This window comes from uncultured Photobacterium sp., from assembly GCF_947039875.1.
Classification (GTDB): Bacteria; Pseudomonadota; Gammaproteobacteria; order Enterobacterales; family Vibrionaceae; genus Photobacterium.
Window position 1 is genome coordinate 1 of the sequence record NZ_CAMRAN010000025.1, and the last position, 57,671, is coordinate 57,671.

Genomic DNA, 57,671 nt, shown 5'->3' on the forward strand with positions numbered 1-57,671 from the left:
TTAGCCGCAGAAGGGCTAAAATTAATGGAAGATAACAAAATTAATGGCTTATTGGTGACAGAAAACAACCAATTAGTTGGAGCGCTTAATATGCATGATTTGCTTAAAGCCGGTGTCCTGTAGCGCTATTATATATCTGGAAATCATCGGTAACACCAAAGAAAATAAAGGCTTAAGTCTATGACTTTTAAAAAGCTATTCTATGTACTGTTAATGATCATATGTGCATGGCTCGGCTACTATCTACTTGGACAACACTGGAAACAGGGTGTTCAAGTTAAACCTAATGACGAAAAACCAATGTTTATTGGTAATAAAGTCAGTAATACCAGCTTTGATTTAAAGGGTACTCGTCAATATCAAATTGATGCTGAACATATTGAGCATTTCAATATCAGTGGTGAAACGGTATTTACTAAACCTGTATTATGGATCTTTAAGCAAGGGCAGAATGCGGAATGGCGAGTCAGTGCTAACAATGCCAAACTAGAGCAAGATAAAATCTTACACTTACAAGGTAATGTTCGTATTTTCAATCTATTACCAGACTCAGATGTTCAAGTCATTAAAACAGATAGTTTACGCCTAAATTTAGTCAATAAAGACTTTAGTACCGATGACCATGTCACTATTAATGGCCCTGTTTTCCAAAATCAAGGTGATGGCATGAAAGGCAATATGGATCGTAATGTGGCAACTCTTTTAAAAAATGTAAAAGGTAGATATGAACCGACTAAAAATTAGTACTCTACTATGCTTGTTGTGTATCAGTGCACCAACATGGGCAATGAAAAGTGATACCAAGCAACCCATTTATATTGACTCAGATAGTCAACAGGTTGATATGCTTAATAATATTGTTACGTTTATCGGCAACGTAAAATTACGCCAAGGAACGATTGATATTCGTGCGAATAAAGTGGTTATTACACGACCAAACTCAAAGTCGCAACAGCAAACAATCATGACGTATGGACAACCAGCAACATTCCATCAAGTGATGGACGATGGTAAACCTCTTGATGGCGAAGCGCTTAAAATGCGTTATGAAACCGCCACTGAACGCCTAAAAATGACTGGCAAAGCAGAACTTAATCAAGATGGGAGTAATATTAAGGGTAATATTATTACTTACAATATTCGCGACCAACGGTTGGTAGCAGAAAGCGGTAACCAAGAGCGTGTCACCACCGTGATCTTACCAAGTCAATTAAACAATAATAAGAAATAAACAGTATTTATGGCTATTCTAAAAGCTGAACACCTTGCCAAAAGTTACAACGGACGCAAAGTCGTTTCCGATGTAAGCCTTGAGGTTGAATCAGGAAAAATTGTGGGTTTGCTTGGTCCCAATGGCGCAGGTAAAACCACCTCGTTTTATATGATCGTTGGCTTAGTTAGCCGCGACGAAGGCACGATAACCATTGATGATGAAGATATCAGCCTTCAACCAATGCACAACCGTTCTCGAATGGGTATTGGTTATTTACCACAAGAAGCATCGATTTTTCGCCGTCTAACGGTTTATGACAACTTAATGGCTGTCTTAGAGACCCGTAAAGAGCTCACCAAAGAAGGCCGTCAAGATAAAGCGGAAGAGCTTTTAGATGAGTTTAATATTCAGCATATTCGCGATAGCTTAGGACAAGCATTATCCGGTGGTGAACGACGCCGAGTTGAAATTGCACGTGCATTAGCTGCCAACCCTAAGTTTATTTTACTTGATGAACCGTTTGCAGGTGTTGACCCTATTTCGGTCATCGACATCAAAAAGATCATTAAACATTTACGAGATCGTGGGTTAGGGGTATTAATTACTGACCATAACGTTCGTGAAACACTGGATGTCTGTGAGCATGCTTATATTGTAAGCCAAGGCCACTTGATCGCTAATGGCACCCCCGATCATGTACTCAACCATGAACATGTTAAGCGGGTTTATCTAGGTGATCAATTCCGTCTATAGCATTCACCATTGGCTATTGATTACAGATAATAACAACAATAACAATAAGGTGTATCAACGTTAATGAAAACTTCGCTCCAACTTAAGCTCGGTCAACAGTTAGCAATGACGCCTCAATTGCAGCAAGCTATTCGCTTGTTGCAACTCTCGACATTGGAACTCCAACAAGAGATCCAAGAAGCGCTTGATGGTAACCCTCTCCTAGAGCTCGATGAAACCAATGAAGCGGATGAAATAAACACTAACAATGAAACCTCAACCGCAGAAACCACCACTAATGATATAAGTGAAAATCTCGACGATATAGAGAGTTTTGATACCGCCGAAGTACTTGAAACACGTGAATTACCCACTGAACTTCCGGTTGATAGCACTTGGGATGACGTCTACAGTGCAGGTACAGGTAGTGCGGGGATTGCCATTGATGATGATATTCCAATCTATCAAGGCGAAACCACTGAATCATTGCAAGATTATTTAATGTGGCAAGTGCATTTAACACCATTTAGTGAAACAGATCTTGCGATCGCAACAGCCATTATTGATGCAGTTAACGACAAAGGTTATCTCAGTTGTACCACCACCGAAATTCTTGAAAATTTTGAAGATGAAGATCTTAATGTTGAGCTTGATGAAGTAGAAGCAGTACTCAAACGGGTACAGCAATTTGATCCACTAGGTGTCGCTTCTCGTAATTTACAAGAATGTTTGTTACTTCAACTCGCCACTTATCCAGCGCAAACTCAATGGCTTGCCGAAGCAAAAATACTCTTGAGCGAGCACATTAGTCTATTAGGTAATCGCGATTATCGACAACTCATGCGCGAGACTAAACTCAAAGAGCCAGAACTTAAAGCGGTTATGGATCTTATTCATAGCTTAAACCCTCGTCCCGGTAACTATGTCGTTTCAACCGAAACTGAATACGTCATTCCCGATATATCAGTATTTAAAGATAACGGTAAATGGGTAGTTAACATCAACCCAAATAGTATTCCTCGTATCAAAGTCAATCAGCAATACGCCGCATTGAGCAATAACACTCGCAATAGCGCTGATGGTCAATTTATACGCACTCACCTTCAAGATGCCAAATGGCTGATCAAAAGCCTTGAAAGTCGCAATGAAACCTTGTTGAAAGTCGCTCGTTGTATTGTCGAGCAGCAACAAGATTTTTTTGAATTTGGTGAAGAAGCGATGAAGCCGATGGTCCTCAATGACATCGCACTCGCGGTTGAAATGCACGAATCCACCATATCTCGAGTTACGACGCAAAAATATATGCATACACCTCGAGGTATTTTTGAATTGAAATACTTCTTCTCAAGTCATGTCAGTACGGATAATGGCGGTGAATGTTCATCGACAGCTATTCGCGCACTGGTGAAGAAACTTGTTGCTGCTGAAAATCAGGTTAAACCCCTGAGTGACAGCAAAATTGCGACTTTATTGGCTGAACAAGGGATCATGGTTGCGCGACGAACTATCGCCAAATACCGTGAATCGTTGGGAATTCCGCCATCAAATCAGCGAAAATGTCTGATCTAAATCGGATCAGCGCCAACAAAAGGAAGATGTCTATGCAAATCAATATTACCGGACACCATGTTGATGTAACCGATTCATTACGAGAATATGTCAGTACTAAGTTTGACAAACTAGAGCGTTTTTTCGATAAAATCAATACCGTTCAAGTGATCTTAAATGTCGAAAAGCTCCAACAAATTGCCGAAGCAACTCTGCATATTAATTCAGGAGAAATTCACGCGAAAGCTGATGCTGAAAATATGTATGCCGCGATTGACGAATTGACTGATAAACTAGTCCGTCAATTAAACAAACACAAAGATAAACTCAATAGTCACTAATCATGCAACTGAGTAACGTATTGAGCCTGGACTGCACCAAAAGTGCAGTCCCTTGCTCCAGTAAAAAACGCGCGCTTGAGCTCATTAGTGAGATCGCCGCAACACACCTTGACCAAAATCCGCAGCCATTATTTGAATGTATGCTCAATCGTGAAAAATTGGGCACCACAGGTATTGGGAACGGGATTGCGATTCCTCACGGCCGAATCAGTAACAGTGATCATGCAATTGCCGTTCTAATTCAATGCCAAGAGCCGATCGATTTTGATGCTATTGATGGTCAACCTATTGACCTATTATTTGCGCTTTTGGTACCAGAAGAACAATGTAAAGAGCATTTATCGACCCTTGCGAGCATGGCGGAAAAATTGGGTAATAAGAAAATTTGTAAACAATTGCGTAATGCAACAACGGATCAAGAATTATATAACATACTGATTAATGAAGAAGAAATCAGTGTAACCCCACAATAAAAGGTAGCTTAACCATGAGGTTAATGGTTGTTAGCGGCCGTTCAGGTTCAGGTAAATCTGTTGCGCTACGCGTACTAGAAGATTTAGGTTATTACTGTGTTGATAACCTTCCTGTACACCTACTGCCGCAATTTATAAATGATATTGCTAATAATGAACAAGATATTGCGGTAAGCATCGACATTCGCAATATGCCACCACATCAAGGTGAACTTGACGCTATTTTTAAAAATTTACCTAATGATGTTGATGTCAACGTTATCTTTCTCGATGCTGATGATAAAGAGCTGGTTAAACGCTTTAGTGAAACACGACGTTTACACCCACTCTCACGTCAGAACATGAGCCTTGAGCAAGCGATTCAATCGGAAGCGATATTGCTTGGTGAACTTAAAGAATATGCAGACTTAGTGATTGATACCACTAACAACTCCATTCATGATTTGAGTGAAACTGTACGCGCGCGCGTTCTTGGCCGTGAAGCGCGTGAATTAGTATTAGTATTTGAATCTTTCGGTTTTAAACATGGTCTACCCTCTGACGCTGACTATGTGTTTGATGTTCGCTTTTTACCGAACCCACACTGGGTGCCAGAACTTAAACCTCAGACTGGCCTTGATCAGCCCGTCAAAGATTTTTTAGCCGCTCACGCTGAAGTCAATAAACTAAACTACCAGCTACGAAATTTCCTTGAAACATGGTTACCAATGCTAGAGAAAAATAATCGCAGTTATGTCACCGTTGCCATTGGTTGTACTGGCGGACAACATCGCTCGGTGTATATCGCGCAACAACTGGCTGATTATTTTACTCAACAAGGTCAACAAGTGCAGGTACGTCATCGCACGCTGGAAAATTATAAATGACCATTAGCCGCGAATTATTTATTCGTAACCGTCTCGGGCTTCATGCTCGAGCGGCAATCAAATTAGTTGAGTTAGCACAAAGTTTCACAGCCATCATCACTATCACTAATGGTGATAACAGCGCAACGGCAGACAGTGTGATGGGCTTACTCATGCTGGACTCCGCTCAAGGTCAAAAGATCATGGTTAGCGCAGAAGGCCAAGATGCAGAATCAGCATTAATGGCCATTTCAACCTTAATTGAAGCGGGGTTTGATGAAGAAAGTTAATTGGCTAAATTAAAAGCCATTAATTACTGCTGTTAAATCTTTTGTAGTTAGCCATGTTAATTATTTTAACATATAACACTTTATCATCAATTGCGTCTTTTAGCTGCGATTGGTAGAGAAAACACATGAAATGATGACATATTACTATTGCCATCATGCGTAATACCTATACTTCATCAGTTTATAAACTAATTAAATAGTAATCAACACAAGACAAAGACTCACTGATTACGTTAAAATTCAGCTTATTGCGCCATCAAATATAAGTGGGCCTAATACCTATGGCGGATGTATTAGAACAAGATCAAACCCATCACACACTCCAAGAAGTCAATAAAGCACTTGAAAATGGCATGTTTGTTCATGTTCGCCGATTACTCCAAGATATGGAGCCGGAGGACATTGCTCACCTGTTAGAAGCCTCGCCTCCGAAAGAACGTCAAGTCTTATGGCAATTGACGGATCCGGAAGAGCAAGGTGAGATCCTTGATGAGCTTTCTGAAGATGTAAAAGATGGCATCGTCTCACAAATGGAACCAGAAAAACTGGCAGCCGTTACCGAGGGGATGGAAAGCGATGATGTCGCCTACGTACTTCGTAGCCTCTCTGATGAGCGTTACCAAGAAGTATTGGCACAAATGGATGCCATCGATCGTCATCGTATCGAAGAAGCACTCGCCTATCCGGAAGATACAGCCGGTGGGATGATGAGTACCGATTTTATCACCATTCGAGGTGACGTAACCGCCGATGTGGTATTACGTTATTTACGTATGCGGGGTGAACTACCAGAAGCCACTGATGCTTTGTATGTAGTTGATGAAAATCAAAAATTAATTGGTCATTTATCACTATCAACGCTCATCACCACTCAGCCTGACATTGAAATTAAAGATGTTATGCAAGATGCTGATGAAGCGATTGCCGTTGATATGGCAGACAGTGAAATAGCTAATATCTTTGAACGTCGAAATTGGTTATCAGCACCGGTTGTTGATGCCAATAATCATTTGCTAGGTCGTATCACTATCGATGATGTGGTTGACTTGATCCGTGAAGAAGCGGAACACTCAATGATGACCATGGCGGGTATGGATGATGACGAAGATACCTTTGCTCCGGTATTAAAATCAGCCAAAAGCCGTAGTATTTGGCTCGGGGTTAATGTACTGACAGCGTTAGCAGCCGCATCTGTATCCAATATGTTTGAACACACCTTACAACAGATGGCGACCGTTGCGGTATTAATGACGATTGTTCCGTCAATGGGTGGAGTGGCTGGTAACCAAACCGTAGCACTGGTTATTCGAGGCCTTGCTGTCGGTCACATTGGTGATACCAACACCCGTTGGCTACTGAGTAAAGAAGCCCGAGTCGGATTAATTAATGGCTTAGTATGGGCATTAATTATTGGCTTAGTGGTCTTTATTTGGAAAGGGAGCTTAATACTCGGCGCGATCATGGCCGGCGCAATGCTAGCAAACTTATTTGTTGCCGGCGTTGCTGGCGTATTAATTCCAATTGGGCTTAAAAAACTAAAAATTGACCCAGCACTTGCTGGCGGTATGGCACTGACAACCTGTACTGATATTGTTGGTTTAATGGTGTTCTTAGGTCTAGCGACCATTTTTATTACACCTTAATCAGTGATAATTTATTGATAAAAAAAGTCCAAATCAGTAATTGATTTGGACTTTTTTATTACGCATAAATCACGTCATTAACAACGATTATTCACCCGCAATCTTCATCGAATCTAACAACATAGAACCGGTTAGAATTTGACTCCGCGTTTCAGTATCACTGCCAATAGCGACAATATTTTGCATCATATCTTTAAGGTTACCAGCAATGGTAATTTCAGAGACAGGATATTGAATTTGACCATTCTCAACCCAGAAGCCCGCAGCACCACGAGAATAATCACCCGTGATAATGTTCACTCCTTGGCCCATCAATTCAGTCACTAACAAACCACGATCCATCTTCTTCAGCATTTGCTCAAAGTTTTCACCGGTTGATGACACGATCCAGTTGTGAATACCACCAGCATGACCTGTTGGTTGCATCTTCATTTTACGCGCTGCATAGCTTGTTAATAGATACGTTTGCAGTGCACCGCCAGTGATGATCTCACGATCATAGGTCGCTAACCCTTCGCTATCAAACGGGGTACTTGCCATACCACGTAAAATATGAGGACGCTCACTAATATTTAGCCACTCTGGGAAAATTTGCTCACCCAGTTTATCTAATAAAAATGATGATTTACGATATAAATTCGCACCGCTAATTCCCATCACTAAATGACCAAAAAGACCAGTAGCAACATCCGCAGCAAACATCACTGGCGCTTCACGAGTAGTGAGTTTTTGTGGATCAATACGGCTTACGGTGCGCTCTGCTGCATGACGACCCACACGTTCTGGGGTCCACATATCAGAGGCTAAACGTGAAGTGGTATAACTATAATCACGCTCCATATTGCCATCTTTGCCTTCACTGATCACACAGCAACTAATGCTATGGCGACTAGAGGCATAACTGGCTAACATGCCATGACTATTACCGTAAACACGCACACCGTAATGGCTATCGTAACTGGCACCATCGCTTTGTTTTACGCGAGGATCAAAGGCAAGCGCCGCTTCTTCTGCGGCAATTGCAATCGCAGCAGCACGATCAGGCTCTGGCTCATCAGGGTGAAATAAGTCTAAATCAGGAATATTACGCGCCATCAATTCCGCAGGGCCAGGGCCTGCAAACGGATCTTCAGAAGTGTAATTTGCAATATCTAAAGCGGCAGCAACCGTTTGAGCAATAGCCGCTTCACTTAAATCAGAAGTTGATGCGCTACCTTTACGGTGACCGCGATACACAGTAATGCCAAGTGCACCGTCACTATTAAATTCAACGTTTTCAACTTCGCACATACGAGTAGAAACACTGATACCTGTTGTTTTGTTAATGGCTACTTCGGCTGCATCAGCCTGTTTACCAGCAACTTCAAGCGCTTTTGCTACTGCGGCTTCAAGTTCAACACGCTGTTGAGCAACCTGTTCTCTTACGTCCATACAATCACTTAAGGTTAGGGTTTAGCTTATTTAGTTATAGAATAATGTAATTTACGCCCAAAATCGTTATTAAACTGATAAAATAGAACTATTGATACAATGAGTGAGCCCATTTATGAGCCGTAAAAACAAAAAAGCCCCTTGGGATGAAGAAGAAGAAATCATCTGGGTAAGTAAATCAGAGATGAAACGCGACATGGAAGAATTGCAAAAAATTGGCGAAGCGCTAGTTGAATTAACGCCAAACGCTCTTGCAAAAGTGCCATTAGATGAAGAAATGATGGCCGCCATTAAAGACGCACAACGCTTTAGTAAAGAAGCGCGTCGTCGTCAGTTGCAATTTATTGGTAAGCAGATGCGTCATATGGATCTTGAACCAATTCAAGCCGCACTCGACAAATTAAATAATAAGCACTCACAACACACCGTTGCCCTTAAAAAGCTTGAAATGAAGCGTGACAAGTTAATTGAGAATGGTGACAGCATGTTAAATGCGATTATGGTTGATCATCCTGATGCTGATCGCCAACACCTACGCCAGTTAATGCGCCAAGCAACAAAAGAAAAAGCGCAGGAAAAACCTGGCAAAGCATACCGTGAGATTTTTCAATATCTAAAATCTCTCTACCTTGCTGATTAATCTCGTTGATTAATGCATAGATGAACAAAAAAATGCCAGCATTCATGCTGGCATTTTATTTTATTGAAACCCACTCTTTATTAAAACCGTGTCACAATAAAAAATTATTCAGTGCCACCAACAGTCATTGAATCAATCTTCAATGTTGGTTGACCGACGCCAACAGGCACACTCTGACCCGCTTTACCACACACACCAACCCCACGGTCAATATCAAGATCATTACCGACCATAGACACTTGCTGCATCGCTTCAATACCACTACCAATGAGAGTTGCACCTTTAATTGGACGGGTTACTTTACCGTTCTCAATTAAATACGCTTCAGAAGCAGAAAACACAAATTTACCTGAAGTAATATCAACCTGACCACCACCAAAATTGGGCGCGTAAATACCATTTTTAACACTGGCAATAATTTCTTCAGGTGTATGCTCACCAGGTAACATATAAGTATTAGTCATACGCGGCATCGGTAAATGGGCATAAGATTCACGACGACCATTACCTGTTGGTGCGACCCCCATTAAACGTGCATTAAGCTTATCTTGCATATAGCCTTTCAGCTTACCGCCTTCAACTAATACGTTATGTTGAGCTGGCGTACCTTCATCATCAATATTAATTGAGCCACGGCGATCAACTAATGTGCCATCATCAACAATAGTACATAACGATGATGTCACTTGCTGGCCTATTTGACCGGCAAACATAGAAGATCCTTTACGGTTAAAGTCACCTTCCAAGCCGTGACCTACCGCCTCATGCAATAAAACGCCTGGCCAACCCGCACCTAATACAATAGGCATAGTTCCTGCTGGAGCTGCATCAGCTTCAAGGTTAACTAATGCTTGGCGAATAGCTTCATCAGCAAAGAAGATCGCTTGGCTCTTACCGGTTGTATCTTCTGTTAAAAATCGCTCATAACCATAACGACCACCGCCACCAGCACTGCCGCGTTCACGCTTATCGCCTTTCTCAACCAAAACCGTAATGGATAATCGTACTAATGGACGAATATCCGCCGCGTAAGTGCCATCAAGCGCGGCAACTAAGACTTCTTCATAAACGCCATTAATGCTGGCTGAGACTTCAGTAACTAACGGCTCTTTGGTGCGAATATAGCGATCAATTTCTTCAAGTAAGGCGATCTTTTGAAATTTATCAAAACTGCCCAATGGATTAATTGGAAAGTAAATACCAGATGATGCCATTGGTGTGAATGTTTGTACTTTACCATTACCGCCTTGACGAACAATGCCACGGGCAGCTTTTGCACTTTGAGTTAATGCTAATAGATTAATTTGATCTGAATAAGCAAAGCCTGTCTTCTCACCCGCGACAGCGCGAACACCGACGCCACGATCAATATTAAACGAACCATCTTTGATAATACTGTCTTCTAGAACTAACGACTCATGCCAGCATGACTGAAAATATATATCAGCATAATCAACATCACGGGTAGCAATTAAGCCAAGAATATTATGCAATTCATCACGACCGAGACCTGATTGGTCTAGCATGGTACTTTCTACAGTGTTAAGGGTCATTAATTTGCTCTTAGTTATTGAATATGACTGAACACCAATCGGGCATGATCAGCCACTGGCATATTAGTACGGATCTTATGTGCTAATTGTAAATCAACATTTGCCGTCAGAACACCCGTTCCTTGTTGTTGACACGCAACCACTTGTCCCCAAGGATCAACAATCATTGAGTGACCCCAGGTTTCTCGCGTTTCATTATGCTCGCCCCATTGTGCTGCAGCCACTACCCAACACTGGGTTTCAATGGCACGCGCACGCACTAACACTTCCCAATGAGCGCGTCCAGTTAGCTTAGTAAATGCTGCTGGAATCACTATTATATCAGCACCTTGCTGGCGTAATTGACTGTATAACTGTGGAAAGCGAATATCATAACAAATGGATAATCCTAGCTTGCCAAAAGGCGTATCAATCACTTTAATTTCATCGCCTGCTTTAAAGGTATCAGACTCACGGTAACTATGGTGTTTATCGGCAACATCTACATCAAACATGTGCATTTTATTATAGTGCGCATGTAACTTACCTTGATCATCAAATAAGATAGCAGTAGTCGTAATGCTACCATCAGCTTGAAGAATCGGCATGGAGCCAATCAATAACCAAATTCCTAACTGTTGAGAATATTGAGATAATTGTTGCTGTAATGGACCATTACCGAGGGGTTCAGCCCAACGTTGATAATCGGCTTTACTGCCAAAAACGACACTATTTTCAGGGGTAACAACTAATTTGGCCCCTTGAAGTTGTAACCCTTGCATAAACTTTTTTAGTTGGCTTAAGTTACGCTCAGGATCAGTGCCTGAATTCATTTGTACTACACCAATTTTGGTCATGGCAATCTCCCTGAACTATTCTGATACACATCAGATTTATCAAACGTCACAACGCATGTGACAGCACAACTCAAATACGCCTGTTCTTAAAAGCGCTTACTCTTTAAAACTATTAATCTCTGGTATTTTATATTCACCTTCGAAACGAGAACGCTCGACAACTTTTGGTGAGGCTATTGGCCCTGTGACTTGGTAATTAACTTGCGTAATAACATCTAATACCGGTGACAATACGGTTGAGATTGCAAACACATACAATGCAACTTGTGGTGCAACAGCAAAGGCCGTCATCACAGGTAATCCGGAGGTGAAGTCAGGAATAAACTTAACGTTAGCATTTACCTTTTCATCAATCAGATTTACTTTACCGTTGATATACATATCACCCGCTAACGCCTGCATCTTAATATTATTACTATTGAAAATACCTTTTTTAATGGTGCCATCACCACGAATATAATTAAAGGCTAAGCCATTATCAAATACCCCTGAAAAATCGAGTTTCATTTTTCGAATAATTGAATCTAGACTAAACAACCCTAATAGTCGTCCTGCGCCACCGACACCACTGACGATACCTTTACCAATGTCCGTCTTCACCGTGCCATTTAATGTTGTACGATCAATGCCCCAAGGCGTACCTTGCCAGTTAACGATGACATGAGTATTAAACGACGCATTTTGTACACCACCGGAAATGCCAAACCGATCAAGTAAATCGGTACTGTTAGTGCCACTAATAACAGCATCAAGTTTAGTGTGATTTTGATGGTGGTGTATGCTCCAATCACCCGAAGCCGTTAATTTCACATTTCCCGATTGAATCTTAAGCTGCTGTAATTGTAGTTGCTTATTATGCTTACTTAATATCGCAGTGACAGATCCCAAGCGGTAGCCTTGTAACCAAGCATCAGCAATCGATAAATCTATCGCAGGTATGGCAGCCATGATACTGCTATCATTCGCGGTAACTACAGTTGATTGTGGTTTTGCCGTTAAGATAGGGCTTAATAATTCCGCGGGCGGTTGCTGATTTAATTGAGGAAGATTAAGGTGTAACGATTTTAAAATAACATTTAGTGGCTGATTTTTTATCCATGATATATAACCATTCGCTTCTTGTGACGCTAACTTAATTGACCACCCACGAGCATGCGTTGCAACAGTATCAACCTGATGCCAGTTAAGCCCACCTAAAGTTAATTGACCAATTTTAGCCATCACTCGTGTCGGCAATGGTACTGAAAAAGCAGGGCTACTCGCAGTCGTAGTAGCAGATAACCCCATATGACTATCACGCAATTTTTTCACGACAGCTAACCATTGATCCGCATTAAGCTCGCGACTATTAATCTGTACTAACTGCCCTTGGAGTGGTGAGGTTAATAATTTCTTAGCACCGATAGTAAGATTACTGGCGGTAATTTTAGGCACTGATGCCAGTAACGAAATCTGGCCTTGATAAGCAATATTTGGCAAATCAGCGTTAACCTTTAATTGATTTTTATCACCTTGAACCTTCACTGTAAGTGCTGATGCGGTATGTTTTCGTTGCTGTAATGGGTAAGGAAGCTGGCTACTAACATCAGTCAATGGCACCTTAACCCCCACTGTATAACTAAAACCTTGAGGCTTAATATCAATCCCAACCAAACCGTGCCAATCACTACTACCACTTAGATTATCTAATAACGTTGCGGGTAAATAATCGTGTAACTTAGCCAATTGCCATTGCCCACCAACACTGACATTAACTTTATAATCAGCCGAATTTTTAACATTATTACCATCAAACCCAAAGGTGATCGGTTGCTGATATAACATCCCCGTCAGCCGTTGCGCTTTAATGGCACTATTATTAAAACTTAAGCTACCGTTAACATTTTCAATAGCTAAATGGGGGGTCTTCAATGTAATTGGGGTATGGTTAAAATACACCTTACCGCTAGCATCGACATTGTTACTATCAAACGGAATATCCAAATTAAGCTTAGCAGTAACAGGGCCTGTCACATCAATGGTTGTCAGTGCGCTACCAACAGAAGTTGCTAAGGGGCTATTCAACATATATTGATGAACTTGTGGCCCTGTCGCAGCAAGATCTATCGCTAGTTTAAGCCTACCATTAGGGGCTAAATCTGCCTCCCCAACCACTTTAGAACTGCTCGCACCTAAGGTTTTGACATGATTTGCATCAAGATACATTTTGTCATTTTCAAATAACAACTTAAGTTGAAGATCACGCAGTAAAGGCCATGCAGGATCAAAACTAAATTTCGCCTGTGTTAGCGGCACAAAAGCTTGAAAAACACCATCATGATACTGATATGGAAATGCATTAAGAGCGCCATACCATAAAATACGGGCTGACTTAACCTTGCCGCCTTTAATTGCAGAGGCTAAATAGTTAGTTAAGCGATCCCCCAGCGCAGGGCGAGGTAAATAACGCCAAGTTTGACCCGCATCAACCACATTGGCTTCACCAAATAATGACAACCATGGCGAGCCAGTCGTGGGAATATCAACGCGAGCTTGGCCGGCAAAGGTTAAATCTGGCGTTGCCACGACAAGCCGATCACTCCATACCGTTGTTTGGTGTCCATTTCGATGCCAATACGCCTGCACCTGAGCTTGATTTATTTTTAAAGGCTTAGAAAACACACGATCATAAGCAAAGCTATCTGCCGCTACATTCAGTGAGATCTTACCTTGATGACCATTACCTGCAATGGTGGCATTTAAATGATTAATACCAGGAACCCATTGCCATGGTTTGACACTTAACTGCTGCACCTTAAACGAAAAACGCGGAACTTCATTTGCTTCACCAGCAACGCGAAGATGTGTTAACAACCCACTCGGTTTAAGATGTTGAACTGCATTTACTAGCTTATTGGTTGGCGGTAAGAAATTAATTAAGGGTAATAGTCGCTGTAACGAAATATTACTTAAGGCTAATTTCCATTGTTTTAACTGGTCATGCTCACCAAAACGTAATTGGGCCGCAATATCAAATACGGGCCATACAACATCATCGGTATAAATAACAAATTGTTCAGTATCAATACGCCATGTTCTTGAGCCATCCGCCAATCGAATCGGTCTTAGCGCCACCAGCCCCTGTTTAATTTTAATCTGATGTTGTTGATTACCCGCTTGCCAATCAATAATGCAGTTATCAACTTTAGCTTTACCTATCGTAATCTGACCATTATTGAGGGTTAGCCATGCTTCCCCCCCTATTTCGCTATTGGTAATATTTGCCACGCCAGCCAGTTGTTTATTCAGCCACGGTGTTACAGAGACATGCTTACCTTTGATATATAACGTACCAGACAGGCTATCAAGCCCACCTTGTTCTGAAATATCGGCTTTAACGGCCAATTGTCCTAAATCTGTATTGGCAAAATTAATATTACCTTGCGCAAGATGTCGACCATCAATATTAGCCCAATCAAGTTGTTTAATATTCAGTTGTTGTTGAGCGCCGGATGGAGCAATAAAAGACACTGATGAATCGAGGAGTTGGAACTGACCTAAGCGTGTAAAAAACAGCTGCTCTAAACGTTGAGCTAAGCTTACATCGGCTACATTCGTCGTCGGTGAAGATGACTTTATTTTGGTAAGATCAAGATCAACCTGACCAATAGCGACTTGCTTAAAAATAGGGCGCAAGTGCAATACTGAATGCCAAATATCAAAATAAAATGAAATCTGACCAATATTGGCCAATGGTTGAGAATGTGGTTGAGCTGCAACGGTAACGCCCGTTAATGTAATAGCTGGCCCAGCAGCTTGCCAACGTCCATCAATATGCGCTAATTGTAGGGAAATATCCGCCTGCTGTGACACCCAATAGGCTATTGGCTGACGGTAATCATTAATATGAGGAAGCAGTAACCTTAGACTAGTGACTAATGATGCGAATAATAACGCTACAATCACTATCAACCATAACCCACCGCGCACAAGACGTACGAGTATTTTTGGCACTATTACTTCCTCATTAATATGTTACATCATCACTACATCAAACTGCTCTTGAGTATAAAGAGGCTCTGGTTTAATTTTCACCTGTTTACCAATAAACACTTCCAGCTCAGCAAGCGCATGATATTCATCTCCAGCTAAAGCATCACCTACCGCTGATGAGACATAAACCACGAACCGATCAGCATCATATGCGCGATTCACACGAGTGATTTCACGTAAAATTTCATAGCACACACTCTCAACGGTTTTAACCGTACCGCGGCCTTCACAAGATGGACAAGTATTGCATAGTACATGCTCAATACTCTCACGGGTACGCTTACGGGTCATTTCAACTAACCCTAGCTGAGTAAAACCATTAACATTGGTTTTAACGCGATCAAATGACAGTGCCTGCTCTAACGCTTGCAATACACGACGCTGGTGATCTTCTAATACCATATCAATAAAATCGATAATAATAATACCACCTAAATTACGTAATCGTAATTGGCGGGCTATTGCTTTCGTCGCTTCGATATTGGTATTAAAAATGGTTTCATCAAGATTACGACGACCAACAAATGCGCCAGTATTAATATCAATAGTGGTCATAGCCTCCGTCTGATCAATGATCAAATAACCACCAGATTTCATTTCTACTTTACGATCAAGCGAACGCTGAATTTCAGCTTCGGTGTCATAAAGATCAAAGATAGGCTGATCACCAGAATAATATTCAATATTTTCGGTAACCTCTGGCACAAACTCATCAGTAAATTCTTTGAGTTTATCAAACGCCACTCGCGAATCGACCTGAATATGGTTAATTTCAGTACCAACAAAGTCACGTAAAATACGTTGCGCTAATCCAAGCTCACCGTATAGCATTGAACGGGGTTTGTATTTCGCTCTGCGCTCGATGACCTTACGCCATAAATGCTTAAGAAATGCCGCATCTTGGGCAACTTCATCCGGATCAGCACCTTCTGCAGCGGTGCGAATGATAAAACCACCAAGATGATCACAATGTTGTGACACCGCTTTTTTCAAACGATCACGCTCTTTTTCACATGCAATACGCTGTGATACCCCCACATGACTTGCACCAGGCATAAACACTAAGTAACGCGATGGTAGCGTAATATCGGTGGTTAAACGCGCACCTTTAGTTCCTAACGGATCTTTAACCACTTGGACCACGATATCTTGACCTTGGCGGACTAACTCTGAGATATCGCGTACTTTAAATTGTTTTTTTTCATTCTCCGCCACACATTCAGTATGAGGAACAATGTCTGATGCATGTAAAAAAGCCGCTTTATCTAAACCGATATCAACAAATGCAGCCTGCATTCCCGGTAAAACGCGACTAACACGCCCTTTATAAATATTGCCGACGATGCCTCGCTTTGATTCACGTTCAATGTGAATCTCTTGCAAAACACCCCCTTCAATCATTGCGACCCGTGTTTCACTCGGCGTCACATTTATTAGCAGCTCAGTGCCCATGGTTGCCTCTACTTATAATTTTAAAAAATCTTGTACCATGATGTCGGTTTCCACTAATGGTAACCCCATCACAGCGTAATAGCTGCCGTCGATACGGGTAATAAATTTGCCACCAATTCCCTGAATACCATAGCTTCCCGCTTTGTCTTGTGGCTCACCACTTTGCCAGTATTTTTTTATATCGTTATTAGACAAAGTTTTAAACCACACTTGAGTGGTCACTAGACATGTTTGGCTATGCGATGGTGTCGCTAAGGTGACAGCCGTCATGACTTGATGTTGCCGTCCTGATAATAACCTCAGCATACGCGCCGCATCCTCAAAATCGACTGGTTTTTCTAGAATTTGTTGATCTACTACAACAATTGTATCAGCCCCTAGTACGGGAATATCATTATTCGCTGCTTTTACACCCGCAAAAGCTTTATCACGTGATAAGCGTTGAACATATTGGGCTGCTGTTTCTTGAGCTTGATGACATTCTTCAACATCTACCACCACCCGTTCAAAGTTATAACCAAGTTGGGTTAAAAGCTCCATTCGACGTGGCGAACCAGAGGCAAGATAAAGTTGAATAGAAGTCATAATTATCCTTTGTTAAATAATACCCAGTTAAGCAATATATCGTTAAATACTCATTTATTTAATTATTTCACAATTATGGCGCTAAAAGAGCAAAGGGGGATACCGACTGGCTCCCCCTATAATGTTAATCGTTATTAGCTAATCGCTAATTTACGTCGCATGCGGCGTAATAATAAAAATAGCCACGGCCATAATATAAAATTTAAGAGCACCGCGAATAATTGCTGTGGATAAAAACTAATATTTGAGACTAAGTATTCAGCCCAAAATTCAATTAATTTCGCGGCTAGTGATAATAACGCTATCACAATTGCCTGCTGCCATAATGACAAATTACGCAAGACTCTAAAATTAAGCGCAATAATATAAGCAATCACCGACAACATTAGCCCACGAACACCCAATGTTGAGCCCAAGGTTAAATCCCATAATAGACCCACCACTAAGGCTGTACCGACATTAACTCGATGAGGTAACGCTAACACCCAATAACATGTCACAAGTACCATCCATGACGGCCGAAACGGTTCTAACTCTCCCGGCCACGGTACAGCTTGTAGCACCAATGCAAACAAAAATGACAGCCAAATCCAGATTCGACCATGTGCTTTATTCGTTGGCATTGTTCACCTTCCTTGGCGCTGGTACCGTTGGATTGACAGCTGGTGTAGTCAGTGTCACAGGATCCGTTGCAGTAACGGGGGTCACCGCGGTTGTTATTGGTGCACCTTCAGCAGTAACGGCAGTTTGATCTTTGATTTTTGTGCGATCAGTGGGCCATACCAATAAAAGATAACGCAAGCGATCAAACTGGACTGTTGTCTTTGCCGTTATTTGTGCAAATGGGCGTTTATTATCAAAGGTAAATGATGTTACTCGCGCCACAGGGTAGCCTTCAGGATAACGCCCACCAAGACCGGAACTGACCAGTAAATCACCTTTCTCAATATCAGTGCTACTTGGTACATGTTCTAGTAAAATCTGATGATTACGTCCACCACCTGTTGCAATAACACGAATGTCATTGCGTACAACCTGTACCGGAATCGCATTGGTAGGATCAATGAGCAATAATACGCGGCTATTGTGCGCACCAACATAAGACACTTGGCCGACAATACCTTTATCATTGATCACGGGCTGGCCTTCATAAACGCCATCAACGCGACCTTTATTTATCATCACTTGATAACTATAAGGATCCGAGTCAACCGCCATTACTTCAGCAACCATTTTACGTTCATCACGTACAAATGGAGAACCCAGTAAATCTCTTAAACGCTGGTTTTCTTGCTGTAATTGATCGAGTAATAACACATTACTTTTCATGACGAATAAATCACGTTTTAATGCTTTATTTTCAGTCAATAGTCGTTGATGAGAACTGAATTGCCCACGTAAAACATCTAACATTTCACGTGGTAAATTAGCAGCATATTGCAGCGGTGCGACCGCCGAATTCAATAAATAACGAATATTGGCAAAAGCACCAAGACGACTATCGGCTAGCATTAAGCTAGCCGATAATAATATGGCAAGAAACAGGCGTAATTGCAGAGATGGACCTCTGCCAAATATAGGTTTCATATAACACTATAACCTGTTTAATTAGGATCCTATGATGGTATTATTCTTCGCTGAAGAGATCGCCACCATGCATATCGATCATTTCAAGCGCTTTACCGCCCCCACGCGCTACACACGTTAATGGATCTTCTGCCACAACAACAGGAATACCTGTTTCTTCAGTGAGTAGACGATCAAGATCGCGTAATAATGCACCACCACCAGTTAATACCATACCGCGCTCTGAAATATCAGACGCTAATTCTGGTGGACATTGCTCAAGTGCAACCATAACCGCAGATACAATCCCCGTTAACGGCTCTTGCAATGCTTCTAAAATTTCATTGGAGTTCAACGTAAAGCTACGTGGAACACCTTCAGCAAGGTTACGGCCACGCACTTCAATTTCACGGACTTCATCACCAGGATAAGCCGAACCAATTTCATGCTTTATGCGCTCAGCCGTTGCTTCACCAATCAAGCTGCCGTAGTTACGACGTACATAGTTAATAATCGCTTCATCAAAGCGATCACCACCGATACGAACAGATGATGAATACACTACACCATTTAATGAAATAACCGCAACTTCAGTGGTACCACCGCCAATATCGATCACCATTGAGCCCGTTGCTTCAGATACAGGCATACCTGCACCAATTGCTGCCGCCATTGGCTCATCAATAAGGTAAACTTCACGTGCACCAGCACCTTGCGCTGATTCGCGAATCGCACGACGCTCAACCTGAGTTGAACCACAAGGTACAGCCACTAATACACGTGGACTTGGACGTAAAAAGCTATTGTCATGCACTTGTTTAATAAAGTGTTGAAGCATTTTTTCAGTAACGTAAAAATCGGCAATCACGCCATCTTTCATTGGACGAATTGCGGCTATATTACCTGGTGTACGACCAAGCATAAGTTTAGCATCATGACCTACTGCAGCAACACTTTTGGTTGCTCCAGTGCGATCTTGACGAATAGCTACAACAGAGGGTTCATCAAGAACAATTCCTTGTCCTTTGACATAAATAAGGGTGTTGGCAGTGCCCAAGTCAATAGACAAGTCATTGGAAAACATGCCACGAAGCTTCTTAAACATAGTCTTCAGCTATTCCTGCAAGCGTTAAAAAATCGTAAATTAGACTCAATGTATCAAGTGCACCTTAGCGAAACAAGATCTGGATCGCTAAACCGCGTCCAGACACGCAATTTATTTACTCGATGAGTTGATTGAGACCTTTTTTAAATATATATCTAGTCATATTATAATCAACTTCCACCTAATATTTTAAATCTATTCTAAATATTTACCATTTTATTACACAACGGTTACTGATAATTCTGATAAGGAATAGACTGACCAACAGCATTGGCTTCAGCACGATAAATAATGCGTTTATTACCATGATAAACCCCAAAGGTTACCGTTGCTGATGGATCTTCATCGCCTAATCTGCGCCAGTTATAACGTAACCATGGTTGATTTGATGCACTATCTTCACAATTAATTTTCGGCGTACTGGTTATTTGGGTTGGTAGTGTTGCTGCTGATAATCGCTGCCAAAAACGAATTTGTTGTTTAAAATCACCATTAGGGTTAGCCGTTAACTGATTAAGTAATGGCAGACCGGCGATAACAGTACCGACACCAGACGTCGTTGGGCTATTGGGTGTATGAGGTGCTGGTTCTTGTATTAATATTTGACGGCAATAGTTAGCCCCATTAAATGTGGAAGCTAAATCATCGGTATTAGTAACAAATTCAACACCATTCCAATACTCAAGCCTTAAAGGAATCGTTAATGACTTACCAATATCACCTGCTGCATCTTGCAATACCATACGGCCATAACGCATAGGATTCGTATTACCGATCCTTAAACTTATTACTTTTTGTATCGTTGGGTTTGTACAACCATCCTTAGAATCACATAGCTCAGATGTTAACAAACGAGGTGAATCACTTGGTCGATTATCTCTAGGGTTAAGGAAATTTAACCATAATTGCCATAATTCATCAGGACCATCTGGCGATGTAATTAATGGTGTCGATAAAAACCCCTTACGAGAATAAGTAATATTCGATTGATAATTAATATATGAATGGCCATTTTCTACATTATGTGACCATTTTTCAGGAACAGGATCTTGCAATAACAATCGCTGATCATCGCCACCATTATTATTTTTCACCACAAATCCAAATTTAGCCGTCAATGTTTCAGCAAATTGATCATAATTATCTAATGCCTTTCCTTGCTGATTAAATGCATTTACAGTCCAATGCACCGGAAAAGGTTGCCCCATATAAGTAAACGATGTCATTGCTGGCGTTAATTGATTATGAGTCAAACCAAAATAAGCAGGGAAGAAACGACCAATATGACGTTTACTTTGATCTATATTCATCCCTAAATAATTATTCAATCCAACCTGTAACCAGATACTGCCGACTTCACTCCAAGTATTACCTTTAACCAATAAACCATTAAGTGTTGGCTCTTTAGTTATCTCGCCGAAATGAAAGGTTCCTTTATTTCCACTATTTGGGGTATGAAGACTATATTGTGATATCACACCAGAATCTAAAGGCGGAGAGTCAGCCACTAAAAAGTTTTTTGTCACAGAAGCACTACAGTAATCTTGATTAGAGACATCAAGCACACTAGTGAGATCTTTTTGCCATATTAATGGCTTTAATAACACATCAAATGGATATCCTGCGGCAGTATAAGCTTCACCATCATTAGAAGTACCACTTGCATTTCGATATTCATTTTTGCCATTAAACGTTAACGGACATATAGCAAACGTCCACGGGCGGGAGTTAACTAATCCCTGTCCTTGTAAGCCTGACCAGTTTTGCTCCCAATCACTACATGATGAATTTCGCTGAGAACATTGTTGAGGTTTCCATTTTGGATCAAACACAGAAAAACCTAGAGAGCCAGCATCCAAATATTTCAATGCTAAATGAGAAACTCCCTGATTGAATAACAGACTTCGACTAAGTTCTTTATGAGAAATAAGTGTGCCAGCATTAACATTCAAAGGTTGAGAAAGGTGCTTCGGCATTAAGCCCTGCATATTAGAAAACGTAAGCTGTGCACTACCTTGATAATCCTTAATAACTGTACATTGAGCACCACTTGAAGCAACCGCTTCGATAGTCACAGTCTTAGGTTTACCAGCGACAAGTTCAATCCCCTTTGAACCATTAATTCTAAAACCATATGGTGCAAATCGGTATGGCCCACCAGTGGCCGTAACGGTTTTATCTTCGGCTAAATTTGCATTTACCTTCACATTACCGTTGTTAAGACTCTGCATATATAATTGAATATGGCCACCAGAAATAGGGATCGCAGCAGTATCAGTAAAACAATAACCATTATTAGTCGTCGACCAACAGATTCCATCTTGCTGTGTTATCGTTAGATTACCCACAAAATCAGTATTAATTTTTCCACTATCATGATAAACATAAAAATCAATAGGAATACGCTCACAGGTTAATCCGTAGCTAACTTGAGGTGTTATTATTAATTTATTTTTTTCTACTGGCGGTATTGGTGGGTTAATACATGTATTCTGCGAATTTATTCTTGCATATGAATTTAATCTTAAATTATATGCAGTAACTGATCCCGTTAAAGTCGTATTACCTTCGATATAAACATTTTTTATTGAATATATAAATGCATTAATATTTCTTTTTTGATACCCTCTAAATTGAACATTTCCAGATGAATAGATAAAAACATTATTAGCATCTCCATTTTCATTGATAGATGCATTATTAGTTTCTATTTTTTTTGTATATATTTCAGCTTTACTATTAGGTAATAATTCAATACTAGAATTAGCATATAACGATAAATTCTCGAAATAATATTTACCTGTCATTAATTTTATATGTTTATTTGATAGAGATAAATTACCATAACTACCTGGGTTTAATATATCACTACCTACATAGTAACTATCCTTAGGTGGAATAGTTAGATTTAACATTGGCACAGGATTATAGGATGTAGCTAATTCACATTTCCATTTATTATCATCAAACCAACAATTATCTTGTCGCCCATAACTCTGAAAATTTATTTCATTAAAATTCAATTTAAAATTATTATATTGTCCTTGTATAATAGACTGCTCACTTAACCATATAGAACCATTATTTTTATTAGATGACACTGTTGATGGAAAATACTTACAAAGTTCACCTATTGGTGGTTCTTCTTTTTTATAATCAATAGCCACATAACCAATAACTTCACCCTGATGATCTCTATTTGGATCAGTATCCATATCTTCATCAATTGCAAAACTAGCTTTGTTATTTTGAGCTTTACATAAACGAACCCAACCACCATCAGGTCCTTTTCGCGCATCTTTATTTGCAAAAATATATGGTATAGATTTAAATGGCGGTTGAAAATCAACAAAATTACCACAACCACTGGTAATTGGGTCTAGTTGATGTAATGTATTATTTGTTTGTTGAATACCAAATAATATTCGTAAATCTTGATAATAAAAATTACCAGATCCCGCTAAAAACCCAATCTTTTCATTTTTTTTTGGTATTTTTATACGTTCTTTATCTTTATATCCACCTATCTCAGATTTTTCCAACGATAACTGAAACTTATTTCTAGTAACATTATTAACAGTTGTTGTTAACCACATCTGATTATTATCAGTTTGCTTTTGATGTAATACACCAGGAGTGTTAACTAATTTAATATCACTATTATTAATATATTTATTTAAATTAACATTTACCCATTGATTATGATTTGACCTACCATTAGGAACCCTAAATTTATATTGAAAATAATTAGTATTGAGACTACCAACGATAACATAACTATTATCGGGCAATTGATAGGTTCCTTCTTCCACTACTAAGTAGTTAATTAATTTCATTGGCTTAGGTACAATATCTACAGGCTTATCCCTATCTGGAGCCATAACTTGTTGAAAAGAAACACTTGAAGTTGTAACTTCTTTTATTATCAATGCAGATGGCTGATCTTTTTCATCATTAAAATTAACTGTGTTCATTAAGAATACAACAGGAATCGTATTAAATGTTTTATTAAACTTAATCGTACATATATTTTTAATGCAATAATATGCATCATTATTATGATTAGCTAAAACATTATATCGACCAACATCCATTGAATGGATAAATTTTTGAGTATTTGTATTATTATCAGCAAAGGAAAAAATAGAAAATAATAATAAATGCAATACAATTATAATCCGAATCATTTTACCCCCTTTGCCCAAACTTCTTGTGTCCGTGTCATAGAAACCTTTCCACTGCCGCATGTTACAGTACTTAATAATTTATATTCATTAATCTTATTTATAATTGCAGCGGCACAATTAATACTCGTAATTTTGCACCCTTGTTGAAGTGGCGGCATCATCGTTTTTATTTCTGCAACAGAATAATTTTTACAAGCTGTAGGCTTACTGATTAATGGATTTCCGAGTGGAAATAACTTGGTTAATACCACTTCATTGGCAGAATAAGCACTAAACCATGCACGAGTACCAAGCACTTCTTTGGTAGTTATGGTTTGGCTTGAAGCGCCTATTTTAGTCATTACGATAGCCATTAACCCCATAACAACAATCACAAACAATACTATCATCAAGCCACTACCACGCTGTTTAGCGTAATGATTACAATACATTTAACACCTGCACACTGTGATTATAATTCGCTATTTCATTGGTTTTTGGATCGCTAAATTTAATGCCAATTAATGCTATCGCACCACTATTTAATCCGGCAGCTTGTACTTTCGGCATAAACTCAACAATATTGGTTGCCATTAACACTCCATCACTATTATTGACTTTACGTACAATAGTATTACCAAGCTGACAATAACTAATTTGCTCGCGATATAAATAAAGTCGCTTACCGGGTGATGAAGTTATAATTGGCGTAGATAATGTTAATTGGAATAAATTACTGGTTTTATTGTTATCATTTGTTTTAGCTACACCAATACTATCAATCGTTACCTTATTATTTTGATATTGTTCCGCAGAAGCAAATCCAACCGCGACATACCAACCCTTGCTCCCCCAAATTGTTTTATTATTAGGATCAAATGCAGATATATTTAACTCATTACTATTATTGGGTAATTCAGCATAATAGACCGCTGAACTGACAATAGGATAAAAACGAATACAACGATCTTCAACCATCACACTATTAGGTGCAGCATGACGGATCTCTTTGGTCACACGTGCAACGAGAAAACGCGCTTGTGATTGTAGCCGTTCACGATCCACCGTATTAGTATAGCCTTTCACACCCAGCGCAATATAACTACCGATGCCGATCATGATGATCGACAGTATTACCATAGCGATCACCATCTCTAATAAGGTAAAACCTTTGTTGTAATTACGCATTAGTAATTCCCTTTATAGGCGATGTAATCATATTTACCATAACGCCCCGCATTGACGGTAATGGTAATTTTTTTTAATACAGCAAGATCAGGGCGATCATATTCAACGCTGATCACCGCAAAAATATGTTTATATTTAGCATTATCAGAACTAGGAATGAGAGCCATTAATGTATTGGGATATTTTCTTCGATCAATAGTATGAAGATCTTTATATCCCTGACACTGTTCTTTTGTCCCCCAGCAACCAATAAAATCATCAACATCATTTGAATATTGTGGTTGTGATTGTTCAAGCTGAGTATCCGGCCCTAATGTCGCAGGTTTAGGATGAGGTCCTGTTGCCGAACAATAAATAAATTCACCTTGTTTATCATTCTCACCACAGCGATAAACACTGTCACCATTAGGATCGGAATTTTGATCAAACTGACGCGCCAACACTTGATTAAGTATCGCCTCCCCCATCGCTGCCGAGCGAGCTTGATAATAAGGGATCGCTGATCGTTCAACTTGAGGGAACAAAAAGCTGATCAAGGTGATCATTGCAATAGCCAATAAAACAATGGTGATGATCCCTTCGATAAGGGTAAAACCTTTTGCTTTACGATAAAGGTTCACTGTGAACACGCCTCATCGGTTTTTTTATAAATATAGCCTTGGCTATTAATACAAATACTGGCAGTTTGATTATTTTTTGCGGTAATGGTGATTGTACAGCCGGATGCACAACTAAGCGCTGCCGTTGGTGACTGACTGACTGTCGGTTGCCCCAGTAAATTAAAAAATAACGACGAGGATCCACGGTTCAAGGGTTGTATTGAGAAAGTGGTTTGCGTTTGTTGATAGCGTAAGCTGTTATTAGCATCTTGGCGATTAGCGTCACACACACCAAGACAATTTGATTCAACTTTTAGTGGCTGGCTATCACCGTTCATGGCTGAAATTTGAAGCTGACGAATGAGTGATATTGCTTGATCGCGAGTGATCTGAGCATCAAATTCACTTCGCCCTGAAAAACGTGCAGCAACAGTGGCACTGAGGACCCCAATAAGAATGATCACCATGATAAGTTCAATAAGGGAGAAACCTTGTTGTGACTTCACTTCGCCGCCTAATTATTGAAATTTTTGTTTAATTGATCAGGTTTAAATAAAAAAGAGGAGCACAGAGGCTCCTCTAATCATAATAAATAATAACTATTTATTACATGGTTCAACTTTAATTGTTGGTGCTGCTGTTGATGTAGCATTCGTATAAGAAACAACACAATTAGTAGTAGTAGCAGTAGCAACTTGATTATTCATTGTGTAATAAATAGTATCATTATTCGATATCTTAGTAACTGGAGACCAATCTCCATTACTTTCTGCACCAACAATGGCGGCACCGATACCTGCTGATGTTGCGGCAGGGTAACCATAAACAAGAGTAATAGGCTTAGTACTATCATCACCAATTACGGTTTTTCCAGACGCAATACTTTCCACTCCAGCAATCGCTGCTTTACCATAAACAATACCAGCCGCACCTTTCATTGCGCCTTTTAAGCCTTCAAGTGTAGATGTTCGTGCATCGCCTTGTAGGTTCATAAACTTAGGTGCTGCAGTCACCGCTAGAATACCTAGAATAACGATTACGACTACCAGTTCAATTAGGGTGAAACCTTGTTGTTTTTTCATGTTCTTTTCTCTTAATTGTTTAACTAAAAACGTTCTAAAGGCTATTAATATAATAAGTCTATATTAGTTCTTACATGCATTTGCTTTAAGTTCTACTGTCGCTGGTACACCTGCACTTTGCGCTGGTTTATAAACAAGGTAACAATTTTTAGGTACTTCAGTTGTAAATGTAACATCGCCATTATTACTTACGGATGCAGTTTGTACCTGAGTATTGTATTTACTTGATGCAAATACAACACGAGCATTAATTCCAGTTCCATCAGCCTTAAATGCCCAGTCACCATTAGTACCAGCACCAACAATAGCATCATTGATACCCCCATCGGTTGCAGTAGGATAACCAAATAACGTTATCACAGTACCATTTGCAGTACTTACCGTTTTAGTACCAGAGTCATCTGTTTCAATACCTGCAATTGCAGCTTTACCATAAACAATACCTGCACCACCTTGAATAGCGCCTTTTAAACCTTCAAGTGTTGCGTGACGTGCATCACCTTGCAGATTCATAAACTTAGGCGCAGCAGTAACGGCTAAAATACCTAGAATTACGATCACAACCACTAATTCAATTAATGTAAAACCTTGTTGACGCTTCATTCTATTTCTCTCTTTGTTTTTGTTGTAAATCAACTTCAACGCGACCTAATGTTGGTTGATAGGTAAACGAATGTCCGGCTAATGGATTAACATCACCCGCACTATTTTTACTCGCCGACGCTAATTGATAATAACGACATTGTTTTGCTTCAGTAATAATTCCTTGAGGATTAATACTATTAATATCTTTAATTTTTAAATTTTCAACAGTGACATAAAATAATACTTTGCTATCAGCAACTGTATTTTTAGATGTTGTCGCTAAAGGCGGGTTTTGCATTAACTCTTCTAACAAATCTAAGCAATCGTTCACGTTAATATCTAATACATTAGCAGTTTTGCTACTATTTAATGCAAAAGGATAACCCATGCGAATGTTATTTTGTTGTTCAGCATTGGTTAACTTAAATTCAGTACCATCATAATTAACAATATTATTATTGCCATGATCAACAGGACGACCATAAGCTTCCCATTGTGCTCTAACTGAGACAATTGCAGTCGCAAATCCACCCGCCATTGCTTCAATGGCTGATTTTTTTGCAGCATCGGTAATATTCAGAAATCGAGGTAACGCGGTTGCCGCTAATATTCCTAAAATGATAATCACAACGACAAGTTCTATTAATGAAAAGCCATTATGTTTTTTCATTTTAAATCCTTTTTAAATTACTTTTCGCTAGATAACTGAAGTAATAAGTTAATACATTATGACAATGTATCAACTTGTTACTTCATGTTTATTCTTTATTGCTATATAAAACAATAACATTAAATTACAATGCGTATTTTGCCACCAATATAAAAAATTGCCAACGCTTTATTATTAATAATATAAGTACAATGATTAATATCGGTCAATTTTCCATTTGTTACATACAATGATTCATTATGGTTGCTATAATGAATGTTATTAGTTAATAACTGCCATAACTTATGACAATCAAGCTGATTATGAATATTTACTATTGGCCATCCTAATGGCGTATATTGAAAATCAATCCCATTAATATGATCACGGTAGGGTTTATTATTTATTTCCCATTGTTGTTTTAAATTTACTGCACCTTGGTAAAGATTATTTTGAGTCAATATAAGCTGAGTATCTTCGGCTTTATTCTCAATTTGTTGCCATTTATATAACAGCACACTAATAAGTAATAATATTACCGCAGCCCAAGCCATATTTTTTAAACGTACTTCAGATTTAAATTTATCCATGCTGTGCGACATTAAGCATGCCCCACATAGGAAGAAAGATACCCAATGCAAGCATTAATACAATACCCGCAACCACAACTAGCATGATCGGTTCAATTCTCGCAGTTAATGTTTGTAAATCATACTCAACTTCGCGATCATAAAATTCCGCAGCTTCTAATAGTAAATCATCCACTTGGCCCGTTTCTTCACCGACAGCAATCATTTGTAACACTAAAGGCGTAAAAACGTCGGATTGGCGAGCCATATGAGCAATACTACTGCCACCTTCTATCCCTATTTTCATATCAATTAAGCGTTTTTCTAAAAAAGCATTACCTAATGATTCTGCAGACATCTGAATGGCGCTATTTAATGGCACACCAGCTCGAAGCATTAATGCGAAGGTTCGAGAAAAGCGCGCCATCTGCGCACGATTAACTATTGACCCGGTGATTGGCATACGTAACCGCCAATAATCCCACTTTTCTTGACCTTTTTCTGTATTACGCCATAAACGGATCGAAAACCATACCACTATCGTGCCCAATGTCATCGCTAACCAATAATGGACAAAGAAATTAGAGGTACCAATTAAAATTCGAGTCGGCAGGGGCAACTCAACCCCAAATCGAGAAAACATAGAGGCAAATTGTGGGATCACTTTAGTATTTAAGATCCCCATCGCAATAACAATCGACATCATAACAAACGTTGGATAACGCATCGCCGAAGAAATTTGACGACGCGTTTTCATCTCTTGCTCATAATAATTTGCTAATTGCAGTAAAATATCATCTAGTCGACCAGTATTCTCACCAACATGGATCATAGAAATAAACAACCGAGAAAAAACTCTTGGGTGTTGTTGCATCGATGCTGATAACGCACGACCATTGGTCAAATCCAACGTCACCGCCATTAATGTTTCTTTTAATAATTTATGAGTAGTACTTTGCGACAAACCATTAAATGCCCGCAACAAAGGCACACCCGCCTTGGTAAGGCTATATAACTGTCGACAAAATATCACTAGTACTTCAAGCGGTAATTGTGATTGAAATAATGACATTAAATCAAATGAGTTAGCGCTCACTTTTATTTCTTGAATATCTAACGGAATCACACCTTGACGTAATAATAAATCAGCAGCACTATTTTCATTAGATGCTTCAATCGTACCACGCTTAAGCTGACCTTTATCGGTTCGCCCTCGATAACTAAATACAGCCATTGCCTAGCCTCTATTTTCACAGATCATCAAGTATATCGCCTTCACCAAGTATCAAAACTTCATCAATCGAAGTTTTACCCGACAATGCTAATTCCATGGCAGATTCCATTAATGGTTTATAACCTTCACTTTTTCGTGCTAATTGAGTAAAAAGCACGGCATTATTTTCACGTAATGCATCCATCATATTTTGACGCATCTCAAGTAATTCAAACACACCAATTCGGCCTTTATAGCCACTAAAATTACAACTATGACAACCTCGACCATGACGAAATAATCGTTTTTCATACTCAGGGAAGCGTTTTTCCATCCATGTCAGTTGACTTTCATCTAGCACATCATTTTCTATACAATCAGGGCAAATACGACGAACTAAACGCTGGGCTAATACTGCTCGAACAGAACTCGCCACTAAATAACCCGGTGCTTCCATATCGATCATTCGTAATGCACTATCGATAGCGTCATTGGTGTGTAGTGTTGAAAGAACAAGGTGACCAGTTAATGCCGCTCGCAAACCAATTTCAACGGTTTCTTGATCGCGCATTTCACCAATTAAAATCACATCAGGATCTTGACGTAAAAAAGTTCTTAAAATAGAAGAAAAGGTTAAACCAATTCGATTATTTACTTGAACCTGATTCACTCGAGGTAAGCGGTATTCCACCGGATCTTCAGCCGTGATCAGCTTTTTACCCGGTTTATTTAATTCATTTAAGGCGCCATAAAGTGTGGTTGTTTTACCTGAACCTGTTGGCCCTGTGACTAACAGCATTCCATGTGGTCGTTTTAATTGACGACGAAAACGGTCAACTAACTCTGCAGGCATGCCAATTTCATCAAGGCTAAGAATACCCGCAGATTGATCTAATAATCGCATTACTACCGACTCACCGTGCTGAATCGGCATGGTAGAGATACGAACATCAACTGAATGATCTCGTACTTTGATATTAAAACGACCATCTTGTGGTAGCCGCTTTTCAGATATATCTAAACCACTCATTAATTTCAGACGTAATACTAATGCAGCAGAGACACTGCTTTCTTTTAGTAACGTTTCATGTAATAGCCCATCAATCCGCTGCCGAATACGTAATACATCAGCGTCAGGTTCAATATGAATATCCGATGCTCCCACTTGTATCGCATCTTCAAACAATGAATTAATTAACTTAACGACCGTCACTTTTTCTTTATCGGTATCTTCCATACCATAAGAAAAACCTTGATCTGATTGGTGCTCTGCTTTCAACTGTTCAGCAAAAGAAGCAATTTCTTTAGTTCGACGGTAATAACGATCAAAAGCCGCGAGTAATTGACGTTCAGGAGCGATGACTAATTCAACACGATAATCATGAAGGAGATCAAACACCGCTTCTTGAGAAGTCAAATCAGCAGGATCACTCATCGCAACTCGAACCGTATTTCCTTGTCGTCTAAGTACTAATGCGCGCAAACGACGCGCATTTACTTCAGATAATAAGGAAATACTATCAGGATCGATATCAATTCTAGTCAAATCAACTAAGGCAATACCTAATTGTTGAGCCAAGAATTGTAGCATTTTCGTTTCAGTTAAAAAGCCCATATTAATGAGCGTATCGCCAAGCTTCCTTCCCGTTTGTAGGTGTTTTGCTAGTGCTAAATCGAGATCATTTTGAGTAATAATATTAGCATCAACAAGAAGATCACCGAGGCGCTTTCGTAATCGAAGAGACATCATTAACTCCTTAATGTTGCTGTTTAATTGCATTCAACCGTTGTTGAATAAACAGTTGAGAAGAAGACGAAATATTTCCTACAGCTAACGCCTGATGATAAGACGCTAACGCTTTATTAATAGCCTTAATTCTTTCTTGAACAATAGCTAAACCCAACCACCAACGGCCATCTTTGGGGGCTCGTTGAATTAATTGTTGGTAACAAGCAAGAGCAATATTATTATTATTTAGCTGCTGAGCCAGTGCGCCACGCATAGCAAGATACTGGATGCTCATATAGCCACTTTTATCATCCAATACCGTTAGCGCTGCCTGAAACTGTGATTCATTAATTAATAATTTTGCCAATGTTAATCGTAAATCAGCTTGATTTGGCTGAGTAGCCAATCCTCGCTCAAGCGTTGCTGTCGCCTCCTGAATATTACCCATCCCATAATATAATGCGGCTAATTTTTGTCTGGCCATGACCCAATCAGGACGATAATACAAAGCTGACTCTAGATTTAAGGCTGCTTGTTTACTATTCTGCTGCTCTAAGGCTTTTTCTGCATTTAAATATTCAACCTTTGCCAATTCACTCGCTGTTAATGATACGGTCTCAATCGATAATTCACTTTTAATCGGAGGTGATACTTGTTTTTGATGCTCTTCTGCTAACGCTTGTTCATAACCATTATTATATCCATCATCATAAACACTTTGTTCATCATGATCAGTGATAATTGGTGAACCAATAACGTCCGTTGCTGCTATTACAGGTATAGTTACAGCACTCATCATCATACCAAAACAGCTCAAAATAACGCCATATAACGATATTAATTTTCTCTTTTTGGAAAAGTTTTTTATTTTCATCACAGTTTCTTTTTTATTAATAAAGGTCTGACCGTTAATAATAAATAACAAGTAAGACCTTTTAGATGAGCAAACAAAGTTATACGTTTCTATAAAAGAAACCGAAAAATAACTACTTAAGCTTCATCAGGAAACCATTGATTAATTAAAGAACGAGATCGGTCAATTTCTTGCTGCCATGTATGATCAGTAACAACGGTGGGTTTTAATAGAATAACTAATTCTGTTTTATGCTTCACTCTATTGGTATGGCGAAATAAATTACCTAAAACAGGAATATCACCCAACAATGGAACCTTGGTTACTTGATCGCTATAACTCGTTTTCATCAAACCACCAATAACAACAACATCCCCTGAACGAGCATGAATGATAGAGTCTGATTCGCGAATAGTACTCTTTGCTAATGGCAATTGATAAGTACCATACTTTTCACCTAAATCGACACTTTTAACATCATTTTTCACATCAACAACAACGGGATGTACATGTAATAGTACTCCACCTTTATCATCAATTTGAGGTGTAACATCAAGAGAAATACCAGAGAAGAAAGGAGTTAGTTGAATATCTGGAGCCGCACTACTATTATCACCAGAAACATTACTACTTGAAATATTGGTAACAAAATATTCATCACCACCTACTTTAATCACGGCTTTTTGGTTATTTGCGGCTGTCACTCGAGGACTAGATAATACATTTAAATCACCTTGAGTGGACAGAAAACTCATCACAGCACTAAAATTACCGTCAGTGATTGTTATATTGGCTTGTCCATCAACGATACTAGCGACTGCACCGCGAGCACCATTTACAATGGCGCCGACAGAGCCACCAAGGCTACTGGTCAAATTATTCCAATCAATCCCTTGTTGATAACCATCATCAAGTGTGACTTCCATAATTTTAGCTTCTAATACCACTTGACGTGTTAAACGTGTTTGCGACATACCAAGAAATTGTTTAACTTCTCGAAGTTCATTTGGATAAGCGCGTACTGAAATTAATCCAGCTTGAGGTGAGACCATGACATTACGGCCATCGCCTTTACCAATCATTCCACTCACTACTTTTTCTAATTGCGCCCAAAAATCACTCTTAGACGTTGTTTCAATTGTTGTACCACCATTAATGGTATTGTTATCACTATTATTGCTGCTGTTATTATCATTATCGTTGTTGTTATTATCACCATTATTGTTATTACTATTGCTATTATCATCGCCTGTCGTTGAACCAGTAGTAATCGATGTTAGTGACACGCCTTTACGTTGTAACTGTAAATAGTTAACAGGAATAACATCAGTACGTAATGATGCTGGAAAAACTTGAATGATATTACCTTGACGAGTAATGTGATATCCATAAATATTCGAAGCGACATCTAAAACATTATCTAAAGTAACGTCTTTTAATTTCATTGTAATTAAACCTTTAACATTAGGATCAATAACAATATTAAAAGGTGTGCCTTTAACTAAGCTCGTAAAAAAAACATTTGCATCAACATTCTTAGCATTTACACGAAAGCGTTTATCTAATACCTTATTAGATACTGGTTTATTTTCTAATGCAGGCATCAAATCAGCACTGACTGAAGGCGGTAATGTAAATTGAGGTAAACTGCTTGACTCATTAGTTGCGTTATTTAATGCTTGTTTTATATCTGTTGGATTATGGTGCCCCATATTAGTTGAACAACCAACTAATGATGAAATCATAATAGATAAAATGACTCGACGCATACTTATTTAACCTTTAATTTATTCTTATATTTTCAGCGAATAACGCCAATTGCCATTTTTTACCGCCACGACTTAAAGTGACAGTATTATCAGTAACACGTATTAACTTATACCCTTGAATGCTCCCACCTAAGCCAACAACAGTTCCGTTCAAAATAACGGAACAATGTCGTTCATCACAAATAATACTTTGTAATGCAGGTAGTGGAGCTCGAGGTATAATACGCACTTTACTATTATTATTTATCCATCCTAATGGCGCAGTCGGATCTTGTGCTGCAAATGCCGACTGCACAATAAAACCGATAACCAATAAAATTATCAATGTTATATTTTTAACCACCGATAAAATCCTTATTTTCGCCTAATGTATAAACTTTTAATTCAATATTAGCCAATGGGTATTTCTCAACTTGATAATTCAAGCTCAACCAATAATATTTAACAGGTAGTGCTTCTAATTTTTTTAAATAGTTAACCACATTAAAATAACTACCACTAAAATTCAGACTAACAGGATGAATAAAATATCCAACATCATTACCAGGAATTAATTGTTGCGATGGTAACGATGTCATAGCTTCTAACTTTAATTGAGAACTATGCAGTAATACCTGTTCTAGTAATCGAGTCATCTGCGCAGGTGTAACTAAACTTCCTATTTTAGTTTCAAGTTTTTTTTCTAATATATTATTTTTTTGTTTATATTTCTCTATCTTATTCTCAAATTCTTTATTTGGATTTATAGCTAATTTTCTTTTTGCTATAATTAATTCATTGCTGACGGTTTGAATATCATTATTCGCATTTAATAATGACGTTTTTATATTCTGAGATGTAACCATTTGAGGCTCAATAACAAGCATAAAGCCAATAAATATAATCGCAATCCATCCCGTAATAGCAATTAGCCATTGCTCTCGACGAGACAAAGCTAAAAAACGCTGATTTAATTCTCGCCACTGGTTCATTAATGAAAATCCTCAATCACATGTTGACTCTTTACTGCTTGTAAATTAAATGTCACCACATTTTTATCATTTCGTCCTAATGACATTTTTTGAAAGCGTCTATTCATTAGCGACGAATAACGATCAAATACCCCAATCCAGCGTGGAACAGCATCAGGAGTACGCGCCATACCATTTAAATCCATCAATTCTCCTGCAACATAAATATGCTGTAAGGAAATATCACCATTAGAGGCATCAGCTAGTTGATTTAGCAATTCTGCATAACCAACTTTTAAACTATCATCATGTTTATAAATAGCTTTTAAAGCATTTTCTTTCGTTACTAATTCAGTCTCTAATTTTTTAACTTGCGATGCTTTAACTGGGTCAACCACCATCGAAGCAATTTTATCCGTAGTTAAATAAAGTTGTTGTTTTTCTGCCGCTAGTATCGATAACTGTTGATCCAATTGTGTTTGTTGTTCCATATTTTGCCATTGATTAACACCAAACCAACTTATAAAAATAATAAAGAGTATTCCCCAACTAATAGCAAGGTTAGAAAATGTCACCCACTCTTTAAGCGGTAATAAACTATCACGATATAAGTTTAAAGTAGAATGAGAAGAACGTTGTAAAGCTGCCCAACCAAGTCGATATATATTACAATCAATATCAATTGCAACATCATCGATCACTTTGACATTAATATTTAGACGCTGATTTAATTCCTGTGCTAATTTTTCGTTTTGTTGCTTGTTACAACTAATAATCAATTGATTAATAGCATCACCACGTAATTGCGCACTAATATAATCTAATGATCGTTGTAATTCTAACGCTAAATTATCTAGTTGCTGTTGACGATTTTCTACTAATGATGTGTCTAATGTTGATAATGAAACACCGCGTAATTGACGTTGAAAGCAAAAATTTTGCTCATGAAAAGCTGTTAATTGAAGTTCATCACTTTCATCACTATGAATAATTAACTGATTACGATTAATATCAGTAAAAGCGCTCCAAACGACATCTTCAACAGTAACATCATTAACATTACATCCAGCATTATTACATGTTAGTACTATATCGGTAACTAATTGACGAGATGCAACAAAAACCTGGAGGTGTCCATTTACAATGGAAGGAAAACCATCAGCGATCAGATCAGCAGGAGAGTCATTAACTAAGTCTTTGATTAGAAAAGGTAAAGCAATAGGTAGTTCTTCAGCGCCTAAATTAGGTTGATCAATAATTAAACTCTGATATGAACCATGACCTAATACTATTTTTACCTGATAACCTGATAATTGGTGCTTAATAATTAAATCATGTGCCGCATTATTCCAATCAGATGCTGTAGATACTACAATACGATCAACAACAAAATAGTCATGATCGCGCCGAACAAGTGCAACCATCGTCTCATCAAAAATAAGAGATACGACAGATTTAGACCTGTTTTTTTTTAACAATTTAAGAAGGCGTTCTTTCATATGTACCTAGAAATAAATATATATTAAGTATGATCTTATTTAGTAACTAAATTGATTAAACTTAAGACGTTACGAAGCATAGTACATCATAAAATACTTTTTCAAAAATAGTCACGATAACAATTACAACCCATAAGTAATAAGATTAACTATAATAAATTTTATTTATATTTTTAATTCTTTAGCAAAAAGTCTCCCTTGTGCAGCAACAACACCAAGCTGTTGTAATACTCGCCATTCCTTATTCGTTTCTACGCCCGCCGCAATCACTTTTGCATTACTGTTGGCACAAGCTCCCAACATACTTCGAACGAATAATTGATTTTCTTGGCGCTGATGAATATCTCGTACTAAGCCACGGTGTAATTTAATGTAATCCGCTTGAATGTCTTTAATATAATAAGTACTGACAATAGTTTTGCCTGCTTGTGAAACAACAAGCTTACAACCCAGGCCGGTTAATACTCGTAATACAGGTCGAATCGCATCAATATGTTTAACCAACATGCTTTCTGATACTTCAAATAATAATCGATTTAATACTGGTCGAGGTAATTGCAATAATTCATCTCGCAGCCATTTAACAAATTTTTTATCCCGTAAACTGGTGGTGGTAACATTAACTGAATAACTATTATCTGCAGATTTTTGTTTTAATAATAATAAAGTTTGAGCAATAACCACCCTATCAAAACGAATCAAATAGCCAACTTGTTCAACTGCCGACATAAAATGGGAAGCTTTGATAATATCGCCATTATCATCAATAATTCTAGCTAACAAAGCGTAACTCATTATCCGATCATCTTCTGCCATAATAATAGGCTGCTGATATAATAATGGACCACCTTGAGTTAGCGTTTTATCAATCAATGTTCGCCAACGTACATTGCCGCGTGATTTATCCCATTGATGATCTTTATTAAAACTATTCCAACTGTTAGCACCTTGTAATTGCGAGCTGCGCAAAGCGGTATCAACTTCATCCATAATCCGTCCACGGCGATCGCCACCATGGAAATATGTCACGCCAATATGGCACCAATTATCTTTTTCCATTGGCAGTGGCGGTGATAATCGTTCAACAGCATTCAATAATTGATTGGTAAATGTTTTAATTTCTTTAGCGGGTTGCTGAGGAATCAGGATCGCAAACTCATCATCAAAATAACGCGCAAGGACGGTATCAGGAAAACGCTGAATAAAATTAGATAAAATAACGCTGATTTCCTGTAACAATTCATCAGCAATGGTTTTTCCTTGCTCGGTACACATTTCATCCCAATTACTTAAACGCAATAAAATAACGGCGCCATGACTATCTTGATCTTGTACCATTGATTGCAATCGACTATCGAATAATACCCGATTAGCCGTACCCGTTAATTGATCTAAAAAAGTATGAGTACGAATAAAAGTATCAAACCGACTTCGTTCTTGACGCGCGTCTTTAAGCTCACCAATTAATTGATCAAGAGCCAAACTTGCCGTTGCTGGCCATTCATAATCATTCCCTTCAGCATATTGATCAACACGTCCAGCCAAAATCATTCGCCCACGCTCTTCTAATAATTCAGAGCCATAAAGCTGAATCCGTAGCCAATGCACACCACGCATTAAGCCTAAGATAACAATCAACATTGCCAATGAAATTGAAGACATTGCACCCAAAGAATAAGTAAATTCACTATAAAGAGGGATCGCCGCAATCGTCACTTGATAACCTAGATGTGATGGCAATTGATATTGATGATGGTACATAATATTAGGATCCGGCACTCTCTGATTACCATTAAAATCAAATAATTGTTTCTTACCATCATTAATCGATAGCGTTACCACATTGCTTGCTTGTAACAACGTCGGCAGCCAACGTGGCAATGCTTGGGCGCCTTGAGAGTCTGCTAACTCCTGATCAATCACCGTTACCACTCCATCAAGGTAATGCACTAATGAATCTTGACCAAGTTTACGAAAACTCAATGCACCACCAATAAAAATCACTAAAATCGCGCAAATCACGATCATGGTAACAAAGGCAACTAAGCGATTTGTTAACTTCATCCTTGAGGCTTTTCTCATAGTATCCTTACTTTATATATACTATTAATATCAATAGGTAATCATCAAACGATCTTAATCATTTTTTCCTTGCTAAGCATACGCTACATTAGACCTGTTAATCGATTATTAATATTGTAATAAAGGAATAATACTTTCATGGACTGGATCACCTGTGCCAATAGCTTTATTACCGTGGTAGAACATGGATCATTAGCGCAAGCCGCAAACAAACTGAACACCTCAAGTTCTGCCCTATCAAAACGATTATCTTGGCTAGAAAAACAACTGGGAGTACAGCTGTTAAAGCGAACCACTCGCCATTTAACCGTAACAGAAGCGGGTCAATTGTTTTACCAACGTAGTGCCTTGTTAGTCAATGATTGGCAACAAATGTTAGCAGAAACAACTGCAACTTATGGTGAAATTGGTGGTATTTTACGTTTAGGCGCACCTCTTGCTACAGGAAGCCGCTTATTCGTCAATTATTTGGCTGAATTTAGCCATCGTTACCCCAATATAAAAATTGAGCTCCATACGGTGGCACCTGGACAATTACCCGATTTAAACCTCGATGTCTTCATCAGCCGTGAAATCACGGAATTTAACTCTTCTAGCTATATTGCAACTAAATTACTAAGTTACTGTAATGGCTTTTATGCTGCACCCGCTTATCTTGAAAATAACCCAAAAATCACCACCCCCGAACAATTATGTCAGCATAATTACTTACTATTTGGAGAACAAGATCACCAACAAGATCATATTTTTGAGCATAATCAACGGCTTTTATTGCAAGGTAACTTCATTACCACCAACCCAGAAGCGCTAGTCGCAGGGGCGGTTGCAGGAATGGGGCTGATTTTAACTAGCTGGCAAACAATAAAACGTGAGCTAGATAATGGCTTGTTAATTCCTGTATTACCAACGTTAAAACAACCAACCAATGCTATTTATGCTTACTACCCAAAATTAAATTATCATCACGTTAAAACGAAATTATTTATCGATTTTATCAAACAAAAAGCAGCCACAATGGAACATGCTTATTAATTATGTTTCCAAATAGCCCGTTATTATGGTTATCTTTAACGGCGAATGACTTCATCCGGGTCATTCTTGAGTGATTTAAATGACACCATTTTATTACCACTTAATACTTGAATATTTTTATTTTGTGATAATTGATAAATACTCAGCGATGGTAATTGTGTTGTTTTTACACCAATCCAATCAGAGAAAATTGACATAAAATCAAAGGCACTAATCTGCTTATTCAATATTGTATGTTGATGAATATTACTGGCAATTTCAATTAGTGGTACTTCATAATTTTGTTTATATAAATCACCATGCACTAATTGTGTCTTTCCTTTCATAGTGCTGACATTATTTAAACCATGATCAGAAAAATACATTAACGAATAACTATCTTGGGTTGCTTTTAAATCATTAATAATCGTTTTAATAATGGTATCTGTTTGATTATAAGTAGATAAATAACAAGAAAGATCTTTATCCTTTAGATTATAGCTGTCTTTTTTAATCCGATCGCAAAAGTTTTCATGGGACCCCATAATATGTACCACGATTAATTTAGAACCGTTATAAGGTTGATCTAATGCACGTTTGAATAACGGTAATAAAGCGTAATCGCTGGTATTATTGGTTAGGAAATTACCTTTTTTCAAAAAATGCTTTTCTGATGCATGAACAGCTATTGCTGAAACAGCCGTATCATAATCACCAATAAAGCCTTGATTTGAAAGCCATATTGTTTTCATTTTAGCGGCATTGGCTAAGGTAATTATGTTATTAGCAGGATGTAAATCTAAACCACGACTGACACCTAATGTTCGTGGTAATGATACCGCAGTATGAGATGCCGCCGATAAATAACCATTCACAAATACCCCCGGAGTTGTCGCTAAAAAAGGCGTGGTATTAAGTGGATAACCATAACTCGACATATAATCTTTGCGCATACTTTCACCTATGATTAAGACATAGGTTTTATAGCGTGGTTTCACATTTAAAATAGTCCAATTAGCAGTTTGATAAATGCTATTTTTCAATACTTCAATTTGCTTAATATAGTGTTCTGTACTTTTATAACAATGGCTTAAAAATAGACTCAGTGATGAAAAATAAAAACAGATACAGCCAGAAATAAAAGCTAACTTACGCCACTTAAATTCAAATTCAACTCTAATTAAATAATAACTAAATGCTACTAATAAAATTATATTAAGGATCCATACCTTTAGTGGAATAGCGAATAAAAATTCAATACTTTCACGTTTATTAGTTTCAAATAACGATGCAATAATTCCGATATTCGGGTGACCATAAATATAACCCGTTTGAAAATACAATGTCGCAATCAAACCAATTGGAAAAATAAGCAGCCATTTTAACCATCGTTTAGATGATAAAAATATCAATGCTAAAAATAAGCATCCACCTACTATTAGTATAGTATCTTCATACCCAACTCCAATAGTAAATAATAAAGATAATAATAATGTAATGACGACATCTAAATATTTCATAAATATAATAGACAAAAATAATGACAGAGAGAATATTCTAACGTAAGCATGATACTTTTGACACACAAAAAACCCAGCATTTCTGCTGGGTTAGTATTAAATCTGGTAATTAAAAGTGTTTATTCTTACACTTTTAAATTATATAAGAGCTAGAACGGGATATCGTCGTCAAAATCCATTGGTGGTTCATTATATTGCTGTTGTGGCTGTTGTGGCTGTTGTGGCGCCGATTGTTGTTGCTGAGCTTGCTGTTGTGGTGCGTAATTTTGCTGTGGCGCAGCAGCAGGTTGTTGAGGCTGTCCCCAGTTACCTTGATTCTGCTGTTGTTGACCACCCATTGGTGCACCTTGACCGCCATTACGGCCGCCTAACATTTGCATCACACCGTTAAACCCTTGAACAACCACTTCAGTTGTGTATTGATCTTGCCCTTGTTGGTTTTGCCATTTACGGGTTTGTAATTGGCCTTCGATGTACACTTGTGAACCTTTACGTAGATACTCACCAGCGACTTCTGCTAATTTGCCAAACAATGCTACACGATGCCATTCAGTTTTTTCACGTTGCTCACCGGTAGACTTATCACGCCAAGATTCAGAGGTTGCAATAGTAATGTTAGCTACTGCACCACCGCTAGGCATGTAACGAATTTCTGGATCATTTCCTAAGTTACCGATTAAGATAACTTTATTTACGCCACGACTGGCCATAGTTCACTCCAAAGCTGATAGCGACGGTTTTAGGTATTCATAGCCGCTTAGTGAAAGTTTATACTTAATCTTACAGTTTATCATGCCAGCAAGGCTAAGGCATAGCGCCAAAGTATGGCTGAGGGCGCAATTATCCATGTCAAATACAATATAGATAACAACGAAATTATAAGCGCCGTCTATATCACTCTTTCCATATCGAAATTCAATGAATAAAACTGTCATTTTTATGACACTTTAAAACCATTTTAAATATAGAACAATGGTACAGTTAACAATATAAAAAATTGTTATTATATAAATATTTGCTAAGTTTATTTAGTCATAAAGTAATTTATTGACTTAAATATTATAGTCAAATCTAATTATATTAAAAACAAATAAATACTACATGAATATAATAAAAATAAGGTTATAACTTTTATAAACAATAAAATATCATAAATATATTTTGTGAGTCTAAGAATGATATTAAGTTGATTTATAGTTTAAAATCTCTAACATTAACACCTGATTTATTTTAGCGTTAACAAAACAATAACGATTATTGTTTTGTTAATTCTCAAAAACGAAATTAGCAGATAGGTTTCAATCTGCACTCGCACATTATCAATTACATTAAATCTAGGAAACACTATGATCAAGAAATGTCTATTTCCAGCAGCAGGCTACGGCACTCGTTTTCTTCCAGCAACAAAATCAATGCCAAAAGAAATGATGCCTATCGTAAACAAACCTCTAATTGAATATGGTGTTGAGGAAGCGATCCAGGCAGGCATGAACGGTATGTGTATCGTTACTGGTCGTGGTAAAAATACTTTGATGGATCACTTTGATAAAAACTACGAGCTAGAGCATCAAATTAGCGGTACCAATAAAGAGGAACTTTTATTTGATATCCGCCGTGTAATTGATTCAGCTCACTTTACTTATATTCGCCAAGGTGAAATGAAAGGCCTAGGTCACGCTATCCTTATGGGTCGTGAGTTAGTCGGTAATGAACCTTTCGCTGTTGTACTTGCTGATGACCTTTGTGTAAACGAAGAGCAAGGCGTATTGGCTCAAATGGCCGCACTTTATAAGCAATTCCGTTGTTCAATTGTTGCTGTTGAAGAAGTTCCAGAAGAAGACACACATAAATACGGTGTGATTGCAGGTCAAATGATTCGTGATGATCTATTTCGTGTTGATAACATGGTAGAGAAACCAGAGCCAGGCACTGCGCCAAGTAACCTTGCAATTATCGGTCGTTACATTCTAACACCTGATATTTTTGACATCATCGAAGAAACAGAACCCGGTAAAGGCGGTGAGATCCAAATCACTGATGCTCTACTAAAACAAGCACAATCTGGTTGTGTATTAGCATACAAATTTAAAGGTAAGCGTTTTGACTGTGGTAGTGTTGATGGTTACATCGAAGCAACAAACTACTGCTATGAAAATATTTACAAAAAAGACCAATCTTCTAAGCTGGCACAGCAACAAACTAGCAAGAAGTAAGTCGTCTCTATATTTAAGAAATCCCGCTCTGTAGCGGGATTTCTTTATCGTTACTGTGTTTTTATTCAGTATCTTTTGCTCATTAAATCCGGCTATGAAATACTACTCACTAACAATTAAGCAAAACAATAGTGATAGGTATGGATTACATAGAAGTACAGGGTGCGCGCACCCATAATCTCAAAAATATCAATATTTCCATTCCTCGCGACAAGCTCGTAGTTATCACGGGCTTATCAGGTTCGGGAAAATCATCTTTAGCATTTGATACTTTATATGCCGAAGGTCAACGGCGCTATGTCGAATCACTGTCGGCTTATGCTCGTCAATTTCTATCGTTAATGGAAAAACCTGACGTTGATCATATTGAAGGCTTATCACCTGCTATTTCCATTGAACAAAAATCAACCTCACATAACCCCCGCTCTACCGTCGGTACAATAACTGAAATATATGATTATTTACGTTTGCTTTATGCACGCGTAGGTGAGCCTCGCTGTCCAACCCACAATGTTACTCTTGCCGCACAAACCGTTAGTCAAATGGTTGATCAGGTACTTGCTATGGACGAAGGCAGTAAACTGATGCTACTTGCGCCAATAGTAAAAGAGCGCAAAGGCGAACATGTCAAAACTCTCGCCAACCTTGCCGCTCAAGGTTACATTCGAGCGCGTATTGACGGTGATGTGTGTGATCTTTCCGATCCACCAACGTTAGAACTCCATAAAAAACACACCATTGAAGTCGTTGTTGATCGATTCAAAGTACGTGATGATCTGCAATTACGGTTAGCAGAATCGTTTGAAACAGCATTGGAGCTTTCTGGTGGCACGGTAATTATTGCCCCCATGACAGCTGGCGATACTTCAGAACAGGTCTTTTCGGCTAATTTTGCCTGTCCACATTGTGGCTACAGTATGCAAGAGCTTGAGCCGCGATTATTTTCGTTTAATAACCCAGCGGGGGCTTGTGGCACTTGTGATGGTTTAGGGGTTCAACAATATTTTGATCCTGAACGCGTGGTCCAAAATGGTGAACTCAGTTTAGCGGGTGGTGCAATTCGTGGCTGGGATAAACGTAATTTTTACTATTTTCAAATGCTCAAATCATTAGCTGAACATTTTAAATTTGATGTTGAAGCACCTTTCGATACTTTACCTAAAAAAATTCAAACACTGATTTTAAATGGTTCTGGTACTACCGATATTGAATTTAAGTACATTAATGATCGTGGTGATATTACCGTTCGTCGGCACCCATTTGAAGGTATTTTAAATAATATGGAACGCCGTTATCACGAAACAGAATCAAATTCTGTCCGTGAAGAACTGGCTAAATTTGTATCGACTAAGCCTTGTGCTAGCTGCCATGGTTCTCGCCTACGCCAAGAAGCACGTCACGTTTTTATTGGTGAAACCAACCTGCCACATATTTGTGATATGAGCATTAGTGAAGCATCCGCTTTCTTTGATAGCTTAGCATTAACAGGCCAACGAGCTCAGATTGCTGCTAAAATTCTCAAAGAAATCAATGAGCGTTTAAGTTTCTTAATCAATGTTGGTCTCAACTACCTCAGTTTATCTCGCAGTGCCGATACCCTTTCAGGTGGTGAAGCTCAGCGTATTCGACTCGCAAGCCAAATTGGTGCTGGATTAATGGGCGTGATGTATGTCCTTGATGAACCCTCAATTGGTCTCCACCAGCGTGATAATGAACGGTTATTAAAAACCCTAATTCATCTACGTGATCTTGGTAATACCGTGATTGTGGTTGAGCATGATGAAGACGCTATTCGAGCGGCTGATTATGTGATTGATATCGGTCCAGGTGCCGGTGTTCATGGGGGCGAAATTATTGCCGAAGGTAGTGTTAAAGATATATTAAAGTCCAAAAAATCATTAACAGGACAATACCTTAGCGGTAAAAAAGCAATTGCAATTCCAGCACAACGAGTACCATTTGATCCCGCAAAAACAGTCAAACTTTTAGGAGCCAGCGGTAATAATCTTAAAGATGTTAACGTCGAAATTCCAGTTGGATTACTAACCTGCATCACGGGTGTTTCGGGATCAGGTAAATCAACCTTGATCAATGATACTTTCTTTAAGATCGCTCACCAGCGACTCAATGGTGCCACAACAGGTACACCAGCTCCCTATAAAGAAATTCAAGATCTAGAACATTTTGATAAAGTGATCGATATTGATCAAAGCCCAATAGGCCGTACACCTCGTTCAAATCCCGCTACTTATACGGGCATTTTTACCCCTATTCGTGAATTATTTGCAGGAACACAAGAAGCCCGCTCTCGCGGTTATAAGCCTGGTCGTTTTAGCTTTAACGTTCGCGGTGGACGCTGCGAAGCGTGCCAAGGTGATGGTGTTATCAAAGTTGAAATGCACTTTTTACCTGACGTTTATGTTCCTTGTGATGCGTGTAAAGGTAAACGCTATAACCGTGAAACATTAGAAGTGCGCTACAAAGGCAAAAGTATTGATGAAGTTTTACAGCTTACCGTTGAAGATGCACATCAGTTCTTTGAACCCGTTCCAGCAATTGCACGAAAATTGAAGACATTAATCGATGTCGGTTTATCGTATATTCGCCTCGGACAAGCAGCAACAACCTTATCAGGTGGTGAAGCACAGCGGGTTAAACTTGCTAAAGAGTTATCTAAACGTGATACAGGTAAAACCTTATATATTTTAGATGAACCTACAACAGGCTTACACTTCCACGATATACAGCAGTTATTAACGGTGCTACACAAGCTACGTGATCGCGGCAATACCATCGTGGTTATCGAACATAATCTCGATGTAATAAAAACCGCTGATTGGGTGATAGATCTCGGTCCTGAAGGCGGTAATGGTGGCGGTGAAATAATCGCAACAGGTACTCCAGAACAAGTTGCACTTGTTGCAGGCTCCCATACAGCAAGGTTTCTTAAACCTCTACTTAACATCTAATTGTAAAGTGTAATTAAGCCCTATCAAACAGGTTGGCAATAGTCAGCCTGTTTGCTTTTTACTCAGGACTCACCATGTCAGTGTTACAACTTCAAGGTACGAAATTAGAACAGAAACGAATGTCTAAACCTTTACCTTTAGTACGATTATTCTTAGCCAGCATTGGCGTATTTTTTATCGTTGCAACGCACTACTTTCAACACAATCCTGGCGGTTCAGGACTTGAGCTGTCTTTTAATGCCAGTGCTTGGATTCCATTTAGCTTTGCTATTGGTTGCGGTCTGTTAGAGATTTGCCGTCAAAAAATATGGCGTTATTCTCGTATGACGTTAATTTTATTTGGTAGCTGTCTTCTACTGTCACTTCCCATTTTTTATCCTGATACCAATGGCTTTGCCGTTTCCAATCGCTTACTTACCCTCTGGGCTGGTTTTCTATTTTTCGTTAGCTTACAACAGTTTGTTTTTACTCATAATCAACGTCAACGACTATTATGGTTTATCACGATTGCGGTATTGATCGAAGCAGCTTTTGGATGGTATCAATTTTTAGGATTATCAACCCACAACCGTTTTGGTTATGACGTTATTGCTAACCGCCCTTACGGTATCTTTCAACAACCCAATGTGATGGCGAGTTTCTTAGCCACGGGACTAGTTATTGCCGCTTATCTATTAGCGCGCTTATCTCGCTATAGAGGTAAATGGGCATGGCAGCATCTAATCATATTAGCTGTTCCCGTTATGACTATTCCTTTATTGGTGGTACTTAACTCACGCACAGGTTGGTTAGGTGCAAGTATAGGCTCATTATTAATGCTGCCTTACTTGTTTCGCTTTGCAGCAAGATATCAACAACGTATGTGGGGGTTAATGTTATTATTAGGCATGGCATTAGCATGGCAATTTAGTTCTACTACCAACAGCTCTTTTTCGCAGGATGTTCGTATCACATTAGATAGTCCACGAGAAATACATATACCACAAGCTTATGAAATGTTTACCACTAAGCCTCTAACAGGTTATGGCTATGGTAAATTTGAAGTCGCTTATATCACTCAAACTGCATTGTGGCATCAACGTGATCCGTCACATCAACACGCAGGGATCCCGAGTTTAGATCATCCACATAATGAATTACTTTTTTGGGCTGTAGAAGGCGGAATTGTACCGTTGTTGGGCTTAATCATCGCAGCGTTAGCGGTCATGACTAGTATCAAAAAAGCCCCAAATGGTACTCAGTTAGCGTTAGTTGGCTTATTTTTCCCAATCGTGTTACATACGCAACTGGAATATCCTTTTTATCACTCACTTGCCCATTGGATCATATTTATTATTTTGATCTTCTGGGTCGATAATCTCACCGCCAAATACCACCGCTATCAAACCCAATATATACTCGCACTTAAAGTCAGTGCCATCACGATACCAATAATGGTGACCGGTTTTATGGTAACCACCTTATATTCAGGATGGTTACTAACTAAGTTTGAGACAACGCAGCCAGTTGATATCAATTATTTAGTCAAAGTGAATAATCCATGGGCATGGCAAGATCGATTTGAATGGGATTTACACCTCACTCAATTACAAGTAGGAATCGCCACCAATAAACCTCAATTAGTAACTGATTATATTATTTGGGCTAACCAAAAAGCCCACACATGGCCACGACCAGCGTTATATCAAAATCTTATTTTGGCCTATAATAATCAACATAAAACAGCTCAAGCAGCACAAGTTACAGCAGAAGCACAGCAGTTATTTCCAGGAATAACACTCTCAAGAGCGGCCACAGCAACAGCTTCTGCAGCAAAATAATAATATGTTAACCACCATCAATGGCGATCACGATCACGATCACCATTGATGGTTAACATCATCCTTATTTTAATGTGCTTTCAAGCGCTTTAAGACACAAAGCGACATTTTCACTGCGTGCAGCATAACCCATCAATCCAATCCGCCATGCTTTACCTGCTAGTGTGCCTAATCCAGCACCGATCTCAAGATTATAACGCTCTAATAACGTCGATCTTACCGCGGCGTCATCGACACCTTCTGGAATATAAACCGCATTAAGCTGAGGTAGCCTATATTCCTCTGCAACCACAAATTCAATCCCTAGCGCTTCAAGTCCAGCCTTTAATTCAAGATGCGTCCGTTGATGTCGTTGCCAAGCTTGCTCTAACCCTTCGTTATGTAACAACACTAAAGCTTCATGTAGAGCGTATAAACTATTAACAGGCGCAGTATGGTGATAACTACGTTTACCTTCACCACTCCAATACCCCAGCACTAAACTTTGATCTAAAAACCAACTTTGCACTGCTGTTTTACGTTGCTGAATTTTATTTATAGCTTGCTCGGAAAACGTCAGTGGCGATAATCCAGGTACACAAGATAAACACTTCTGACTACCAGAGTAAACCGCATCAAGTTGCCACTCATCCACCAGCAACGGTACGCCACCTAAAGATGTTACGGCATCAACAATGGTTAAACAGCCATACTTTCGTGCAATTTCAGCCAAGGTTTTTACATCAGATAGTGCGCCCGTTGACGTTTCTGCATGTACAAAAGCAACAATTTTAATATCAGGATCGGTCTGTAATGCTTGTTCAACCAAAGCAGGAGATACAGGTTCCCCCCATGCATTATCAACCATAATGGCAATACCACCACAGCGTTCAACATTCTCTCGCATACGATCGCCAAATACACCATTACGGCAAACTAATACCTTATCTCCGGTTTCAACTAAGTTAACAAAACAGGCCTCCATCCCCGCACTGCCCGGCGCTGACACCGCAATCGTAAACGTATTTTTCGTTTGAAATGCATATTGTAGTAGCTGCTTGAGCTCATCCATCATTTTAATAAATAGCGGATCAAGGTGACCAATTGTCGGTCGGCTTAGTGCTTGTAATACTTGTGGATAAATATCAGAGGGTCCCGGCCCCATAAGTGTTCTTTGAGGCGGTATAAAACTGGTGATAGGCATAGATTCAACTCCATTAAATCATGATTATTATCAATAGGGTGATGGAAAGATTAATCGTTATTACAGAGTATTAGAGCAATGCCAAAGCTGCAAGTAACGACCTGAGATCTTGTTACTTACACCTACTTTTTGTTAACTATCGAGAAATTATCATTTAACAATTGACAACTAAGGGCGATTTCCTATTCAATAACAACAGTGATTATTCACGACAGAAGAGGTGCGTTACCTAGGTAGCAAAATTGAAGGGCCCAACCCTAAATCAATTTTGTGAGGGAGAGTAACGCCGAGATATCACCTGTTTGGGGCAGATGATATCGGCTATGAGAGTTGAATCTCTCAGGCTGTCATCTAAGTCAGGTTGACGATGATGGGGAGCTTCTGGGTAGCCGCACCAGCGTTACTGCCTATTACCTCCTCGACAATGGACGTCGGGAATTCTTCCGAAGCAAAAAGTCTACTTTGCCGTATTTACGATATCAAGGGAGAACACCGTAATGAGCAAGCTTTCGACCGCCACAACCAACCCAGTGATTGTGGCTAAATTTGGTGGCACCAGTGTCGCTGACTATGCCGCAATGTGTCGCAGTGCCAATATAGTTATTGCCAATCCACACACCAAAATAGTATTAATAAGTGCTTGCTCAGGTGTGACCAATGTACTAGTCGCCTTAGCCAAAGGCATTAGTGATACCACTTTACGCCAGCAACATTTACAGCAATTAACCGATACTCACCAACAGATACTGGATCAACTTCAGCATCCACACGCAGTGAGTGGTGCTATTTATACACTATTAGATGATATAGCCTCTGCCTCTGCGCAGGCAGCAATAGCATCATCATCACAACTTACTGATAAATTAGTCAGTCATGGCGAGCTATTATCAACTTTCCTTTTTAGCCAAATTTTAGTCGAGATGAATGCTACTGCAATACGATTTGATATTCGAGATGTAATGCGAACAGATAATCAATTTGGCAAAGCGATTCCACAGCCAGCACTTATTCGTCAATTAGCTCAACAACATTTAGTGCCACTTATCGATACTCAGATTGTGGTTTCACAAGGCTTTATTGGCCGTGATGAGCTTGGCAATACCACCACACTAGGGCGAGGTGGCAGTGATTATAGTGCAGCATTAATTGCAGAAGCCGTTGATGCGACCACGCTAGAGATCTGGACCGATGTTCCGGGAATGTACACTACCGATCCTCGCATTACAGCTGCAGCAAAACCGATCAAAGAAATCAGCTTTAGTGAAGCCTCTGAAATGGCCAATTTTGGTGCTAAGATCCTCCATCCATCAACACTGGTTCCAGCCATTCGTCACCAGATTCCGGTATTTATTGGGTCATCAACAGCGCCGCAACAAGGTGGAACATGGATCAGAAAAACCGTGAATCAAGCACCACTCTTTAGAGCATTAGCATTGCGTGGAAATCAGACTATGGTGACACTCACCAGTCTTAATATGTTTCAAGCTTATGGTTTTTTAGCCGAAGTGTTTCGTATTTTGGCAGAACATAAAATCTCGGTCGATTTAATAACCACCTCAGAAGTCAGTGTTTCGTTAACGCTCGATCAAACCGATACTGGCGGCGGTGCCCCTACATTACCTTCCGCTGCCGTTGAACAATTAAATCAATTGTGCCGTGTTGATATTGAACAGGGATTGTCGTTAGTGGCGTTGATTGGTAATCATATGAGTGACAGTAAAGGCTCAGCCAAGCATATCTTTGGCGCACTTGATGCATATAATTTACGCCTTATTTGTTATGGTGCTAGTCCACATAATTTGTGCTTTTTAGTCAATGAAGCCGATGCTAAATCAGTCATAACAACCTTGCATCAACAACTTTTAGAATAATTACTATCAAAACAAACAAGAAAAAAGATAAAACAAAGGCGCAATATTTGCGCCTTTTTTATTTTAACCTAATGATTATTTTACAAATTAGGCCCAAGCCACTTTTCAGCTTCGATCAAATCCCAACCTTTGCGATCAGCATAACTTGCTAACTGATCATGCTGGATCTGTGCGACAGCAAAGTAGCGCGCATCAGGGTGTGAGAAATACCAGCCAGATACTGCAGCCCCCGGCCACATGGCATAACTTTCGGTCAACACCATGCCAGTATTGGCTTCTGCATCCAATAACTGCCAAATCGCCCCTTTTTCGGTATGTTCAGGACAGGCGGCATACCCAGGAGCTGGACGAATACCTTGGTACTTTTCACGAATCAAATCGTCATTATTAAGATCTTCATCAGCGGCATAACCCCAGATTTGTTTACGTACCATTTGATGCATACACTCAGCAAACGCTTCAGCTAATCGATCTGCCACCGCCTGAATCATGATTGCATTATAATCATCACCTTGCGCTTTAAACTGATCAGCAATATCGTATTCACCAATCCCACCCGTCACTGCAAAAGCACCAATCCAATCGGCTTTGCCGCTTTCTTTAGGGGCAATATAATCAGATAAACAATAATTTGGCCCTTTGGGCTTCTTGGTTTGTTGGCGTAAACCATGCAATATCGTTAGTACTTCAGTACGAGTATCATCGGTATATACTTCAATATCATCACCAATATTATTGGCAGGAAATAACCCACACACGCCATTAGCTTTGATCATGCCTGTACGTTCAATGTCATCAAGGATCTTATTAGCGTCGTTAAATAACTTGGTTGCTTCAACCCCAACAACTTCATGGCGTAAAATGGTGGGATATTTACCACTTAATGACCATGTCATAAAAAAGGGTGTCCAATCGATATATTGGCGTAATTTAGCCACCGGGAAATCGGTAAAGGTGTGCACACCCGCTTGTTTTGGTTGCGGCGGCGTATAATTTTCCCAATCAAGCATAACCGCATTTGCACGAGCTTGATCTAAGGTAATTGGAGGCGTTCGTGGCTTTTTACGTGCATGTTGTTCACGCACGACATCATATTCAACAGCTAGGCGCTCAACAAATGCTGGCTTCTGGTGCTCAGATAATAATGCCGAGCAAACCCCTACAGCGCGTGAAGCATTTGAAACATACACCACTGGCTGTTGATAATTTTGTTCAATCTTCACCGCAGTATGCGCTTTTGAAGTGGTGGCGCCACCAATCAGTAATGGTACCTCAAACCCACGTCGCTGCATTTCTTTGGCAACATGCACCATCTCATCAAGTGATGGCGTGATCAAACCGCTCAGTCCAATAATATCAACGTCTTGTTCTTGGGCAACCTGCAATATTTTATCGCATGATACCATCACACCTAAGTCAATAATTTCATAGTTATTGCATTGAAGTACCACTCCAACGATATTCTTACCTATATCGTGAACATCGCCTTTTACTGTGGCTAATAAAATTTTACCGTTGGTATATCCCGCTTGTTTTTCGGCGTTGATATAAGGTTCTAAATAGGCAACAGCTTGTTTCATAACGCGAGCGGATTTAACCACTTGAGGCAAGAACATCTTGCCTTCACCAAACAAGTCACCAACGACATTCATGCCCGCCATTAGTGGGCCTTCAATCACTTCTAATGGCTTGCTTGCATTAGCTCGCGCAAGCTCAGTGTCTTCAACAATAAACTCAGTAATGCCTTTAACCAGCGCATGTTCTAAGCGCTTTTCAACTGGCCAGCTACGCCATTCTTGCTGAGTTCGATCTTCTTCAACCGCACCGCTATCACGATAGTTAGCGGCAATATCAAGCAAACGATCGGTACTATCATCACGACGATTAAGTACCACGTCTTCAACGGCATTACGTAATTCATCAGACAGATCATCATAAATAGCTAACTGACCTGCATTAACGATCCCCATATCCATGCCATTTTTAAAACAATAATATAAAAACACCGCATGGATAGCTTCTCGAACCAGATTATTACCCCGAAATGAAAACGAGACATTAGACACTCCTCCAGAAACCATCGCGTGAGGTAACGTTCGTTTAATATCAGCAACTGCCTCAATAAAATCGACCGCATAGTTATTGTGTTCTTCTATGCCTGTCGCAACCGCAAAGATATTGGGATCGAAAATAATATCTTCCGGCGGAAAGCCCACTTCATCAACCAGGATATGATAAGCATTAGTACAAATTTCAATTTTACGCTCACGTGTATCAGCTTGGCCTTCTTCATCAAAAGCCATCACAATCACTGCGGCACCATAACGACGTAACAACTTAGCTTGAGTTATAAAATTCTCTTTACCTTCTTTGAGTGAAATAGAATTAACTATTGGTTTGCCCTGAACACATTTCAGTCCAGCTTCAATGATCTCCCACTTTGATGAATCGACCATAATCGGCACTTTTGCGATCTCAGGCTCAGTCGCACACAAATTAAGGAAGCGCACCATTGCCGCTTGCGCATCCAACATGCCTTCATCCATGTTGATATCAATAATTTGAGCACCAGCCTCAACTTGCTGCCGAGCGACCTCTAGTGCTTCATCATAAAGTTCATCTTTAATTAAGCGTTTAAAACGTGCAGAGCCAGTAACATTGGTTCGCTCACCAACGTTAACAAATAAACTTTCAGCCTCAATAGTCAGTGGTTCTAATCCCGATAATCGACAAGCAATTTTAATCTCAGGTAATACGCGAGGTTTAATATTTTTGGTTACTTGATACATCTGCCGAATATGCTCCGGTGTCGTACCACAGCAGCCGCCAACCAAGTTTAAAAAACCTTGCTGAGCCCACTCTTTAATATGCTCAGCCATTTCATCAGCTTCAAGATCATATTCACCAAACGCATTAGGCAACCCTGCATTAGGATGAGCGGAAACAGCACACTCTGAAATACGGGATAACTCAGCCACATATTGACGTAACTCATCAGGACCGAGGGCGCAATTTAAGCCAAAGGAAATCGGCTTTACATGGCGCAAAGAATTATAAAAAGCTTCAGTAGTTTGACCTGAAAGCGTACGTCCAGAGGCATCAGTGATGGTTCCTGAAATCATCACCGGAAGCTCATAACCAAGCTCGTCAAAAACCCCAGTGACCGCAAAAGCACAGGCTTTAGCATTCAAAGTATCAAAAATAGTTTCAATCAAAATAATATCAACACCACCTTTGATTAACGCGTGGGTCGATTCACGATAGGCAATCACCAACTCATCAAAAGTGACATTACGAAAACCAGGATCATTGACATCAGGGGAAATAGAACAAGTACGGTTCGTTGGTCCTAAAACACCCGCCACAAATCGGGGTTTATTCGGCGTTTGTGCTGTCCACTCATCTGCCGCCTCACGGGCAAGCGTTGCCGCCGCAAAATTAATTTCGGCACTGAGGCTTTCCATATCATAATCAGCCATCGCAATGGTGGTCGCGTTAAAGGTGTTGGTTTCTAAAATATCAGCGCCAGCCTCTAAATATTCCAGATGAATATCTTTAATTAGCTGTGGTTGGGTTAATACTAATAGATCGTTATTCCCTTTAAGATCTGCATGCCAATCATTAAAACGTTGGCCACGGTAATCTTGCTCGTCAAGCTTATAACTTTGAATCATGGTGCCCATACCGCCATCAATGATCAAAATCTGCTGTTCAAGTCGCTTATGCAGTACATCCTTGCTTTTTAACACCACATTACATCCTTATAATCCATTACAGCTTGATAACATCCTATCACAATTCAAATAGGAATCTAGACGTCTAAACATGTACAATGGCAAAATAAATTAATAAGCGGTAGCCATTACTAACTGATGGTTTTACTATCACAAGCAATTAAATCTAATCAATAAATTAATCTAGAGGTTTCGCATGTCGGTTTACAACACCCTCTGCTTTCTAGCTGCAGCAGCAATGTTAATAGCTTTTATAAACAGTAAGATAGGTAAAATGCAAACCACCATCGCCATTACGGCTGGTTCACTTATCTTATCATTACTTATCATTTTTGCAGGCCATAATGGCTGGTTTCATCTTGAAGATATTGCTTCGACCCAGATGGGAAAAATCAACTTTGAAGACTTTTTATTAAAAGGGATTTTAGGATTTTTGCTCTTTGCAGGTGGGCTTGGTATTAAACTGCCACACCTCAAAGAGCAAAAATGGGAAATCACAACTTTAGCATTAGGCTCTACTCTATTTTCAACCTTTTTTATTGGCTTTAGTTTGTGGGGTATTTGTCAGTTACTGGGGATCCAACTCGATCTTATTTACTGCTTACTGTTTGGTTCTTTGATCTCACCAACCGATCCGATTGCTGTACTTGCTATCGTAAAAAAAATGAATGCACCTCGACGAATTTCGACCCAAATCGAAGGTGAGTCATTATTTAATGATGGGTTTGGTTTAGTTATCTTTGTGACGCTATTTACCATCGCCTTTGGCAATCAAAGTCCAACCGTTTTGAGCGTCAGCCAATTATTCATACAAGAAGCAATTGGTGGCATTGTTTATGGTTTCATTCTCGGTTTAATCTTTCATTACCTTATATGCTCGACTAATGACCACTCAATGGAATTACTATTAACCATCGGTATTCCAACAGCAGGCTATGCTTTTGCCGAAATCATCCATGTCTCTGGCCCACTTGCCATGGTTGTCTCTGGCATAATGATCGGTAACTGGACTCGCTATATTGGATTTTCAAAAGAAAGTGAAGAACACCTTGATCACTTCTGGGAATTAGTTGATGAATTTCTAAACAGTCTATTATTCTTACTTATTGGTATGACCATGCTTGAATTTAGCTTTCACCAAGAAGACTGGATTCTAATGGCAATTGCAATACCACTAGTATTACTAAGCCGTTATTTAAGTGTAAAGCTGCCTTATATTGGCTTTAGCCATTACCGTCAATACAATCCAATGTCAGTTAAAATTCTAACATGGGGTGGTTTACGAGGTGGTCTAGCACTAGCGATGGCAATGGCTGTACCTGCGGGTGTTATTGTTATTCCAGAAAAAGATATAGATGTGAGAGAAATCATCCTAGTCATGACTTACTCTGTAGTGGTGTTCTCTATTTTGATTCAAGGTTCAACTATCACCTCATTAATAGAAAAAGCCAAACTGTGGGAAAAGCAGAATAAAAATTAAATTCAACCTCACACGTAGATAACAAAAAGGCCAGCTAATTAAGCAGGCCTTTTTATTAATCTTTGGTAAAGCTGGCTTCTGAAAAGTGCGCCAAATCATAAGGTGTCTGTTGATAAACACAATAATTAAGCCAATTACTAAAAAGCAAATGCCCATGACTACGCCAACTCGCAACAGGCGTGCAGTTAACATCATCATTAGGATAATAATTTACAGGAACCGGTGGTTCCATTCCCTGTTCACTGTCACGAACATACTCATGATGCAATGTGTCAACATCGTATTCAGGATGACCGGTAACAAAGACATTACGCTTATCTTTAGTCGCAGCTAAATAAACCCCTGCTTGATCAGATGTCGCTAAAATATCTAAGTCAGTATGCTTACTTAGATAATCTGCAGAAAAATCAGCATAACGAGAATGAGGGGCAAAAAAAGTATCATCAAAGCCACGTAACACCGGGTGGTGACAATCATGGATACGATGATGATAAACCCCAGACAATTTTTCTTTACGTGTTCGCTTTGGTAAATCATACAACAACTTCAATCCAGCTTGAGCAGCCCAGCAGACAAACAATGTTGAGGTCACATGATCCTTAGCCCAATTCATAATCAGCTGAATTTCTTCCCAATACAGTACATCTTCAAA

48 protein-coding genes and 1 riboswitch (1 of these 49 running past the window's edge) are annotated in these 57,671 nt (G+C 39.2%); of the genes, 17 read left to right on the forward strand and 31 right to left on the reverse strand.

All coding sequences use genetic code 11. The features are described 5' to 3' along the window. The 10 genes from Q0V26_RS10360 to mgtE all read left to right on the forward strand — a co-directional run. Nucleotides 1-123 (forward strand): CBS domain-containing protein (locus Q0V26_RS10360; protein WP_363316468.1); only part of this gene is annotated, 123 nt, incomplete at its 5' end. A gap of 57 nt (nt 124-180) precedes the next feature. After that, a complete protein-coding gene (gene lptC / locus Q0V26_RS10365) occupies nt 181-744 on the forward strand; it encodes an LPS export ABC transporter periplasmic protein LptC (protein ID WP_297481550.1) in 564 nt (187 codons plus the stop codon). Further along, complete coding sequence (gene lptA, locus Q0V26_RS10370) at nt 725-1,231, forward strand: lipopolysaccharide transport periplasmic protein LptA (protein ID WP_297481552.1); 507 nt, start codon at nt 725-727, stop codon at nt 1,229-1,231. The genes lptC and lptA overlap by 20 nt, the downstream gene beginning before the upstream one ends. Nucleotides 1,232-1,240: 9 nt before the next feature. Next, on the forward strand, nt 1,241-1,966 hold the full coding sequence (gene lptB, locus Q0V26_RS10375; protein WP_065167046.1) for an LPS export ABC transporter ATP-binding protein: 726 nt from the start codon (nt 1,241-1,243) through the stop codon (nt 1,964-1,966). Between the two features lie 63 nt (nt 1,967-2,029). Then, complete coding sequence (locus Q0V26_RS10380) at nt 2,030-3,514, forward strand: RNA polymerase factor sigma-54 (protein WP_297481555.1); 1,485 nt, start codon at nt 2,030-2,032, stop codon at nt 3,512-3,514. 32 nt (nt 3,515-3,546) lie between these two features. Further along, nucleotides 3,547-3,834, forward strand: coding sequence for a ribosome hibernation promoting factor (hpf, locus tag Q0V26_RS10385; protein ID WP_297481558.1), 288 nt, complete (start codon nt 3,547-3,549; stop codon nt 3,832-3,834). Nucleotides 3,835-3,836: 2 nt separating this feature from the next. After that, entirely contained in the window at nt 3,837-4,307 is a 471-nt protein-coding gene (gene ptsN, locus Q0V26_RS10390) for a PTS IIA-like nitrogen regulatory protein PtsN (protein ID WP_297481560.1), read from the forward strand. A gap of 14 nt (nt 4,308-4,321) precedes the next feature. After that, nucleotides 4,322-5,173, forward strand: a complete 852-nt coding sequence (gene rapZ / locus Q0V26_RS10395; protein ID WP_297481562.1) for an RNase adapter RapZ — start codon at nt 4,322-4,324, stop codon at nt 5,171-5,173. Next, a complete protein-coding gene (locus Q0V26_RS10400; RefSeq protein ID WP_297481564.1) occupies nt 5,170-5,442 on the forward strand; it encodes an HPr family phosphocarrier protein in 273 nt (90 codons plus the stop codon). Before rapZ ends, Q0V26_RS10400 begins: the two co-directional genes overlap by 4 nt. 281 nt (nt 5,443-5,723) lie before the next feature. Further along, nucleotides 5,724-7,085 carry a magnesium transporter gene (gene mgtE / locus Q0V26_RS10405; protein WP_297481566.1) on the forward strand — a complete coding sequence of 454 codons (1,362 nt, stop codon included), beginning with the start codon at nt 5,724-5,726 and terminating at the stop codon, nt 7,083-7,085. Between the two features lie 87 nt (nt 7,086-7,172). On the opposite strand, the gene pmbA is transcribed toward mgtE, so the two are convergent. Beyond that, nucleotides 7,173-8,516 carry a metalloprotease PmbA gene (pmbA, locus tag Q0V26_RS10410; RefSeq protein ID WP_297481568.1) on the reverse strand — a complete coding sequence of 448 codons (1,344 nt, stop codon included), beginning with the start codon at nt 8,514-8,516 and terminating at the stop codon, nt 7,173-7,175. Between the two features lie 115 nt (nt 8,517-8,631). On the opposite strand from pmbA, the gene yjgA reads away from it, so the two are divergent. After that, complete coding sequence (gene yjgA / locus Q0V26_RS10415) at nt 8,632-9,156, forward strand: ribosome biogenesis factor YjgA (protein ID WP_297481570.1); 525 nt, start codon at nt 8,632-8,634, stop codon at nt 9,154-9,156. Between the two features lie 104 nt (nt 9,157-9,260). Here yjgA and tldD read toward each other — a convergent pair whose 3' ends face one another. The 25 genes from tldD to csrD all read right to left on the reverse strand — a co-directional run bounded on the left by tldD (nt 9,261) and on the right by csrD (nt 39,218). Further along, nucleotides 9,261-10,709 (reverse strand): metalloprotease TldD, encoded by a 1,449-nt coding sequence (gene tldD, locus Q0V26_RS10420; RefSeq protein WP_297481572.1) that lies wholly within the window; start codon nt 10,707-10,709, stop codon nt 9,261-9,263. A 14-nt stretch (nt 10,710-10,723) separates the two neighbouring features. Further along, nucleotides 10,724-11,545: a carbon-nitrogen hydrolase family protein gene (locus Q0V26_RS10425; RefSeq protein WP_297481574.1), complete on the reverse strand. Its 822-nt coding sequence runs from the start codon at nt 11,543-11,545 to the stop codon at nt 10,724-10,726. Nucleotides 11,546-11,641: 96 nt separating this feature from the next. Then, nucleotides 11,642-15,538 (reverse strand): YhdP family protein, encoded by a 3,897-nt coding sequence (locus Q0V26_RS10430; protein ID WP_297481577.1) that lies wholly within the window; start codon nt 15,536-15,538, stop codon nt 11,642-11,644. A gap of 21 nt (nt 15,539-15,559) precedes the next feature. Continuing rightward, nucleotides 15,560-17,029, reverse strand: coding sequence for a ribonuclease G (rng, locus tag Q0V26_RS10435; protein ID WP_297481579.1), 1,470 nt, complete (start codon nt 17,027-17,029; stop codon nt 15,560-15,562). 12 nt (nt 17,030-17,041) lie between these two features. Beyond that, nucleotides 17,042-17,614 (reverse strand): Maf family protein, encoded by a 573-nt coding sequence (locus Q0V26_RS10440; RefSeq protein ID WP_297481581.1) that lies wholly within the window; start codon nt 17,612-17,614, stop codon nt 17,042-17,044. A 134-nt stretch (nt 17,615-17,748) separates the two neighbouring features. Beyond that, entirely contained in the window at nt 17,749-18,237 is a 489-nt protein-coding gene (gene mreD / locus Q0V26_RS10445) for a rod shape-determining protein MreD (protein WP_297481583.1), read from the reverse strand. Further along, nucleotides 18,224-19,201 carry a rod shape-determining protein MreC gene (mreC, locus tag Q0V26_RS10450; RefSeq protein WP_297481585.1) on the reverse strand — a complete coding sequence of 326 codons (978 nt, stop codon included), beginning with the start codon at nt 19,199-19,201 and terminating at the stop codon, nt 18,224-18,226. Before mreC ends, mreD begins: the two co-directional genes overlap by 14 nt. Before the next feature lie 40 nt (nt 19,202-19,241). After that, nucleotides 19,242-20,285 (reverse strand): rod shape-determining protein MreB, encoded by a 1,044-nt coding sequence (mreB, locus tag Q0V26_RS10455; RefSeq protein WP_297481586.1) that lies wholly within the window; start codon nt 20,283-20,285, stop codon nt 19,242-19,244. Between the two features lie 230 nt (nt 20,286-20,515). Further along, complete coding sequence (locus Q0V26_RS10460) at nt 20,516-24,472, reverse strand: DUF6701 domain-containing protein (protein WP_297481588.1); 3,957 nt, start codon at nt 24,470-24,472, stop codon at nt 20,516-20,518. Beyond that, nucleotides 24,469-24,903 carry an MshP protein gene (locus tag Q0V26_RS10465; protein ID WP_297481590.1) on the reverse strand — a complete coding sequence of 145 codons (435 nt, stop codon included), beginning with the start codon at nt 24,901-24,903 and terminating at the stop codon, nt 24,469-24,471. Before Q0V26_RS10465 ends, Q0V26_RS10460 begins: the two co-directional genes overlap by 4 nt. Continuing rightward, nucleotides 24,893-25,639 (reverse strand): type II secretion system protein, encoded by a 747-nt coding sequence (locus tag Q0V26_RS10470; RefSeq protein ID WP_297481592.1) that lies wholly within the window; start codon nt 25,637-25,639, stop codon nt 24,893-24,895. Before Q0V26_RS10470 ends, Q0V26_RS10465 begins: the two co-directional genes overlap by 11 nt. Beyond that, complete coding sequence (locus Q0V26_RS10475; protein WP_297481594.1) at nt 25,639-26,259, reverse strand: prepilin-type N-terminal cleavage/methylation domain-containing protein; 621 nt, start codon at nt 26,257-26,259, stop codon at nt 25,639-25,641. The genes Q0V26_RS10470 and Q0V26_RS10475 overlap by 1 nt, the downstream gene beginning before the upstream one ends. After that, nucleotides 26,256-26,744: a type II secretion system protein gene (locus tag Q0V26_RS10480; RefSeq protein ID WP_297481596.1), complete on the reverse strand. Its 489-nt coding sequence runs from the start codon at nt 26,742-26,744 to the stop codon at nt 26,256-26,258. Before Q0V26_RS10480 ends, Q0V26_RS10475 begins: the two co-directional genes overlap by 4 nt. Nucleotides 26,745-26,837: 93 nt before the next feature. Next, entirely contained in the window at nt 26,838-27,320 is a 483-nt protein-coding gene (locus tag Q0V26_RS10485; RefSeq protein WP_297481598.1) for a type II secretion system protein, read from the reverse strand. 63 nt (nt 27,321-27,383) lie between these two features. Beyond that, nucleotides 27,384-27,923: a type II secretion system protein gene (locus tag Q0V26_RS10490; RefSeq protein WP_297481600.1), complete on the reverse strand. Its 540-nt coding sequence runs from the start codon at nt 27,921-27,923 to the stop codon at nt 27,384-27,386. Between the two features lies 1 nt (nt 27,924). Further along, the gene (locus Q0V26_RS10495) at nt 27,925-28,575 is read right to left on the reverse strand and encodes a type II secretion system protein (RefSeq protein WP_297481602.1); all 651 of its coding nucleotides are present in this window, start codon (nt 28,573-28,575) and stop codon (nt 27,925-27,927) included. Between the two features lie 119 nt (nt 28,576-28,694). Next, nucleotides 28,695-29,144 carry a hypothetical protein gene (locus tag Q0V26_RS10500; RefSeq protein ID WP_297481604.1) on the reverse strand — a complete coding sequence of 150 codons (450 nt, stop codon included), beginning with the start codon at nt 29,142-29,144 and terminating at the stop codon, nt 28,695-28,697. Further along, the gene (locus Q0V26_RS10505; RefSeq protein WP_297481606.1) at nt 29,137-30,357 is read right to left on the reverse strand and encodes a type II secretion system F family protein; all 1,221 of its coding nucleotides are present in this window, start codon (nt 30,355-30,357) and stop codon (nt 29,137-29,139) included. The genes Q0V26_RS10500 and Q0V26_RS10505 overlap by 8 nt, the downstream gene beginning before the upstream one ends. A gap of 16 nt (nt 30,358-30,373) precedes the next feature. Next, nucleotides 30,374-32,083, reverse strand: coding sequence for an ATPase, T2SS/T4P/T4SS family (locus Q0V26_RS10510; RefSeq protein ID WP_297481608.1), 1,710 nt, complete (start codon nt 32,081-32,083; stop codon nt 30,374-30,376). 10 nt (nt 32,084-32,093) lie between these two features. Next, nucleotides 32,094-32,861 carry a tetratricopeptide repeat protein gene (locus Q0V26_RS10515; RefSeq protein ID WP_297481610.1) on the reverse strand — a complete coding sequence of 256 codons (768 nt, stop codon included), beginning with the start codon at nt 32,859-32,861 and terminating at the stop codon, nt 32,094-32,096. A gap of 194 nt (nt 32,862-33,055) precedes the next feature. After that, nucleotides 33,056-34,687, reverse strand: coding sequence for a pilus (MSHA type) biogenesis protein MshL (gene mshL, locus Q0V26_RS10520; protein WP_297481612.1), 1,632 nt, complete (start codon nt 34,685-34,687; stop codon nt 33,056-33,058). Nucleotides 34,688-34,700: 13 nt separating this feature from the next. Beyond that, nucleotides 34,701-35,030 carry an MSHA biogenesis protein MshK gene (locus Q0V26_RS10525; RefSeq protein WP_297481614.1) on the reverse strand — a complete coding sequence of 110 codons (330 nt, stop codon included), beginning with the start codon at nt 35,028-35,030 and terminating at the stop codon, nt 34,701-34,703. Beyond that, nucleotides 35,023-35,658 carry a type 4a pilus biogenesis protein PilO gene (gene pilO, locus Q0V26_RS10530; RefSeq protein WP_297481616.1) on the reverse strand — a complete coding sequence of 212 codons (636 nt, stop codon included), beginning with the start codon at nt 35,656-35,658 and terminating at the stop codon, nt 35,023-35,025. Before pilO ends, Q0V26_RS10525 begins: the two co-directional genes overlap by 8 nt. Then, nucleotides 35,658-37,061 (reverse strand): MSHA biogenesis protein MshI, encoded by a 1,404-nt coding sequence (locus tag Q0V26_RS10535; protein WP_297481618.1) that lies wholly within the window; start codon nt 37,059-37,061, stop codon nt 35,658-35,660. The genes pilO and Q0V26_RS10535 overlap by 1 nt, the downstream gene beginning before the upstream one ends. Nucleotides 37,062-37,301: 240 nt before the next feature. Beyond that, nucleotides 37,302-39,218 (reverse strand): RNase E specificity factor CsrD, encoded by a 1,917-nt coding sequence (gene csrD / locus Q0V26_RS10540; protein ID WP_297481620.1) that lies wholly within the window; start codon nt 39,216-39,218, stop codon nt 37,302-37,304. Between the two features lie 138 nt (nt 39,219-39,356). On the opposite strand from csrD, the gene Q0V26_RS10545 reads away from it, so the two are divergent. Next, a complete protein-coding gene (locus tag Q0V26_RS10545) occupies nt 39,357-40,250 on the forward strand; it encodes a LysR family transcriptional regulator (RefSeq protein ID WP_297481622.1) in 894 nt (297 codons plus the stop codon). A gap of 35 nt (nt 40,251-40,285) precedes the next feature. On the opposite strand, the gene Q0V26_RS10550 is transcribed toward Q0V26_RS10545, so the two are convergent. Both Q0V26_RS10550 and Q0V26_RS10555 read right to left on the reverse strand, forming a co-directional pair. After that, nucleotides 40,286-41,749, reverse strand: a complete 1,464-nt coding sequence (locus Q0V26_RS10550) for a phosphoethanolamine transferase (protein ID WP_297481624.1) — start codon at nt 41,747-41,749, stop codon at nt 40,286-40,288. Nucleotides 41,750-41,898: 149 nt separating this feature from the next. After that, nucleotides 41,899-42,459 (reverse strand): single-stranded DNA-binding protein, encoded by a 561-nt coding sequence (locus Q0V26_RS10555; protein ID WP_297481626.1) that lies wholly within the window; start codon nt 42,457-42,459, stop codon nt 41,899-41,901. 636 nt (nt 42,460-43,095) lie between these two features. Here Q0V26_RS10555 and galU point away from each other — a divergent pair. The 3 genes from galU to Q0V26_RS10570 all read left to right on the forward strand — a co-directional run bounded on the left by galU (nt 43,096) and on the right by Q0V26_RS10570 (nt 48,751). Continuing rightward, on the forward strand, nt 43,096-43,962 hold the full coding sequence (gene galU, locus Q0V26_RS10560) for a UTP--glucose-1-phosphate uridylyltransferase GalU (protein ID WP_297481628.1): 867 nt from the start codon (nt 43,096-43,098) through the stop codon (nt 43,960-43,962). A 140-nt stretch (nt 43,963-44,102) separates the two neighbouring features. Next, on the forward strand, nt 44,103-46,931 hold the full coding sequence (gene uvrA / locus Q0V26_RS10565) for an excinuclease ABC subunit UvrA (RefSeq protein WP_297481630.1): 2,829 nt from the start codon (nt 44,103-44,105) through the stop codon (nt 46,929-46,931). A 74-nt stretch (nt 46,932-47,005) separates the two neighbouring features. After that, nucleotides 47,006-48,751, forward strand: coding sequence for a Wzy polymerase domain-containing protein (locus Q0V26_RS10570; RefSeq protein ID WP_297481632.1), 1,746 nt, complete (start codon nt 47,006-47,008; stop codon nt 48,749-48,751). A 64-nt stretch (nt 48,752-48,815) separates the two neighbouring features. Here the strand turns inward: Q0V26_RS10570 and Q0V26_RS10575 are convergent, their stop codons facing one another. Next, nucleotides 48,816-49,934, reverse strand: coding sequence for an alanine--glyoxylate aminotransferase family protein (locus Q0V26_RS10575; protein WP_297481634.1), 1,119 nt, complete (start codon nt 49,932-49,934; stop codon nt 48,816-48,818). Nucleotides 49,935-50,141: 207 nt separating this feature from the next. After that, nucleotides 50,142-50,323: riboswitch (Lysine riboswitch) on the forward strand. 108 nt (nt 50,324-50,431) lie between these two features. On the opposite strand from Q0V26_RS10575, the gene lysC reads away from it, so the two are divergent. Beyond that, on the forward strand, nt 50,432-51,805 hold the full coding sequence (gene lysC, locus Q0V26_RS10580; protein WP_297481636.1) for a lysine-sensitive aspartokinase 3: 1,374 nt from the start codon (nt 50,432-50,434) through the stop codon (nt 51,803-51,805). 80 nt (nt 51,806-51,885) lie between these two features. On the opposite strand, the gene metH is transcribed toward lysC, so the two are convergent. Next, complete coding sequence (metH, locus tag Q0V26_RS10585; protein ID WP_297481638.1) at nt 51,886-55,557, reverse strand: methionine synthase; 3,672 nt, start codon at nt 55,555-55,557, stop codon at nt 51,886-51,888. Nucleotides 55,558-55,735: 178 nt separating this feature from the next. Between metH and Q0V26_RS10590 the strand changes: the two genes are divergently transcribed. Continuing rightward, complete coding sequence (locus Q0V26_RS10590) at nt 55,736-57,019, forward strand: sodium:proton antiporter (RefSeq protein ID WP_297481640.1); 1,284 nt, start codon at nt 55,736-55,738, stop codon at nt 57,017-57,019. 55 nt (nt 57,020-57,074) lie between these two features. Here Q0V26_RS10590 and metA read toward each other — a convergent pair whose 3' ends face one another. Further along, on the reverse strand, nt 57,075-57,671 hold the 3' portion of the coding sequence (gene metA / locus Q0V26_RS10595; RefSeq protein ID WP_297481641.1) for a homoserine O-succinyltransferase. 342 nt of this gene lie beyond the right edge of the window; only the last 597 of its 939 coding nucleotides appear in the window; its start codon lies beyond the right edge, outside the window; the stop codon is at nt 57,075-57,077.

Bases quoted from the DNA above. Each gene is read 5' to 3' on its own strand.
- lptC (WP_297481550.1), top strand. From the start codon at position 181: ATGACTTTTAAAAAGCTATTCTATGTACTGTTAATGATCATATGTGCA.
- lptA (WP_297481552.1), top strand. From the start codon at position 725: ATGAACCGACTAAAAATTAGTACTCTACTATGCTTGTTGTGTATCAGT.
- lptB (WP_065167046.1), top strand. From the start codon at position 1,241: ATGGCTATTCTAAAAGCTGAACACCTTGCCAAAAGTTACAACGGACGC.
- Q0V26_RS10380 (WP_297481555.1), top strand. From the start codon at position 2,030: ATGAAAACTTCGCTCCAACTTAAGCTCGGTCAACAGTTAGCAATGACG.
- hpf (WP_297481558.1), top strand. From the start codon at position 3,547: ATGCAAATCAATATTACCGGACACCATGTTGATGTAACCGATTCATTA.
- ptsN (WP_297481560.1), top strand. From the start codon at position 3,837: ATGCAACTGAGTAACGTATTGAGCCTGGACTGCACCAAAAGTGCAGTC.
- rapZ (WP_297481562.1), top strand. From the start codon at position 4,322: ATGAGGTTAATGGTTGTTAGCGGCCGTTCAGGTTCAGGTAAATCTGTT.
- Q0V26_RS10400 (WP_297481564.1), top strand. From the start codon at position 5,170: ATGACCATTAGCCGCGAATTATTTATTCGTAACCGTCTCGGGCTTCAT.
- mgtE (WP_297481566.1), top strand. From the start codon at position 5,724: ATGGCGGATGTATTAGAACAAGATCAAACCCATCACACACTCCAAGAA.
- pmbA (WP_297481568.1), bottom strand. From the start codon at position 8,516: ATGGACGTAAGAGAACAGGTTGCTCAACAGCGTGTTGAACTTGAAGCC.
- yjgA (WP_297481570.1), top strand. From the start codon at position 8,632: ATGAGCCGTAAAAACAAAAAAGCCCCTTGGGATGAAGAAGAAGAAATC.
- tldD (WP_297481572.1), bottom strand. From the start codon at position 10,709: ATGACCCTTAACACTGTAGAAAGTACCATGCTAGACCAATCAGGTCTC.
- Q0V26_RS10425 (WP_297481574.1), bottom strand. From the start codon at position 11,545: ATGACCAAAATTGGTGTAGTACAAATGAATTCAGGCACTGATCCTGAG.
- rng (WP_297481579.1), bottom strand. From the start codon at position 17,029: ATGGGCACTGAGCTGCTAATAAATGTGACGCCGAGTGAAACACGGGTC.
- Q0V26_RS10440 (WP_297481581.1), bottom strand. From the start codon at position 17,614: ATGACTTCTATTCAACTTTATCTTGCCTCTGGTTCGCCACGTCGAATG.
- mreD (WP_297481583.1), bottom strand. From the start codon at position 18,237: ATGCCAACGAATAAAGCACATGGTCGAATCTGGATTTGGCTGTCATTT.
- mreC (WP_297481585.1), bottom strand. From the start codon at position 19,201: ATGAAACCTATATTTGGCAGAGGTCCATCTCTGCAATTACGCCTGTTT.
- mreB (WP_297481586.1), bottom strand. From the start codon at position 20,285: ATGTTTAAGAAGCTTCGTGGCATGTTTTCCAATGACTTGTCTATTGAC.
- Q0V26_RS10460 (WP_297481588.1), bottom strand. From the start codon at position 24,472: ATGATTCGGATTATAATTGTATTGCATTTATTATTATTTTCTATTTTT.
- Q0V26_RS10465 (WP_297481590.1), bottom strand. From the start codon at position 24,903: ATGTATTGTAATCATTACGCTAAACAGCGTGGTAGTGGCTTGATGATA.
- Q0V26_RS10470 (WP_297481592.1), bottom strand. From the start codon at position 25,639: ATGCGTAATTACAACAAAGGTTTTACCTTATTAGAGATGGTGATCGCT.
- Q0V26_RS10485 (WP_297481598.1), bottom strand. From the start codon at position 27,320: ATGAAAAAACAACAAGGTTTCACCCTAATTGAACTGGTAGTCGTAATC.
- Q0V26_RS10490 (WP_297481600.1), bottom strand. From the start codon at position 27,923: ATGAAGCGTCAACAAGGTTTTACATTAATTGAATTAGTGGTTGTGATC.
- Q0V26_RS10495 (WP_297481602.1), bottom strand. From the start codon at position 28,575: ATGAAAAAACATAATGGCTTTTCATTAATAGAACTTGTCGTTGTGATT.
- Q0V26_RS10500 (WP_297481604.1), bottom strand. From the start codon at position 29,144: ATGGATAAATTTAAATCTGAAGTACGTTTAAAAAATATGGCTTGGGCT.
- Q0V26_RS10505 (WP_297481606.1), bottom strand. From the start codon at position 30,357: ATGGCTGTATTTAGTTATCGAGGGCGAACCGATAAAGGTCAGCTTAAG.
- Q0V26_RS10510 (WP_297481608.1), bottom strand. From the start codon at position 32,083: ATGTCTCTTCGATTACGAAAGCGCCTCGGTGATCTTCTTGTTGATGCT.
- Q0V26_RS10515 (WP_297481610.1), bottom strand. From the start codon at position 32,861: ATGAGTGCTGTAACTATACCTGTAATAGCAGCAACGGACGTTATTGGT.
- mshL (WP_297481612.1), bottom strand. From the start codon at position 34,687: ATGCGTCGAGTCATTTTATCTATTATGATTTCATCATTAGTTGGTTGT.
- pilO (WP_297481616.1), bottom strand. From the start codon at position 35,658: ATGAACCAGTGGCGAGAATTAAATCAGCGTTTTTTAGCTTTGTCTCGT.
- Q0V26_RS10535 (WP_297481618.1), bottom strand. From the start codon at position 37,061: ATGGTTGCACTTGTTCGGCGCGATCATGACTATTTTGTTGTTGATCGT.
- csrD (WP_297481620.1), bottom strand. From the start codon at position 39,218: ATGAGAAAAGCCTCAAGGATGAAGTTAACAAATCGCTTAGTTGCCTTT.
- Q0V26_RS10545 (WP_297481622.1), top strand. From the start codon at position 39,357: ATGGACTGGATCACCTGTGCCAATAGCTTTATTACCGTGGTAGAACAT.
- Q0V26_RS10550 (WP_297481624.1), bottom strand. From the start codon at position 41,749: ATGAAATATTTAGATGTCGTCATTACATTATTATTATCTTTATTATTT.
- Q0V26_RS10555 (WP_297481626.1), bottom strand. From the start codon at position 42,459: ATGGCCAGTCGTGGCGTAAATAAAGTTATCTTAATCGGTAACTTAGGA.
- galU (WP_297481628.1), top strand. From the start codon at position 43,096: ATGATCAAGAAATGTCTATTTCCAGCAGCAGGCTACGGCACTCGTTTT.
- uvrA (WP_297481630.1), top strand. From the start codon at position 44,103: ATGGATTACATAGAAGTACAGGGTGCGCGCACCCATAATCTCAAAAAT.
- Q0V26_RS10570 (WP_297481632.1), top strand. From the start codon at position 47,006: ATGTCAGTGTTACAACTTCAAGGTACGAAATTAGAACAGAAACGAATG.
- Q0V26_RS10575 (WP_297481634.1), bottom strand. From the start codon at position 49,934: ATGCCTATCACCAGTTTTATACCGCCTCAAAGAACACTTATGGGGCCG.
- lysC (WP_297481636.1), top strand. From the start codon at position 50,432: ATGAGCAAGCTTTCGACCGCCACAACCAACCCAGTGATTGTGGCTAAA.
- Q0V26_RS10590 (WP_297481640.1), top strand. From the start codon at position 55,736: ATGTCGGTTTACAACACCCTCTGCTTTCTAGCTGCAGCAGCAATGTTA.